General features: G+C 68.7%; 54 protein-coding genes and 1 pseudogene (1 of these 55 running past the window's edge). 38 read left to right on the top strand and 17 right to left on the bottom strand.

Annotated elements, in window-relative coordinates; translation table 11 throughout:
- The 5 genes and pseudogenes from AQI88_RS23255 to AQI88_RS23275 all read left to right on the top strand — a co-directional run.
- Positions 1–273: pseudogene (locus tag AQI88_RS23255) on the top strand (hypothetical protein); the annotation flags it as partial.
- Positions 270–653: a hypothetical protein gene (locus AQI88_RS23260; RefSeq protein WP_107118638.1), complete on the top strand. Its 384-nt coding sequence runs from the start codon at positions 270–272 to the stop codon at positions 651–653. The pseudogene AQI88_RS23255 and the gene AQI88_RS23260, both read left to right, overlap by 4 nt.
- Positions 650–1,201, top strand: coding sequence for a hypothetical protein (locus AQI88_RS23265; protein ID WP_067002594.1), 552 nt, complete (start codon positions 650–652; stop codon positions 1,199–1,201). The genes AQI88_RS23260 and AQI88_RS23265 overlap by 4 nt, the downstream gene beginning before the upstream one ends.
- Positions 1,202–1,244: 43 nt before the next feature.
- On the top strand, positions 1,245–2,810 hold the full coding sequence (locus AQI88_RS23270) for an AAA family ATPase (RefSeq protein WP_067002596.1): 1,566 nt from the start codon (positions 1,245–1,247) through the stop codon (positions 2,808–2,810).
- Positions 2,811–2,964: 154 nt separating this feature from the next.
- Complete coding sequence (locus AQI88_RS23275; RefSeq protein WP_067002598.1) at positions 2,965–3,486, top strand: hypothetical protein; 522 nt, start codon at positions 2,965–2,967, stop codon at positions 3,484–3,486.
- Here AQI88_RS23275 and AQI88_RS23280 read toward each other — a convergent pair.
- Complete coding sequence (locus AQI88_RS23280; protein ID WP_067002600.1) at positions 3,483–4,826, bottom strand: M14 family metallopeptidase; 1,344 nt, start codon at positions 4,824–4,826, stop codon at positions 3,483–3,485. The two genes, AQI88_RS23275 and AQI88_RS23280, sit on opposite strands and share 4 nt — an antisense overlap.
- Before the next feature lie 231 nt (positions 4,827–5,057).
- Positions 5,058–6,344 (bottom strand): DUF1266 domain-containing protein, encoded by a 1,287-nt coding sequence (locus AQI88_RS23285; RefSeq protein ID WP_067002601.1) that lies wholly within the window; start codon positions 6,342–6,344, stop codon positions 5,058–5,060.
- Positions 6,345–6,624: 280 nt separating this feature from the next.
- Between AQI88_RS23285 and AQI88_RS23290 the strand changes: the two genes are divergently transcribed.
- Positions 6,625–7,284, top strand: a complete 660-nt coding sequence (locus tag AQI88_RS23290; RefSeq protein WP_067002604.1) for a hypothetical protein — start codon at positions 6,625–6,627, stop codon at positions 7,282–7,284.
- A gap of 69 nt (positions 7,285–7,353) precedes the next feature.
- Here the strand turns inward: AQI88_RS23290 and AQI88_RS23295 are convergent, their stop codons facing one another.
- Positions 7,354–7,551 carry a DUF397 domain-containing protein gene (locus AQI88_RS23295; protein WP_067002606.1) on the bottom strand — a complete coding sequence of 66 codons (198 nt, stop codon included), beginning with the start codon at positions 7,549–7,551 and terminating at the stop codon, positions 7,354–7,356.
- Between the two features lie 8 nt (positions 7,552–7,559).
- Complete coding sequence (locus AQI88_RS23300) at positions 7,560–8,402, bottom strand: helix-turn-helix domain-containing protein (RefSeq protein WP_067002745.1); 843 nt, start codon at positions 8,400–8,402, stop codon at positions 7,560–7,562.
- Positions 8,403–8,601: 199 nt separating this feature from the next.
- On the opposite strand from AQI88_RS23300, the gene AQI88_RS23305 reads away from it, so the two are divergent.
- Positions 8,602–9,006 carry an ATP-binding protein gene (locus tag AQI88_RS23305; protein ID WP_067002608.1) on the top strand — a complete coding sequence of 135 codons (405 nt, stop codon included), beginning with the start codon at positions 8,602–8,604 and terminating at the stop codon, positions 9,004–9,006.
- Positions 9,007–9,072: 66 nt separating this feature from the next.
- Here the strand turns inward: AQI88_RS23305 and AQI88_RS23310 are convergent, their stop codons facing one another.
- The gene (locus AQI88_RS23310; RefSeq protein WP_208615875.1) at positions 9,073–10,767 is read right to left on the bottom strand and encodes a chitinase; all 1,695 of its coding nucleotides are present in this window, start codon (positions 10,765–10,767) and stop codon (positions 9,073–9,075) included.
- A gap of 341 nt (positions 10,768–11,108) precedes the next feature.
- Between AQI88_RS23310 and AQI88_RS23315 the strand changes: the two genes are divergently transcribed.
- The 22 genes from AQI88_RS23315 (at position 11,109) to AQI88_RS46020 (ending at position 30,823) form a co-directional block, all read left to right on the top strand.
- Positions 11,109–11,951, top strand: coding sequence for a hypothetical protein (locus tag AQI88_RS23315; RefSeq protein ID WP_208615876.1), 843 nt, complete (start codon positions 11,109–11,111; stop codon positions 11,949–11,951).
- Between the two features lie 60 nt (positions 11,952–12,011).
- Positions 12,012–12,719: a Flp pilus assembly protein CpaB gene (gene cpaB / locus AQI88_RS23320; protein ID WP_067002614.1), complete on the top strand. Its 708-nt coding sequence runs from the start codon at positions 12,012–12,014 to the stop codon at positions 12,717–12,719.
- Between the two features lie 12 nt (positions 12,720–12,731).
- On the top strand, positions 12,732–13,967 hold the full coding sequence (locus AQI88_RS23325; RefSeq protein ID WP_067002616.1) for a CpaE/TadZ family protein: 1,236 nt from the start codon (positions 12,732–12,734) through the stop codon (positions 13,965–13,967).
- A 62-nt stretch (positions 13,968–14,029) separates the two neighbouring features.
- Positions 14,030–14,359: a pilus assembly protein gene (locus tag AQI88_RS23330; RefSeq protein WP_244184278.1), complete on the top strand. Its 330-nt coding sequence runs from the start codon at positions 14,030–14,032 to the stop codon at positions 14,357–14,359.
- Between the two features lies 1 nt (position 14,360).
- Complete coding sequence (locus AQI88_RS23335; RefSeq protein WP_067002618.1) at positions 14,361–14,708, top strand: TadE/TadG family type IV pilus assembly protein; 348 nt, start codon at positions 14,361–14,363, stop codon at positions 14,706–14,708.
- 18 nt (positions 14,709–14,726) lie between these two features.
- A complete protein-coding gene (locus tag AQI88_RS23340; protein WP_067002620.1) occupies positions 14,727–16,064 on the top strand; it encodes a TadA family conjugal transfer-associated ATPase in 1,338 nt (445 codons plus the stop codon).
- 4 nt (positions 16,065–16,068) lie between these two features.
- Positions 16,069–17,013: a type II secretion system F family protein gene (locus AQI88_RS23345; protein ID WP_067002622.1), complete on the top strand. Its 945-nt coding sequence runs from the start codon at positions 16,069–16,071 to the stop codon at positions 17,011–17,013.
- A gap of 16 nt (positions 17,014–17,029) precedes the next feature.
- On the top strand, positions 17,030–17,917 hold the full coding sequence (locus tag AQI88_RS23350) for a DUF5936 domain-containing protein (protein WP_067002749.1): 888 nt from the start codon (positions 17,030–17,032) through the stop codon (positions 17,915–17,917).
- Positions 17,918–18,029: 112 nt separating this feature from the next.
- Positions 18,030–19,346 (top strand): sensor histidine kinase, encoded by a 1,317-nt coding sequence (locus tag AQI88_RS23355; RefSeq protein ID WP_244184273.1) that lies wholly within the window; start codon positions 18,030–18,032, stop codon positions 19,344–19,346.
- A gap of 13 nt (positions 19,347–19,359) precedes the next feature.
- Complete coding sequence (locus AQI88_RS23360; protein ID WP_067002623.1) at positions 19,360–20,139, top strand: response regulator; 780 nt, start codon at positions 19,360–19,362, stop codon at positions 20,137–20,139.
- A 113-nt stretch (positions 20,140–20,252) separates the two neighbouring features.
- Positions 20,253–20,447 carry a Flp family type IVb pilin gene (locus AQI88_RS23365; protein WP_067002755.1) on the top strand — a complete coding sequence of 65 codons (195 nt, stop codon included), beginning with the start codon at positions 20,253–20,255 and terminating at the stop codon, positions 20,445–20,447.
- A complete protein-coding gene (locus AQI88_RS23370) occupies positions 20,444–21,031 on the top strand; it encodes a pilus assembly protein TadG-related protein (protein WP_067002753.1) in 588 nt (195 codons plus the stop codon). The genes AQI88_RS23365 and AQI88_RS23370 overlap by 4 nt, the downstream gene beginning before the upstream one ends.
- 35 nt (positions 21,032–21,066) lie before the next feature.
- Positions 21,067–21,648: a hypothetical protein gene (locus AQI88_RS23375; protein ID WP_067002625.1), complete on the top strand. Its 582-nt coding sequence runs from the start codon at positions 21,067–21,069 to the stop codon at positions 21,646–21,648.
- Between the two features lie 5 nt (positions 21,649–21,653).
- Complete coding sequence (locus tag AQI88_RS23380) at positions 21,654–22,274, top strand: OmpA family protein (protein ID WP_067002627.1); 621 nt, start codon at positions 21,654–21,656, stop codon at positions 22,272–22,274.
- 179 nt (positions 22,275–22,453) lie between these two features.
- Entirely contained in the window at positions 22,454–22,804 is a 351-nt protein-coding gene (locus tag AQI88_RS43425) for an Arc family DNA-binding protein (RefSeq protein ID WP_244184274.1), read from the top strand.
- A gap of 10 nt (positions 22,805–22,814) precedes the next feature.
- A complete protein-coding gene (locus tag AQI88_RS23385) occupies positions 22,815–23,024 on the top strand; it encodes a ScoMcrA-related endonuclease (RefSeq protein WP_067002629.1) in 210 nt (69 codons plus the stop codon).
- Between the two features lie 102 nt (positions 23,025–23,126).
- Positions 23,127–23,465: a helix-turn-helix domain-containing protein gene (locus AQI88_RS23390; protein ID WP_067002631.1), complete on the top strand. Its 339-nt coding sequence runs from the start codon at positions 23,127–23,129 to the stop codon at positions 23,463–23,465.
- A gap of 419 nt (positions 23,466–23,884) precedes the next feature.
- On the top strand, positions 23,885–24,445 hold the full coding sequence (locus AQI88_RS23395; protein ID WP_159050379.1) for a hypothetical protein: 561 nt from the start codon (positions 23,885–23,887) through the stop codon (positions 24,443–24,445).
- A 1,763-nt stretch (positions 24,446–26,208) separates the two neighbouring features.
- The gene (mycP, locus tag AQI88_RS23400; RefSeq protein WP_067002634.1) at positions 26,209–27,474 is read left to right on the top strand and encodes a type VII secretion-associated serine protease mycosin; all 1,266 of its coding nucleotides are present in this window, start codon (positions 26,209–26,211) and stop codon (positions 27,472–27,474) included.
- Position 27,475: 1 nt separating this feature from the next.
- Positions 27,476–27,970 carry a hypothetical protein gene (locus AQI88_RS23405; protein ID WP_067002636.1) on the top strand — a complete coding sequence of 165 codons (495 nt, stop codon included), beginning with the start codon at positions 27,476–27,478 and terminating at the stop codon, positions 27,968–27,970.
- 13 nt (positions 27,971–27,983) lie between these two features.
- Complete coding sequence (locus AQI88_RS23410; protein WP_067002638.1) at positions 27,984–30,224, top strand: hypothetical protein; 2,241 nt, start codon at positions 27,984–27,986, stop codon at positions 30,222–30,224.
- A gap of 17 nt (positions 30,225–30,241) precedes the next feature.
- Positions 30,242–30,823 (top strand): hypothetical protein, encoded by a 582-nt coding sequence (locus tag AQI88_RS46020; protein WP_159050380.1) that lies wholly within the window; start codon positions 30,242–30,244, stop codon positions 30,821–30,823.
- A 298-nt stretch (positions 30,824–31,121) separates the two neighbouring features.
- Here AQI88_RS46020 and AQI88_RS23420 read toward each other — a convergent pair whose 3' ends face one another.
- The gene (locus tag AQI88_RS23420; protein ID WP_067002642.1) at positions 31,122–31,505 is read right to left on the bottom strand and encodes a DUF192 domain-containing protein; all 384 of its coding nucleotides are present in this window, start codon (positions 31,503–31,505) and stop codon (positions 31,122–31,124) included.
- A gap of 228 nt (positions 31,506–31,733) precedes the next feature.
- On the opposite strand from AQI88_RS23420, the gene AQI88_RS23425 reads away from it, so the two are divergent.
- Positions 31,734–32,606, top strand: a complete 873-nt coding sequence (locus AQI88_RS23425) for an LLM class flavin-dependent oxidoreductase (protein ID WP_067002644.1) — start codon at positions 31,734–31,736, stop codon at positions 32,604–32,606.
- 58 nt (positions 32,607–32,664) lie between these two features.
- Complete coding sequence (locus AQI88_RS23430) at positions 32,665–33,150, top strand: GNAT family N-acetyltransferase (protein ID WP_067002645.1); 486 nt, start codon at positions 32,665–32,667, stop codon at positions 33,148–33,150.
- 229 nt (positions 33,151–33,379) lie between these two features.
- On the opposite strand, the gene AQI88_RS23435 is transcribed toward AQI88_RS23430, so the two are convergent.
- Entirely contained in the window at positions 33,380–33,925 is a 546-nt protein-coding gene (locus tag AQI88_RS23435) for a DinB family protein (protein ID WP_067002647.1), read from the bottom strand.
- A gap of 52 nt (positions 33,926–33,977) precedes the next feature.
- On the opposite strand from AQI88_RS23435, the gene AQI88_RS23440 reads away from it, so the two are divergent.
- The 5 genes from AQI88_RS23440 to AQI88_RS23460 all read left to right on the top strand — a co-directional run bounded on the left by AQI88_RS23440 (position 33,978) and on the right by AQI88_RS23460 (position 40,498).
- Entirely contained in the window at positions 33,978–34,763 is a 786-nt protein-coding gene (locus AQI88_RS23440; RefSeq protein ID WP_079057757.1) for a class I SAM-dependent methyltransferase, read from the top strand.
- A gap of 638 nt (positions 34,764–35,401) precedes the next feature.
- Positions 35,402–36,175 carry an isoprenyl transferase gene (locus AQI88_RS23445; protein WP_067002651.1) on the top strand — a complete coding sequence of 258 codons (774 nt, stop codon included), beginning with the start codon at positions 35,402–35,404 and terminating at the stop codon, positions 36,173–36,175.
- 373 nt (positions 36,176–36,548) lie between these two features.
- Positions 36,549–37,874, top strand: coding sequence for an RNA 5'-3' helicase PhoH2 (locus tag AQI88_RS23450; protein ID WP_067002653.1), 1,326 nt, complete (start codon positions 36,549–36,551; stop codon positions 37,872–37,874).
- A gap of 394 nt (positions 37,875–38,268) precedes the next feature.
- Positions 38,269–38,964, top strand: coding sequence for an aggregation-promoting factor C-terminal-like domain-containing protein (locus tag AQI88_RS23455; protein WP_244184275.1), 696 nt, complete (start codon positions 38,269–38,271; stop codon positions 38,962–38,964).
- A 139-nt stretch (positions 38,965–39,103) separates the two neighbouring features.
- Positions 39,104–40,498: an AI-2E family transporter gene (locus AQI88_RS23460; protein ID WP_067002658.1), complete on the top strand. Its 1,395-nt coding sequence runs from the start codon at positions 39,104–39,106 to the stop codon at positions 40,496–40,498.
- Here the strand turns inward: AQI88_RS23460 and AQI88_RS23465 are convergent.
- The 5 genes from AQI88_RS23465 to AQI88_RS23485 form a co-directional block, all read right to left on the bottom strand.
- On the bottom strand, positions 40,397–40,849 hold the full coding sequence (locus AQI88_RS23465; protein WP_067002660.1) for a hypothetical protein: 453 nt from the start codon (positions 40,847–40,849) through the stop codon (positions 40,397–40,399). The two genes, AQI88_RS23460 and AQI88_RS23465, sit on opposite strands and share 102 nt — an antisense overlap.
- Positions 40,850–40,920: 71 nt before the next feature.
- Positions 40,921–44,937 (bottom strand): SGNH/GDSL hydrolase family protein, encoded by a 4,017-nt coding sequence (locus AQI88_RS23470; RefSeq protein ID WP_244184277.1) that lies wholly within the window; start codon positions 44,935–44,937, stop codon positions 40,921–40,923.
- A 160-nt stretch (positions 44,938–45,097) separates the two neighbouring features.
- Positions 45,098–45,637 (bottom strand): hypothetical protein, encoded by a 540-nt coding sequence (locus AQI88_RS23475; RefSeq protein ID WP_067002664.1) that lies wholly within the window; start codon positions 45,635–45,637, stop codon positions 45,098–45,100.
- 335 nt (positions 45,638–45,972) lie between these two features.
- Positions 45,973–46,515 (bottom strand): alkyl hydroperoxide reductase, encoded by a 543-nt coding sequence (locus tag AQI88_RS23480; RefSeq protein ID WP_067002666.1) that lies wholly within the window; start codon positions 46,513–46,515, stop codon positions 45,973–45,975.
- Positions 46,516–46,518: 3 nt separating this feature from the next.
- Positions 46,519–47,073 carry a peroxiredoxin gene (locus AQI88_RS23485; RefSeq protein WP_067002667.1) on the bottom strand — a complete coding sequence of 185 codons (555 nt, stop codon included), beginning with the start codon at positions 47,071–47,073 and terminating at the stop codon, positions 46,519–46,521.
- A gap of 134 nt (positions 47,074–47,207) precedes the next feature.
- On the opposite strand from AQI88_RS23485, the gene AQI88_RS23490 reads away from it, so the two are divergent.
- Positions 47,208–48,161: a LysR substrate-binding domain-containing protein gene (locus AQI88_RS23490; protein ID WP_079057749.1), complete on the top strand. Its 954-nt coding sequence runs from the start codon at positions 47,208–47,210 to the stop codon at positions 48,159–48,161.
- Positions 48,162–49,138: 977 nt separating this feature from the next.
- On the opposite strand, the gene AQI88_RS23495 is transcribed toward AQI88_RS23490, so the two are convergent.
- The 5 genes from AQI88_RS23495 to AQI88_RS23515 all read right to left on the bottom strand — a co-directional run bounded on the left by AQI88_RS23495 (position 49,139) and on the right by AQI88_RS23515 (position 53,960).
- A complete protein-coding gene (locus AQI88_RS23495) occupies positions 49,139–51,481 on the bottom strand; it encodes an ABC transporter permease (protein ID WP_067002669.1) in 2,343 nt (780 codons plus the stop codon).
- On the bottom strand, positions 51,478–52,176 hold the full coding sequence (locus AQI88_RS23500; protein WP_067002671.1) for an ABC transporter ATP-binding protein: 699 nt from the start codon (positions 52,174–52,176) through the stop codon (positions 51,478–51,480). The genes AQI88_RS23495 and AQI88_RS23500 overlap by 4 nt, the downstream gene beginning before the upstream one ends.
- Positions 52,173–52,697 (bottom strand): PadR family transcriptional regulator, encoded by a 525-nt coding sequence (locus AQI88_RS23505; protein WP_067002673.1) that lies wholly within the window; start codon positions 52,695–52,697, stop codon positions 52,173–52,175. The genes AQI88_RS23500 and AQI88_RS23505 overlap by 4 nt, the downstream gene beginning before the upstream one ends.
- A gap of 94 nt (positions 52,698–52,791) precedes the next feature.
- Positions 52,792–53,025: a type II toxin-antitoxin system antitoxin gene (locus AQI88_RS23510; protein WP_067002675.1), complete on the bottom strand. Its 234-nt coding sequence runs from the start codon at positions 53,023–53,025 to the stop codon at positions 52,792–52,794.
- Positions 53,025–53,960 (bottom strand): SPFH domain-containing protein, encoded by a 936-nt coding sequence (locus AQI88_RS23515; protein ID WP_067002677.1) that lies wholly within the window; start codon positions 53,958–53,960, stop codon positions 53,025–53,027. The genes AQI88_RS23510 and AQI88_RS23515 overlap by 1 nt, the downstream gene beginning before the upstream one ends.
- Positions 53,961–54,177: 217 nt before the next feature.
- Between AQI88_RS23515 and AQI88_RS23520 the strand changes: the two genes are divergently transcribed.
- A protein-coding gene (locus AQI88_RS23520; RefSeq protein ID WP_067002679.1) for a transglycosylase domain-containing protein crosses the window boundary here: on the top strand, positions 54,178–56,459 show its 5' portion. It continues 118 nt past the right edge of the window; the window shows 2,282 of its 2,400 coding nt (coding positions 1–2,282); the start codon lies at positions 54,178–54,180; its stop codon lies beyond the right edge, outside the window.

The following is a 56,459-nucleotide window of genomic DNA, read 5'->3' on the forward strand; positions in this document are numbered from 1 at the left end:
CCCCGGGAGTGGGCCGCGCCCGAGCCGCAGGTCGGCCGGGAGGCCGGGGCTGAGGCGTCGTCGGGGCGCAAACAGGCTGCGTCTGAGCCGTGGGCCCGCAAGGAGGCCACGCCTGGGTCCCAGGCCGGTCAGGAGGCTTCGCCCGCGCCCCAGGAGACCTCGCCCGAGCTCAAGGAGCCCTCGCTGCTCAAGGAGCCCTCGCCCGCGCCCCAGGGGACCTCGCCCGCGCCCCAGGAGACCTCGTCCGAGTCCCAGGAGGACAGCGCCCGATGAGCACGCCACCGCCGCCCGCCCACCAGCCCGATCCCGCCCCGTCGGTGCCCCGCCCCGCCGCGGACCAGCGTTCGTGGGCGGCCACGGGGCAGCAGCCCGGAGCCACGGTGCCGGCGCAGGGCGCGGCCGCCGGCCCGCCGTCCCCGTGGGCCGCCGCGTCCCAGCCCGCGGCACCCCAGCCCGCACCGCAGGCGGCGGCCTCACCCTGGGCCGCCTCCGCCGACGCAGGCCGCGCCCAGGCCTCCCCCTGGGCCGCGCAGCGCCGCCCGCAGCAGGAGCGGGTCACCAGCAGGCTCCGGCGGGTCGTGGAGGGGCTGCCCGACTGGGAGCCGCTGCCGCCCGGCGAGACCGTCGTCCGCAGACCCGGCAGCACCGCATGAGCGGCCTGTGGGGCGACGGCGGCCCCTACCAGACCTGGGTCGGGTTCCTGCGCCGCTGGGCGGCCCTGGAACCCGTCGACCCGGCCACCCTGCCCGCCCTCCCCGAGGAGCAGTACGACAGCGACACCTGGGTCCGGCTGACCGAGCACCTCACCAGCGCGCTGAACACTCGCCTGGTCGCCTGGGCCGAGCATCTTGTCCGCGCCCTGAACGAGGCCCGGGACGAGTTCAGTTACGGCCGTGAACTCGCCCAGGCCCGCACCGGTCTGCACGGCATCCGCGCACTGGCCGCCCATCCCGGCCTCCCGGAGTCCCTGCGCACCGCGCTGACCGAGCTGGTCGACAACCAGATCACCCAGGTGCAGGCCCAGCTGGAGCAGAACCTGGACGCCGAGACCAGGCGCGGCACCGACCCGCGCCTGGTCGAGCGCCGCCGCCGCACCCTGCGGGACAACGCGCTGACCGCGACCTTCACGGTGCAACAGACCCAGGACACCTGGGCGTACGACCCCGCGGCCCCGCCCAGACGCCGCATCGTGCCCGGCTGAGGGGCCCGCCCCGCCGTCCCCGACCACCTCCCAGAAGGCCCGAATGTCGAACTACGCCGAGAGCCTCAGCCACCTCGACAGCTACATCTCCGCCCGCGTCCCGGTCATCGCGATGCGCACGATCGAGCAGCAACGCGCCCTGCGCCTGCTGCGCGAGGCGGCCACCCAGTCCCGGCGCAGCAGCATGCCGTTCTGGATCTACACCCGGGCCACCGGCCTGCGCGACCTGCGCACCAACGCGCCCGTGCAGGACGACCGTTCGCTGGCCGGAGCGATGGACTTCGCCGCCGCCCAGTTCGGCAGCCGCGCCAACGCCACCGTCGTCTTCGTCGACCCCGACGAACTCGAGTCGGACACCCCGGTCACCCGCCACTTCGCGGAACTTGCCCGCCTGGCCGACAGCAACATGGGCAGCATCGTCCTGATCACGGACACCCCCATCTGGAGCGGCCTGCAGCGCCTCGGCATGAGCCTGCGCCTGGACCTGCCCGACTCCGAGGAGATGTACGGCATCCTCAGCGGCTTCCTCGGCGACCACCACGGCCACATCCCCATCGAGTGGACCGAGGAGGACGCCCGCCGCGCGGCCGAGTTCCTGAACGGCGTCACCGAGGCCGAGTGCGTCAACCTCATGGCGACCATCGCCGCCAAGGGCGCCATCCGCCGCGAGGACGTCCTCGGCCTCGCCCAGGCCAAGGACCGCATCTTCAGCGACCTCACCGGCCTGGAACGGGTCCACCTCAAGCAGAGCGACTACGCCATCGGCGGCCTGACCGGCCTGCGTACCTGGCTGGAACGCAAGCACGACATGATCTCCCGCGACCTGCGCCACACGGCCCTGCGCCCGCCCCGGGGTGTCCTGCTGGTCGGCGTCCCCGGCTGCGGCAAGTCGTTGTCGGCCAAGGCCATCGCCCACGACTGGAAACTGCCCCTCTACCGCCTGGACATGGCGAGCATCCACGGCAAGTACCTCGGCGAGTCGGAGGGCCGCTTCCGCGAGGCCCTCGCCATGGCCGACCGGGTCGCCCCCTGCGTCCTGTGGATCGACGAGATCGAGAAGGGCCTGGCAGGCCGCGACGACATGTCCGGCGTACCGCAGCGCATCATCGGCCAGTTCCTGTACTGGCTCCAGGAGTCCCAGTCCCGCGCCTTCGTCGTGGCCACCGCCAACGACATCCGCAGCCTGCCCCCGGAGCTGCTGCGCAAGGGCCGCTTCGACGAACTCTTCTTCGTGGACCTCCCCGACGCCCAGGACCGCAAGGAGATCATCCGCATCTACCACCACCGCTACCTCCAGGCCGACCCCACCCCCGAGCAGCTCGACCGCCTGGTCGACCTCTCCGAGGGCTTCGCCGGCTCCGACCTGGAGGCCGCGCTGCACGACGTGGCCGAGGAGGCGGTGCGCCGCGGCGGCTTCGCCCAGCTGAAGGACTCGTACGTCATGGACACCTTCGCCCAGGTACGCCCGCTCAGCGTCAGCAACCCCGAGCAGATCGAGGAGATCCGGGCCTGGGGCCGCGAGCGTGCGGTACCGGCGGGCCGGGCGGCGGTGACGCCCGTGCCGGGTGACGGAGGCCGCACGCGCCGAATCGTCTTCATGGACGAGTGACGAGTGACGAGTGACGAGTGATGAGCGACGAGTGGCGAGCGACGAGCGACTGAGCGAAGACTGACGAGTGATTGAGTGACGAGTGACCAGGGACGACCCATGTGTCGGGTGGTCCGACTGGTTCCGGCACAGGAATGTCGTCCATACTTCCGCCGTGGAGCAGCGCATAGGATCGAGCAGCAAGCCCCTGGAGGGCGAGCCCGTCAAGGGCGCCGGATTCGACCCGGCCTTCATCCCCGGGCTCACCGCGCCCGCGAAGGCCGAGCCGGAGGACGCGAAGCCGACGGCGGAGTCGGACGAGCAGCCGGTGCCGGAGCCCGCCGAGGAGCCGGAGCCGGAGGCACAGGTGCCCGAAGCACCGGCAGAGCCGGAGGACGAGGAGGAGGCGCCCGAGGGCGGCCCCGTCTTCGAGGCCTCCGACCGCCGGGCCAGGTTCGTCGCCGACCACCGTGGCGTCCGTCTCAGCCTGGACGAGGAGAACTGCGAGTTCCGCTGGGACGAGATCGCCGCGGTCGAGACGGAGTCCCCCCGCTTCGGCAAGCGTTTCACCATTACGGTGCACACCCCTGACCGCCGCTGGTACCCGATCGAGATCGAGGCGACGGCCAGGGCGCGCTTCAAGGAGTGGGAGGAACAGCTGGACGCGGTGCTCGACGCGTACTTCGAGGAGGCCTAGCTGCAGTACTGGGCGGCCTTTCCGATCGCCCGGTACATGCAGTCCGCGTTCTCCAGCAGCTGCAGCACGGCATCCTTGTTCCGGGACGTCTCCCGCTCGATCACCTCATCGGGCGGGTAGAACCCACCCTCCGAACTGGATGTCGGATACATCTCGAAGGTGTAGTCGAAGATCTTCTGCGTACCCCACAGATAGTCGTCGATCGACCCGTCGGTGATGTACAGATCACTCGACTGCTCCGGTGTGTACCCGTTGCTCGCGGCCATCTTCTGCCCCACGGCCTTGAACGCGGCAGCGTCGTCCGCGGTCATCCCGGTCGCCGTGTCCGAGTACGTGTACCCGAACGGCCACAGCACCAGCTCGCTGTAGGTGTGGAAGTCGATCCCGGCCTTGATCTGCTGCTTGCCCCCGATGACGCGGCTGCGCACGAAGTCGGAGACGACCTTCACCTCGGGCGCGGACTCGGCGGCGGAACCACGGTAGGTCTCGGACGAGGTCGATCCCGACGACCCGCCACAGCAGCCCCACTTGTAGTTCCAGTTCCGGTTGAGGTCGGTCCCGACGTACGACGACCCGGAATTGGGCTGCCGGTTCTTCCGCCACGACCGGTAGGACCCGGTGGCGATGTCGTACTCGCCGCCGTCCGGATTCAGGTCCGGGACGATCCATATCTCCCGGCTGTTGATGATGTTCGTGATCCGGGGGTCGCTTCCGTACCCGGCGCCCAGCTCGCGCAGCAGGTACAGCGCCATCTCCACGGTCAGATGCTCACGCGCATGCTGATGGAAGGTGAACAGCACCTCGGGCTCGTCCTCGTCGGTGCCGACGTTGTCGCTCACCTTGATGGCGGTGATGTCCCGCCCCTGGTACGACTTGCCGATCACCCGCTTGCTCATGATGTTCGGGTAGGCGGCGAGCCGCTGGTCGATCTCGGCGTTCATCTCGGCGTAGTTGTGGTACTTCGAGTCGGCGCTGGGGAAGTCGTAGAGCCGGGCCCCGGACCGCTGGGGTGCTGCCCCCAACGGACTGACGTCGTACCCGAGCCGGCGCAGCTTGCTGATCTGCTCGGCCCGCCCGGACACGACGACGGTCTCCTCATCGGTCTCGTCGACGGTGACGCCGGCCTGCTGAATGGCCGTACGGGTCACGGGAGTGGTGCTCTGATGGATCTCGTACTGCCGGATGTCGTCGCCGGAGGCCGTGGCCTTCCGGGCGCTGTCGGCGGTGGCGTGCGTGGCGGTGGCCGACACGGGGGCGGCGAGGGCGAGGGCCAGCAGCGCGCCGAGGGCGGCGGTACGTCTGCCGCCGCGCGCGCCGGAGCCGCGGATGCGAAGTCGCATGAACTCTCCTTGGGTCTCCAGGAATTCCGGGGTCGCCGGATGTGGGGAGTGGAGCTGGGGGGTGCTTCAGTGCGACGTGCGGGTGCGCAGTGGTGGGGCTGCTTGCTGTGGGTCCGCTGTGCGGGGTTGGCGCTCATGGTGCGGCGTTGGCATGCCCTGGTCAAGGGTGCGCCAAGAAGGCACCGTCCGAAATCCACCGGAGCAGCCGGCTCCGTGGCAGGTGGCTGCGCCTCACTTGAAGGGAACGGTGAGCCAGGGGCTGCCGGGATCGGACATCAGAACCTGGTGGAGGTCGGCCATCTCCGTGTACCAGTTCCCGAACTCCTCGTCGTCGAAGTGCAGGCAGCGCCCGAGGATGTACCCGGCGGCGAAGTCCTGCCAGGACTTGTACGACCGCGCGGCGGCCCGGCCGGCCTCGATGACGGCGGACTCGGCTTCCTTCAGCGAGCAGTACCGGGACCCCAGCCCCCAGCGGGCCATGCCGGAGGCCCGCCCGAAGTTCCAGGCGTCCACGGAGCTGACGAACCGGTTCTCGTCGAGGATGCCGTCGGCCCTGAAGCGCGCCTCGTACCGGGTGATGCGCCCGACGAGGTGCTGGACGCCCTTGATCCGCGCTTCGATCTCGGCCTCCGGAACGGTGGGCGTGGTCGTCACCCCGTCCGGGGTGATGACGGTCTCGCCGCCTGCACGGGCCCGCAGCACCCGGGCGACCGCGTCACGCCAGTAGGCGGTGTCGACATGACCGCCGAAGTCACGCGCGATGGTGCGACGCAGCCCGAGGGCGAACTCCCAGACGGGATTGCCGCCGTCGGGGTCGAGCAGGGCGCGCTGCTGGACCTGCCACTCCTCGCGACTGGTGACACCCCACCACTCCCGAAGCGTCTTGCGTTCCGCCTGATAGCCGTTGCCGTGATAGGCCATGGCGTTCCAGGCCAGCCCGTAGCGCACGAACAGCAGCGCGCCGCAGGCCAGCCCCTGCGCGACAGGTCCCTCCAGGGGCCCACCGAGCCGGAGCGTGCGCACCCTTGCCCGGTTCAGCGGAGCCTTGGCTCGTTCGCTGTGCTGCGCCCACACCGCGGAGTGCGGCGGCGCGGAGGGCAGGAACGCCTCGCACGGACTGCCCGGATTGACCACGATCATGGCCGGATCGCTCGGCTCCCACACCCGGGCGAACCACCCGAGGCTCTGCCAGTCGAGCACCCGGTGCGGATCCGGCACGGGCAGCATCCCCTCCGTGTACACGGCCCAGATCCGACCGCCGGCGACCCGGGAATCGTGTCCGAACACGGGAATGGTCCTGCTCGGTTCGGCATCCGCCCCGTCACGCCGTATCTCGAAGTACAGCCGACTGTCCGCGAGGGTGTCGAAGTAGGCCGTCCAGTCCTCCCGCGACTTGGCCTCGAGGAGGGCCTGCTCGATGGACGTCGGCGGAGTCCAGGCCGGTGGAGTCGAGGCGGGCGGAGTCGAGGCGGGCGGTGTCGCAGGCCCGAACCCTGCGGGTGGCGGACCGAACGACATGCTTGCCCTTTTCAACTTATGGCCGACTGAGGCAACTTGACTGGCCTGGTCATGCTATGCGACGCGGGGAGAGCGGCTTCAGCGGGGCGGTGTGTCCATGACGGCGGTGATGACGGAGCCCTTCATGCCGTCTTCGGTCACATGATCCGTGCCCCGTGACGGCATTGTCCGGAGTCTGTGACACAGGATGTTCCAGTAGTGCGGCGTGAGCAGTGCGTTGTTACCGTCCGGATCCGGGTGCGGCCGGTCGGGCCGCCCGTGAACAGGGGGGACGTCCCACATGAATGCCAACCGCCTCAGACCCGCCGTCATCGCGCTCACGGCCGTCGCGCTGGCCGCGGTGCTCACCGGGTGCCAGGGGAATGGTTCCGCCGCCGGGGCTGACAGCACGCCGAGCGCCGCCGCCACAGCGAGCTCGGCGCCCGACACGTCCGGCGGCAAGGGCGGGGCCACGGCGAGCGCGGGTGCCACCGCGACCGCGGCGCCGGGCACGGCAGGCGGCGGGACGCCCACGGCGAAGCCCGCCTCCAAGACCACCACGCCGGCCAAGACCACCGCACCGGCCGCCGGCTGCGCCACCAAGGCGCCGGACCCGGACCATGTCGACCCCGACGAGATCGCCGTCTACCGGGTCGAGGAACTCCCCGGCAGCACCGGGAAGATCAACCTCGTCATCCAGCACGGGGCCTGGGGATGCCCCGGCAAGGACTCCGACGGCACACCGTTCGTCGTCACCGGCGAGGACAGCCGCTGGGCCCTCGACCAGGCCGCGTACGTCACCGCCACCAACCCCATCACCAGCAGCAGCAAGAACCAGCGCATCGGCGTGCAGGAGCTGATCGACTGGATCAAGGCGCACCCCGACTCCGGCCTGGTGTTCAAGTACGCGACTGGCGACGACGGCGCGATCCACAGCCTGGAGCAGGTCTACACGCCGTAGTCACGACATGCGCTGCACCCGTACGGAGGGGTGTCCCGTTCGAGGGGCACCCCTGTCGTATGCGCCCGCTCAAAGCGGTTGGGCCGCCTTCTTCAGGGCTTCGACGAAGGAGCTGAAGGCTCCGGACGGGAAGGTGAGGGTTGCTCTGGCCGGGGTCTTGGAGTCGCGTATGGCTATGCGGGTGGGGGCGGTCGCGATCTCTACGCAGGAGTCTCCGTCGCCGGGCCCGGAGTAGGACGACTTCCGCCAGTTGTCGGGGGTGCCCATGGAGTTCCTCACAGCTCTTTCGCCAGCCTGTGGATGAAGTCGCGCGAGCGTTCGGGGTCGAGCGACACAGTCTCTACTTTATGAAAGAGCGTTCGAAAGGCACCCAATTGGGCTTCGGAGTCGATGAAGGCCGCTCCGTGAGGGCCGTCGCGTACGACCGTGTCCAACTTCGGTACGACACCTCCCGCGTATGTCATGGCGCTGGCGGCGCTGGCGAACCCCTCCAGGTGGAAGGGGATGACACGCACGGTGACGTGCTCCGCTTCTGAAGTCTCCAGGACGTGGGCGAGTTGGGTCCGTGAGGCGGGGCGGTCGCTGACCATGATGCGCAGTGCCGCTTCATGGACGACTGCTTCGTACGGGGTGGTTGAGACGGTCGCCTTGCGTTGCATCCGGTGACGAACGCGCAACTCGACTTCCTCTGCGGGGAGGTCGGGAACCCGGTCGGAGAAGACGGCGCGAGCGTAGTCCTCTGTTTGAAGCGGCCCGGGAATGAAGAGGAACTGGACCTCCTTCAGGAACGTGGCGTGGTGCTCCAGCTCGGCGAGATCGAGGAACGGCGTGGGCAGCAGTTCCCGGTACTCCTCCCACCAGCCCCTCGTGCGGTCTTTCGTCATGGCTACCAGGGCCTCGATCAACTCGTCGTCCGAGCATGAGTAATTGGCAGCGAGACGACGCAGCCGCTTCTCGCTCACCCCGGCGAGGCCGGCCTCGATCTGGCTGATCTGTGGAGCGCTCACCCCGAGTAGCGCTGCCGCTTCCCGTGATGTGAGGCCTGCCGCGTCGCGGAGCCTGCGCAGCTCGACCGCCAGGCGCATCTGACGTGCCGTCGGCTCGATCCTCTTTGCCACCGACTGGTCCTCCCAACACGCCTGCAAGCGCAACTCGTTCGGGGTCAGATTACGCGACGTGCTTGCGAGATCTAAATAATGCCCCCTACTGTCGGTGACGTAGCGCACACGCAACGGAAGCGCACCGCGCCGTCCTGCCATGACGGCTGCGGTAATGCCACCGCGTGCGAAATCCCCACCACCGAACCGGAGCCGACCCATGCCCGAAACCTGGGACTACACCCTCTACATCCCCAACGACCTCAGAGCCGTCACCATCTGCCGCCGCACCCTGCGCCTGATCCTGACGATGCACGGACTGATCGGACTCGTGGACACAGCGGAACTCCTCGCGACGGAACTCGTCTCGAACGCCGTACGACACACGAAGGGGCCCGCTGCACTCAGGGTTCGCCGCTCCCCGGAGGGGGTGGTCTGGATCGGGGCGTGGGACACGGACCCCGAGCCGCCGGAGCCGCCACGACCGCTGGAGCAGACGGGTGAGGCGGAGGCGGGGCGAGGGCTGGGCCTGGTCATGTCGTGCGCGGACTACTGGGGCTGGCAGCCGTCCGCCCGGTTCGGGAACCGGGGGAAGTACGTGTGGTGCGAGCTGGCGGCGGCCTGATGCTCGGCTCGGCAACGCCCGGGCCCACACGGACCCGGGCGTTCTCACGCCGAGCGAAGGCTCGTCCTACGGCAGCGCATGCACATGTGCCCCCACCGAGTTCGACCAGGCGTTGCCCGACGAAGCGTCCCAGTTGGTCGACCAGGTCATCGCGCCCCGCAGGTCGGGGTAGGTCTTGGACGGTTTGAAGGAGCCGCAGCCGGTGCCCTTGGTCAGGCAGTCCAGGGCGTTGTTCACGACGGAGGGCGACACATAGCCACTGCCCGCCGCGCTCGTCGAGGCCGGCAGGCCGAGGCCCACCTGGGACGGGGACAGGCCGCCCTCCAGCTGGATGCAGGCGAGGGCCGTCAGGAAGTCCACCGAGCCCTGGCTGTAGACCTTGCCGTCGCAGCCCAGCATGGAACCGCTGTTGTAGTACTGCATGTTGACGACCGTGAGGATGTCCTTCACATTCAGCGCCGTCTGGAAGTAGGAGTTCGACGTCGACTGCATGTCGATCGTCTGCGGGGCCATCGTGATGACGAGCGACGAGCCCGCCTTTGACGACAACGAGCGCAGCGCCTGTGTCATGTACGTCGCGTTCAGGCCGTTCTCCAGGTCGATGTCCACCCCGTCGAAGCCGTACGTCTGCATCAACGAGTACACCGAGTTCGCGAAGTTCGCCGCCGACGCCGAGTCGCTCACCGACACCGTGCCGTTCTGGCCGCCGATGGAGATGACGACCTTCTTGCCGGCCGCCTGCTTGGCCTTGATGTCCGCCTTGAACTGGTCGACCGTGTAGCCGCCCAGCCCGGACGAGTCCAAACTGAACGACACCGCTCCCGGCGTCGACGTCGCGTCCGCAAACGCGACCGCGATGATGTCGTACGAGGACGGGACGTCGGACAGCTTCTGGACCGTCGCGCCGTTGTTGAAGTTCTGCCAGTAGCCCGTGACGGCATGCTTGGGTACGGCGCCTCCGCCGCCGCCCCCGGAGGCGGACGTCGTACCCGTCACCGCCGCCGACTTCGCCGACTCACCCGCCGAGTTGGTCGCCGTCACCTGGAAGGAGTACGACGTCGACGCCGACAGACCGGTGATCGTGGCCGATGTGCCTGTCACCGCCGACACCTTCGTGCCGTCGCGGTAGATGTTGTAACCCGTCGCGCCCGACACCGCGGACCAGGAAAGGGAGGCCGAGGACGAGGTCGTACCGGTGACCGACAGGCCGGAAGGTGTGGACGGTATCGAAGGGGCCGGGTCGCCGCCACCGCCGCCGTCGGGGCCGTAGACCGAGATGTCGTCGGCGTAGTACGCGGCCTGGCCGTACCAGCCGTGCGTGTAGAGCGTGACGGATGTCGTTGACGTGCCCGTCGTGAACGTCGTCGACAACTGCTTCCACGACGACGAGTCGGGCGTCCACGTGGAGACGTCCGTCGTGCCCGTGCCCGTCACGCCCAGGTAGGAGTAGCCGCCCTGCACCCACGCGCTCAGCGTGTACGTCGAGTTGGGCTTCACCGCCACCGACTGGGTGCACTGGGCGTTGTCCTGCCCGGCGGGGGTCGCCTTCAGGGCCGAGGCGCCGCCGTGGACCGGGGACGAGACCGTCGTACCGCTGCCTGCCGTGCACGTCCAGTTGGCCAGGCCCGACTCGAAGCCGGCGTTCTTGACGTTGTTGACGTCCGCAGCGGACGCGGGGGTGCTGGCGAGGCCCGCCACCGCGAGGGCGAGGGCGGTGGCGGCGGACCATGTCGCGATGCGCCGTCTGCGTGGTCTGGGCATACCTGATACGCGGTCCACTGGGGCCTCCGGTGGGGGAGTCTGCGGGGAGAGGGGTGAGGGACGGTGGCCACCGCTGGCGTACAAGTTGGTCCAGACCAATCCAGGTGTCAAGAGGTCCAGACCAAAGCCATCTCTCCTGCACTGCTCAACCTGTCCGGTTTTGGCGGGACTTGTGCCCAGAGAGTTCCACGCGAGCTACACAAACGCTGTTCTCCGGCCATTGGGGCGTGGATACAGTGCTCAGGTAGTCACGCAACGAAGTCGTCCTGGCGCACTGGGGTTACCCCGGTGGGCCGAAGGGCGTGAAGAGCGGGGAGCTGCGCGTGCCAACAGTCATCGCCGTGACCAGTGCCGACATGGCACTGCCGGCGCAGGACGAACGGACCATGCCCGCCGTCGTGCTGCGCGACCTCGACCAGCGCCCGCTGGAGCACACCCTCACCGAACTCCACGCCCTGACCGAGCAGTACGGGTACGTGGTCGTCGTGTGTTCCCTGGCCACTCCCGAGCCGGTCATGCGGCGGCTGTACACCCTGCGGTCCCTGCTGGAGAGCGACCGCATCGCCTTCTTCCGGCCCGAACTGCCCCCGCTCGGCATAGCCGTCCTCGCCCGGCAGCTGCGACAGCTCGCCTCCTGTGACCTGAGTCCGGGCGTGCTCGCCTCCGCCGGGCGGCTGCTCACCCACTACATCCACGCGGGCGCCGTGCTCGGCTCGGTCGCCAGGCTCGACCGGGTGCCGGTCGGGCTCAAGGCGCACGCCAAGTCATGGGTGCCGGGCAGCCAGTTCGCGGTCGTCGCCCATCCCGAGCCGCAGCTCGTCAGGCTCACCCCTGGTGTCACGCTCAAGGGGCCCGAGTTCAGCACCTGGATGCTCGTCGCCAAGGGGCAGTTGCAGACCGACTGGGTCGCGGGACTCGCCGAGGCGTGGAGCGCGCACGGCCTGCGCGAGACACCGTTGCCCGCCGAGTCCCCGCGGTGGTGGGGGACCGGGCGGATGGTCGAGTTCTGCAGCTACCTCGCCGATCTGTCGGTCCTGTACCAACTGGTCACCTCGGTACGGCAGTCCAGCTGCCACTGGTGCGGCATCGACGTCATCGGCGACCGATGCGTCTTCTGCTCCGCCACCCCGCCCGTCCACGAACCCCCGGCCCCACGCGCGCTGGAACAACGAACGCCCGCCTGACCTGCACAGACGTAACTCACATCCCGCACGACCGATTCCCCCAACGAGGTTGCACGGTTCATGAACTCCCGTCAGCGCCGCGGCGTGATACTCCTGATCCTGTCGGTCCTGTGCGCTCTCGGCGCGTTCGCCGGCGTGCTCTCCGTCGTAGACGACGTCCAGTCCAAGGTCGGGCCCGAGGTCAGCGCCTATCAGGTCAGGTCCGACGTGCAGCCGTACACCGCGCTGAACACCGGCCAGTTCGAGAAGATCAAGATGCCCAGGCGGTGGCTGTCCGGCAACGCCGTCACCGACCTCCACGAGATCCAGGGCAAGATCGCCGTCACCACCCTGCGCGCCGGCTCCCTGCTCCAGAACGACATGATCGTCGACCAGCCCGCCCTCCAGCCCGGTCAGCAGGAGGTCGCCATCATGATCGACGCGGCCACGGGCGTGGCGGGCAAGATCACCCCCGGGGCGCGGGTCAACGTGTATGCCACCTTCCACGGAAGGAAGGACGGCGACCCGGACCAGTCGAAGATCATCGTCACCAACGCCCGGGTCCTCGACGTCGGCCGGATCACCGCCCTGGACCCCGACACCAGCAAGAACCAGCAGCAGCCCAGCGAGGCCGTCCCGATCACCTTCGCGCTGTCCACCCTCGACGCCCAGCGCATCACCTACGCCGAGTCCTTCGCCCAGCGCGTCCGGCTCGCCCTGGTGGCCCCCGGCAGCGAGACCAGCGTCCCGGACAAGGACCGCACCTATGAACTCGCGACGGACAAGTGAGAGGCGGCCCGCATGCCCACAAGGATCCTCCCGGCCGGTGCGGACCCGGACGCCGTCCGCTCCCTCGTCACCCTGCTCAGCCAGCTCCCCGACGCCGAACCGCAGCCGCCCGTCGGCGACTCCACCCAGCTGGTCGACACCCTCGCCCGCCAGGCCGCCGAGTCGGTGGACGAACTGCCCGAGGTCGTCGTCGTCCATGAACGGATCGGCCCGGTTCCGGCCCTGGAGCTGATCCGCGAGGTCGCCCTGCGCTTCCCGGCCGTCGGCGTCATCCTCGTCACCACCGACGCGAGCCCCGGCCTGTTCGCCGCCGCCATGGACTCCGGCGCCCGCGGCCTGGTCGCCCTCCCGCTGTCGTACGAGGAACTCGCCAGCCGCGTCCAGGCGGTCGCCCAGTGGTCCACCGGCGTCCGCCGCCACCTCGGACACGGCGGCTCCGACGTCCTCGGCGGCGTCGGCGGTACGGTCGTCACGGTCAGCGGCGCCAAGGGAGGCGTCGGCACGACCCTGACGGCGATCCAGCTCGCCCTCGCCGCACAGGCCTCCGGCCGGGCCGCCGCCCTGGTCGACCTCGACCTCCAGACCGGCGACACCGCCTCCTACCTGGACGTCCAGTTCCGCCGCTCGGTCGTGGACCTCGCCGCCATCACCGACATCTCCCCGCGCGTCCTCGCCGACGCCGTCTTCCGCCACGACACCGGCCTCGCCCTGCTCCTCGCCCCCGGCGAGGGCGAACGCGGCGAGGAGGTCACCGACCGCGCCGCCCGCCAGATCGTCAGCGCCCTGCGCTCCCGGTACGAGGTCGTCGTCGTGGACTGCGGCGCCCAGCTGAGCGGGGCGGGGGCGGCGGTGGTGGAGATGGCCGACACCGCCCTGCTGGTGACCACGCCCGACGTGGTCGCCGTACGCGCCGCCAAGCGGACCGTACGGATGTGGGACCGGTTGCAGATCCGCAAGGCCGAGGAGACGACGGTGGTCGTCAATCGCCATACGCGCAGTGCGGAGATCCAGCCCGCGCTGGTGCAGCGGATCACCGGTACGGCGGTGGCGCGTACCGCCGTACCCGCCAACTTCAAGGAGTTGCAAGGGGTCGTGGATGCCGGGCGGCTGCACGAGCTGGACAGCAGGAGCACCGTGAAGCAGGCCCTGTGGGGGCTCGCCGGGGAACTGGGACTGGTGCAGGCGGCCGAGGGGTCACACCGGGGCGGGGGCCGCGGAGCGGTCGGTTTCCGGCGGCGGAAGGAGTGAGGGTGCGATTGAGACTCCTGCGAGGGGGCGACCGGGGGCAGGTCAGCATCGAGTTCCTGGGGATGGCTCCGCTGATCGTTCTGACGTTGGTGCTCATGTGGCAGTGCGTGCTCGTGGGGTACGCCTACACGCTCGCGGGGAATGCTGCGGACGAAGGTGTACGGGCGGGGACGGCGGCGCCACCGGGGGAGCGTTTCGGCGCGTGCCAGCAGGCTGCGCTGAAGCATCTGTCGGGGGCGTGGCGAGGGGGTGCCAGGGTGGACCGGTGCGACGGGACCGGCTATGTGACGGCGGACGTCTCGATCAAGGTCCCCGTCCTCTTCCCCGGCTCGATCGACTTCCCCGTCACGGTGCACGGTCACGCCGGTGCCGTGGAGGAGGCGAAGCGCTGAGATGTCGTACGGACGTAGACGCGATGCGGGCCAAGTCGCCATCGAATACCTGGGGTTCATACCGATCCTGCTGATCGTCGGGCTGGCCGGATTCCAGATCGGGGCTATCGCCTACGCCGCTGAGCAGGCCGGTACGGCGGCCAGGGCGGGGGCGCGGGCCGCGTCGCTGAGGCAGTCCGCTCAGCAGGCGTGCGCAGAAGCCGTCAGCGGTGGACTGACGGTGACGTGCGATCCCGCTCCGGGCGGCGACTCGGTCACCGTCACGGCCCGCGTCTCCATCCCCTCGATCGTCCCGGGCTGGCACTTCGACCCCGCTGAAAAGACCGCCACCATGCCCTTCGACCACTGACCGAGGAGAAGCGAACCCATGAGCCTGCGGGCACGGATCAACACTCCGGAGGAGCACGGCAGCCGGGGCGAGGACGGGCATCTGGTCGCCTCCTACCGTGCCAAGCTGCTGGAGGAGATCGACCTCGCGGAGATGAGTTCGCTGGCCGCCGCCGAGCGCAGGGCCCGGCTGGAGAGGGTGCTCGGGCACATCATCAGCCGCGAGGGCCCGGTGCTCTCGACGGTGGAACGCTCCCAGCTGATCCGCCGGGTGGTGGACGAGGCACTGGGCCTCGGCATCCTGGAACCGCTCCTCGAAGACGCGTCGATCACCGAGATCATGGTGAACGGCCCCGACGCGATCTTCGTGGAACGCGGCGGCCGGGTCGAGCAGTTGCCGCTCCGGTTCGTCTCGGCGGACCAGCTGATGCAGACCATCGAGCGGATCGTGTCGACGGTCAACCGCCGGGTGGACGAGTCGAACCCGATGGTGGACGCCCGCCTCCCCTCCGGCGAACGCGTCAACGTCATCATTCCGCCGCTGTCCCTGACCGGCCCCACCCTCACCATCCGCCGCTTCCCGCGCTCCTTCACCCTTCAGGAACTCATCGGCTTCGGCTCCCTCGACGAGCACATGGTGTTCCTGCTCGCGGGACTGGTGCAGGCGAAGTTCAACATCATCGTCTCCGGGGCGACGGGCACCGGCAAGACGACCCTGCTCAACGCCCTCTCCGGCCTCATCCCGGAGCACGAACGCATCATCACCATCGAGGACTCGGCCGAACTCCAGCTCCAGCAGTCGCACGTGGTCCGGCTGGAGTCACGGCCGCCGAACGTCGAGGGCAAGGGCCAGGTCACCATCCGCGACCTGGTCCGCAACTCCCTGCGCATGAGGCCCGACCGCATCGTGGTCGGTGAGGTCCGCGGCGGCGAGTCCCTCGACATGCTCCAGGCGATGTCCACGGGCCACGACGGCTCCCTCGCCACCGTCCACGCCAACAGCGCGGAGGACGCGCTCACCCGCCTGCAGACCCTCGCCTCCATGTCCGACGTCGAGGTGCCCTTCGTAGCGCTGCACGACCAGATCAACAGCGCGGTCGACGTCATCGTCCAGCTCACCCGGTTCGCCGACGGCGCCCGCCGCATCACCGAGGTCGCGCTGCTCGACAGCCACGGCGGCGAGCCGTACCGGCTGGCGACCGCGGCCCGCTTCACCGCACAGCCCATGACCCACGACGGCCGGGTGTACGGCGCCTTCGACTACTTCCCGCTACCGCGCCGTACCGCCGACCGCCTCTACATGGCGGGCCAGCCCATCCCGCAGGCCTTCGGCGTCGCCCACTCCGCGGACCAGCTCGCCACCCGAGAAGCCAGGTAGGACCATGGAACTCCACACGCTCGTCCAGCTCACCACCGGTGTCGCCCTGCTGACCTGCGTCCTGGCCGTCGTCGGCGTGCACACCTACGCCTCGGGCCGGGCCCAGCGCGCCGCCCTGATCGACCGCCTCTCGCACACGGGTCCCGTGTCGGCATCCGGCCGCCGACGCCGCTTCCGCGACCTGGACCGCCGGCTGCGCCGCACGGCACTGGGCCGGAAGCTGGAACTGAAACTGGCGGCCACCGGCCTGGACGTCACCCCGGGCGAGTTCTTCGCCTACATGCTCGCCGCGGTCGCCGCGCTCTGGCTGATCGGCCAGGCGACCCTGGCCCCCTTCTTCGGCCCGATCGCAGGGCTGCTCGGCGTCTGGGCGGCGGTCCAGTTCCTCAACTGGCAGCGCCAGAAACGCATCGAACGCTTCATCAACCAACTCCCCGAACTGGCCCGCATCCTGGCCAACGCCACCCAGGCCGGTCTCGCCCTGCGCACCGCGATCGGCATGGCGGCCGAGGAACTGGAAGCCCCGGCGGGCGAGGAACTGGCCAAGGTCGCCGACCAGCTGGCGATCGGCCACTCCCTGGACGACGCGCTCGGCGAACTGGCCGACCGCCTCCCCTCCCGCGAGCTGGTCGTGCTCGTCACGACCCTGGTCCTTTCCAACCGGGCGGGCGGCCAAGTCGTATCAGCGCTACGGAACTTGACCGAGACCCTGGAGGAACGCAAGGAGACCCGGCGCGAGGTCCGCACCCAGCTCTCCCAGGTGACCATGACGTCGTACGCCGTCCCCGTCCTCGGCATCGGCGCCCTGTTCCTGATGAACGGGGTCAAGGACGGCGCCCTGGAACGCATGACCGGCTCACCGGTCGGCCAGGCCTGCGTGGTCATCGCGTTCGGGATGTACGCCGTCGGCTTCGTGCTCATCCGCCGGATGAGCCGGATCGACGTGTGAGGGGGCCGGCCTGATGATGGCAATCCTGCTCGCACTGCTGATGAGCCTGAGCGTCTGGGGCGCCTTCGCGGGCGTCCGCATGTACCGCGCGGACGCAAAACTCCCCGGTGACCTGGCGGTCGCCCTGGAGGTCGGCGCCACCCGCACCGGCGCGGTCGACTCGGTGATCGACCGGATGGGCATGCGCTACGCCCCCGCGGTGCTGCGCCTGATGGGCCCCCGACTGGTGGCCAAGTACCGCCGCAGGATCGACCTCGCGGGCAACCCCGGCGGCCTGACCATCGACCGGTACGCGGCCCGCCGCGCGGTCTACGGCGCGCTGGGCGGCCTAGGCTGCCTGGTCTTCCTCCTCCGCGGCCAATGGTTCGTAGCCCTGATCCTCCTCCTCTTCGGCGCGTTCTGGACGGAGGTCGGCATCTGGTCGGCGATCCGTGTCCGCAAGGACGTGATCGAGCGGACGTTGCCGGACTTCCTGGACGTGCTGGCCGTGGTGGTGAGCGCGGGCCTGGGCTTCCGCCAGGCCCTCGACCGAGTGGCTTCGCGCTACGAGGGCCCGTGGGCGGACGAACTCCGCATCACCCTGCGCCAGATGGACCTCGGCATGAGCCGCCGCGAGGCCTTCGCGGAACTGCGCCGCCGCAACGACTCGGAGCAGGTGGCGATGTTCGTGACGGCGCTGCAGCAGGGGGAGGAACTGGGTGCCCCGATCGTCGACACACTCGTCTCCCTGGCCAAGGACATGCGCCGCACGGACGCCCAGAACGCCCGCCGCAAGGCCGCCCGCGCGGTCCCCAAGGCCACGCTGATGATCACCACGTTCATGGTCCCGGCGACCATGCTCCTGCTCGGCGCGGGCCTGCTGCTGGGCTCCGGCGTGGACTTCGGCTCGCTCACGGGGAAGTGAGCGGCGGGTGACGACGATGGAAGCGACGGGGCCGGGCGGGCGCCTGTCCCTCCGGGGGACGGCGAGGGGGTGGATCGCGTTCTTTGAGCACCTCCGCCCGAAAGGGCTGACCATGGGCCGTAGGAAGCAGGACACGACCGCGGGTGCCTCCCTCCCCGAACCCTCCGAGAAGATCCAGGTGCGAGCCCTGCAGGCAATGTGCCGACAGGTCTTCGGCTTCCGGCTGGCGATGATCGTTCTGGCGGCCCCCGCGGCCCTCCTCAACGCGGCCCCCGGCCTGGGCGTCCGCCTGGTCGGCGCGGCCGTGGTCGTCACCTTCATGGTGTCCTACGTCCTCTTCCGCGACTGGGAACGCTTCGGCCCTCTCCTCCTGCGCCACCCCAGCCTGCTCGCGGCCGACACCCTCTTCGGCTCCTTCCTGCTGATCTCGGCGGGCCCGGACACCACCCTCGCCTACGTCAGCGTCTGCACCCCCCTCCTGGCCGGCTTGGTCTACAGCTGGCGGGGCGCGGCCTGCTTCGCCTCGCTCCAGTCCCTGATCCTGCTCCTCGTGCACGCCACCCTGAAGCCGGACCACCAGGCGGGCGTGGCCGAGTCCCTCCTCCTGCCCGGCCTGTGTGTCATCGCCGGCGCGATGGGCTCGACTCTGCGCAACCTGATGCTCCGCTTCGGCGCGGCCACCCAGGCCCTGACGGCGGTCCAGGCCCGCCTGGCGGCGACGGAGGCGGTGCACGCGGAACGGGCCCGCCTCGCCCGCGAGATGCACGACTCGGTGGCCAAGACCCTCTACGGCGTCGCCCTGGCCGCCGACGGCCTGGCCGTGACGGCATCGTCCGACACCCCCGACCCGGCTCGCATCCGCCGCCAGGCGGAACTGGTGTCCCGTTCGGCGCGGAGGGCGGCGGCGGAGTCGAGGGAACTGCTGGAGGACCTGCGGCGGGAGGAGGCTGAGGCTCCGGCTTGGGCGTCGGCTTCGGCGAAGCCGACGGACATCTGGGCGGAACTGACGGCACGCACCGCCGACTTCACGAGCCGCACGGGACCGGAAGTGGTGTGCCGACGAACCGGCGAATCCCCCCTCCCACCCGTCCCCGCACCCCTCGCCCGCGACCTCCTGGCCATCGCCACGGAGGCGCTGGAGAACGCCCACCGCCACGCGTCGGCGACCCAAGTGAAGCTGACGGCAGGCGTCCACGGCGATGTCCTCCGCCTGTCGATCCACGACGACGGCCGGGGCCTGCCACCCGGCACCACCCTCGAACACCTCCGTCTCTCCGGCCACTTCGGCTTGCTGGGCATGGTCGAACGGGCGGCGTCGGCAGGGGCCCGGATCCGCATCGGACGGGGCGACCTCGAACGAGGCACACAGGTGGTCGTGGACCTGCCGCTGCGGGCCCTCACCTCCGACCTTTCATCCCAGGAACCCTGAGAGGAGGCACCTGATGCAATACCAACGCCAACACGAACACCAACACCTGAACCCGGGCCAGGACTTCCCCTCGCCCACCGCCACGGCCCCCCTCCGCCTCGTGGTGGCCGACGACAACCCCGTGATCCGCGCGGGCCTCACGGCCCTTCTCTCCGACCGCGAGGACACCACCGTGGTGGCGCAGGCGGCGGACGGCCGCGAGGCCTACGAGGCGGCACTGCGGCACCGCCCCGACGTCATCCTCCTCGACGTCCGCATGCCCGGCGTCGACGGAATCTCGGCATTGCCCCACCTGGTCCGGCTGGCCCCCGTCATGATGCTCACCTACAGCCACGAGACGGAGACGGTGCGGGAGGCGCTGCGGCTGGGGGCAGGGGGCTATCTGGTGCACGGCGAGTTCACGACGGAGCAGTTGGTGAGGGCGGTACGGGATGTGAGGGAGGGGCGGCCGCACGTGACACCGGGCGCGGCGAAGGCGTTGCTGACTCACCTCAATTCAAGTGCACCTGCACATGTAGTACCGGAACTCGGCGCTCCCTTAGGCAAAATCCCGCCCCAAAACCTTTCGCAACTGCAATCCTCTATGGGACAGTCATCCCGGTCGCGGTTCCAACTGAGCACCAGGGAGGCGGAGATCATGGACCTCATAGCGTCCGGCATGACCAACCAGCAGATCGCCGCCACCTGCTTCATCAGCGAGAAGACAGTCAAGAACCACATCAACCGCATCTTCGCCAAGCTCCACAGCACGAGCAGGTCGCAGGCGGCGGCTAAGTGGTTGGGGGTGGCGTGAAATGGCCGGATGGGGGAGGGGGTGGGCCCGGGAATGGGTCCTGGGGCCCTCTGGGAGGCCAGGTGTTCCGCCGTACGTTGCCCAGGTCGGAGGCGAAGCTGGAGGGGAACATCATGAGCGAATGGTTCAACGTGACCGTCGCGAACCTGCACGCGCGAGCAGCCCGCGGCGACCGGGGGCAGACCGCGGTGGAGTACCTCGGCATCATCGCAGTGGTCGTGGCGATCGTGCTGGCGATCACGGGTACGAGCATCGGTCAGACGATCTTCGACGCCATCAGGACGAAAATCGGCGAGGTCACCGGCTGACCCGCCCCCGTACATACAGCGACGCAGGGCAGGCCTTCCCCATCTACATCACGGTGGTGGCAGGTCTGCTCTTTCTTGCGCTCGCCTACCTCGCCGTCGGGCAGGCCGCGGTCAATCGGGGCGGTGCCCAGACTGCGGCTGATGCTGCAGCGCTCGCAGCAGCGCAGAACAGGCGCGACCAACTCGCGGGGAAATGGGTGGAGGACGTCCTGGACCCGACCAAATGGCAGGCCGATTTCGAGGGCAGGGTCCCGCTCGAACCATCGTGCTGGCGCGCAGATCAACTCGCATTGCAGAACGAAGCCACAGCACACTGCGACTCGCCGGAGCCCCTCGTGTTCACCGTCGATGCCACGACCAAGAAGTCTGTTGGAGACTCCATCGTTCCCGGCAGCGAGAACTACAAGTCGACTGCGCACGCGAGGGCCGTGATCCAGCCCCTCTGCGGGCCTCCCGGTGGGGATGCAGGGAAAGACGCGCTGCCCCTGCTCACCTGCAACGGCCGGGAATGGCATCTGAATCCGGACGACCTCACCGACCTCCCGAAGCCCGAGGATCTTTTTGACGTCCACCTGGCTGACTGACAAGCGAAACGACGCGTAAAGAAGGAAGCAGAGCCATGAGCAATCGGTTCACTGGGAAGGCCACCAGGGGGATGGTCGCGTTGACCGTTGTGGCCGCGCTGGCCCTCGGTGTTGCCGGCTGCGGTGGTGGTGGCGACGACCACAAGAAGCCCGACAGTTCGGCGTCCGCCTCCAAGGGCAGGGGATCCAACCCGAGCGCTCAGGAGGACCAGTCGGACGAGCCGTTGGCCGAATTGAAGAGTTCGGACGGCCTGCTCCTCCAGATCACCTCCGCTCAACGCGACTCCGGTGGTTTCGTCACCGTGAACGGCACTCTGAAGAACGACGGGGCCACGAACATCCTCATCCCATCCGCCCTGAGCGGCAACGAAACCGAGATCGTCAGGAACGGCACGTCGCTGGGCGGTGCCACGTTGGTCGACCCCGAGGGCAAGAAGCGGTACTACGTCCTGCGTGACACAGAGGGCCGTCCACTGACCACCACTGGCTTCTCGACACTCAAGGCCGGTGCCAGCCTGGCGGTGTTCATGCAATTCCCGTCACCCCCTGCGAATGCGGCCAAGGTGGACATCCAGCTGCCGACGTTCTCCAGCGGTACCATCCAGATTTCCGGGTGAGGCCAGTGACCACCACACCCCGCCTCGCCCTGGCAGTATCCGTCGCTACCCTCCTCATCACGACGGCCACGGCGGCCCGCGCCGACGACACGGGCCCCAGCGAGCCCCCCGGCACGGAACCCTCCGCCACCGCCCCGGTAAAGATCGACCCCACCGACCCCGACCTCAAACTCCCCGAAGGCGCCACCCTCGCCGCGCCCAAGGTGCTGGACATCAAGTCGGTAGTCGAAGACCAGAGTGGGGACGAGCGCCGTGAAGACACGAACGCGGACGTCACCTTCGCCCTCCAAGCCGAAGTCCTCTTCAGCAAGGACAGCGCCAAGCTCGGCGACGAGGCCAAGGCCCGCATCGAGACGATCGCCGAGGAGATCAAGAAGCAGAACGCGACCCGGATCCGCGTCTTCGGCTTCACCGACAACCTCGGCTCCTCAGCCCACGGCGACATCCTGTCCAAGCAGCGCGCCAACGCAGTACAGGCGGTCCTCGACCAGGACCTGAACGACCCGAACGTCACCTTCGACGTGCGCGGCTACGGCGAGCAGTACCCGATCGCCGACAACTCCACCGAGGAAGGCCGGAAGAAGAACCGACGAGTCGAGGTCTCGTTCCCGCGCACGCAGAGCTGACCGCAAACGGGTACCAGCAATTCCAGGGCCCGCCTCCTCGCCACCGACACCGGGGAAGGGCCTCGCTCCTTACCCAAGCCGGCGGTCGGGAAGCGTCCCAGTTCCACTGTCCTGGACGGCTCACCGTCAGCGTCGGCCGACGAGAAGCACTTGACGTATACGTCACGCATACTTGTGGCGTGCCCGACGTCATGATTCGCGTGCCCGCCGAAGTCCGTGACCAGCTTGCCGCCGTAGCGGAAGCACGAGGGACCAGCCTCCGTGCCCTCATCGAGGAGATAGCTGCTCAGACGCCGACTCCCGAGCAGATCAAGGCGCGGGCGGATCGAACGCGTGCCCTGCTCGCCGAGCGGTTCGGGCATTACGTGACGGATGAGGAATCCGCCGAGATGCGGCGCAAAATGCGGGCGGCCACCGCCGCTCACCGGGCTGCTCTTGCAGAGGTGGAGTCGCCGCCTCCGTGCGCGACCAGCTTCCCCAGCGGTGGCGACCCGGCACCTCCGAGGAACGCGGTCGGCCCTGGCACGTAGGGTTCCCGCCATGGCGCTGACGGACATAACCCGCACCGAGGTCCACAAGGCGATCGAGGAGTACGACCGACTCGGCCGCGATGCATTCCTCCGGCACTACGGTTTCGGACGCGCCCGCCGATATCTACTCCTGCACGGTGGCCGGCATTACGACTCCAAGGCGATCGTCGGCGCCGCGCACGGTTATGTCGGGGCATGCGCCTACCTCCGGCCTGCGTGAGGGGGCACACGTATGAGTGACGGCACTCCTCAAGCGCAAGGCCAGCATTGACCGATCGCGTGCCTTGCATGGTGAGTTCACCCGCGAGTTCCAGGAGGAGCTGTGAATCACACCCGGTGGAAGCTGTCGCAGCAGCGGAAGACTGCTGAGGGCGGCGTCGAACCGCCAGAGGTGGTCGCGGGGCGTGAGCAGATCCGGCTGGCTCATGCGCTCGGGCAGCTGGTATACGACCGCCGGGCAGCTCTTGGGCTGCCGCAGTCCGCTCTGGGGGAACGTCTCGGGATGAGCGTCGATGAAGTGGAGGCCGTGGAACTGGGCGGCATGCTGCCTGTCACCGTGGATCTGCTCGTCAGGCTGGCCACTGCGCTCGACGTCACGGTGGATCTGCATGTCGACTCTGGTGGGCAGAACACCGTGGCGTTCGAAGAGCACGCGGCGTGATCGGCGGAACCCACGGTACCGCTGTTACTCCAGCGTTGGTCATTCGTGCGTCCAACTGCACCCAGCTCGGCCATGGTCCCCGCCTCCGCCTCCAGCACGTGTTGTGAGCGGAGCCAGGTAGGTCGCGGCTCGGGCCGGGCAGCCACCCAACCGAGTACTCCTACTCATGTCCTCGCATGTGTCCTACTGCCACAGTGGCTACAGCGGGTCTTCCAGCGCGGCGCTGTTGAGCAGACAGTCGGGCGACGTCGGTGATCCTGAGCAGGAGTGCTTTCCGGCCAGCTGTGCTCCGCGTTGGCGTCAGTATTCTGTAAGGCCCCAAGATCCAGCTATCGTGCTGGAGTTGCTTCTGTTACAGATAGAAATGTCAAGGGCACTGTCAGCAAGTGCTGAGGTGCTGACTGCACGGGGAGGGCGCAGTGACCGAGGCGGCTGGGGATCCGCAGGCGACTGCCGCCGCACTGGAAACAGCTGCCGGGGCAATGGCGGCGTCCGGCATCGGTCCGATCGCTGGGCTCGGTGCCGGCATGGCCCAAGCGCTGCGCGTCGAGGGTGAGACGCTCACAACCTTTAAGAATCGGGTGGATGCCCTCCTGAAGCAGCTGGAGGAGTCGAAAGCGGCGCCGCACAGGATCGCGCATGGCGCGCTGCCGGCTGGACGTCTGGGCAACTTCGACGAGGCTGATGAGCTGCACACCGCCTACACCCATGTGCACTCCCAGCTGGAGAAGCTGTCCAAGACGCTGGCGCTACAGATCGAAGGGCTGGTCGTCACGGTCGATGCGTCCAAGTCCGGCTACGACAACCTCGACGCCGACGTCCGCGACCGCCTGAGCCGGATCCGGATCAAGGCCGACGACTTGCTCCGCGATCACTCAGGGCACGGGGCGAAGGAACGTACTGGCAGCGGTTCTTCGGGGATGACTGGTCATAACCAGCACGTGTCCGGGCCCTCGGACGCAGATGCTGGAGGTCTGTGATGCTTGTGTCGATGAAGGAGGGCATTGCGGTGTCCGCGGCGGGGTGGCTCTGTGTCTGATCTGGGCAGTTGGGCGTGGCGTGGGATCAAGCAGTCCCGGTTTTTCGTCCAGGATCCCGAACAGCTGTGGGCGATGGTCGAGGCCGCGGACGCAACCGCTGCCTCAGACCTCGGTGATCTGCTGACCCAAGCAGCGAAGACGATCAATCAGATCGGTAACGATCTGTGGAAGCACAGCCTGTCGGTCGAGTGGAAGGGCGAGGGCGGCGAGGCGTTCCGGACGTGGATCTACCAGGCTTCCCAAGCCACCCTGAGCCTAGGCGACTACAGCGAGAACGCGGGAAAGTGGCTGGGCCATGCGGCGGACACGCTGCACGAGGTCAAGCCCCAGCTGGAGATCCTGCGGAAGCAAAGTGCCACCGCGCGTTCGGTGCTCGATGCGCACGTGGCCAAGTCCACCGACGTCGGCAGTCATGACGGCGGCCCGTCGGACGCCGCGGTGAAGAAGGCCAAGACCTCGTACGCCAACGACAGTGCCGAGGCGGGCGGCTTGATGATGAAGCTCGCTCAGTCGTATACCGCTTCGACGGAGCAGATCAATGCGCTGGAGGCGCCTAAGTTCCCCGAGCTGCCAGAGCAGTTCGTGCCGCAAAGGATTCATGGCGGAGCCTACATTTCCGTCCCATCCTCGCGCGGCGGCGTGGGAGGTCCGGAACCGGAACCTGTTCAGTCACCGGAGCACAAGGCCATCCTTGGTGCCAGGCCAAGTGAGGCGAACTCGCTGCCGAGCAACTCGCGTCAGCATGTGTCGAATGAGCCGGTACTGCCACATGCGACGCATCAGCGCCTTGCAGACCCTACGAACACGACGATCGACAGTGTGGACATCCGCCCGCCCGCTCCAAATGCTCCTCCAACTCCTGCGGTTTCTCCTCCGGGTAACAGCGCCCCGGACGTAAGGACACCGCCGCCAACCGGTTCGCTGCCGCCCGCGTTCGGAGGAAGAACTACACTTCCACAGGGTCCTAGAGGGCTCGGAGGAAGTTCCCCATATGGTGGCCGGAATTCAGTGCCCACGCCTTCCGAGCCCATCACGTCCGGTACCCCACGCGCGTCGATACCGGGACGTGGGCGGCTGCCTGGCGCTGGCCCCCTCGGCCCTGGGAGCCAGCCCGCGCCTGGGCGTGGAACGCCCAGTGCAGCCCCGGGTGGCCGCGTCAGCAACGGCATCACCGGTGGTCGTCCCACCTCTCCGACTACCGGACAGCCCGCTGCCGCGATCCCTCGCGGCAACGTCATCGGCGGCACCCCGAGCCAACCGCAGACCCCCACGGGCCGTCGCAGCATCACTAGAAGCACGAGCCCAGGTGCCGCGCATGCCCGCGGCGGAGGCCGTATGACTGAACCCGAGGGCGGAGCGCAGCGCGCGGGGCTGTCGGCACGCGCCGACGGGATCGCTGGTGGCCAGCCGAAGCCGTCCCAAGGACGCGGCAGGACACCTCGCACACCGGGGAGCGCGCAAGGGGTACGAGGCGGGAACGCTGGGGGCAGCCAGCCAAGGCGCGACGCGGGGGGCCGAGACGCCTCTGCCCCGTCCCGCAAACGGCGTACTGAAGATTCTTCCTCGAATCGTGGTGAGCGCACCGCTCACGACAAGCGTTCCGAAAGCCGTCCGGATCAGTGGACAGAGACGGAAGAGGAGTACAGCCGACCAAGCCCGCCGCGCCTGCGCAGCGGGCCCGATGGACAAGCACGACAAGAAGGATGACCATGCCCACCCGTAGCAAGCAGGCCATACGGCATGGCCAGGTCGTGTCAGTCATCGCAGGCGTTCTGCTGGCGGCCGTCTCCGTGACGCCCGCATACGCCAGCACCGTCCGCGACCAGCAGTGGTACCTGGACGCCATGCAGGCTGATCAGATGTGGAAGACCAGCACGGGCAAAGGCGTCACGGTCGCAGTAATCGACAGCGGTGTCCGGGACGACATTCCCGACCTGCGCGGGCAGGTCCTGCCGGGCAAGAACTACTCCAGGTATCCAGGGGACGAACACTCGGACTACGACGGCCACGGCACCAGCATGGCGGTCATGATTGCCGGCACCGGAGCCAAAGGGCGCGTGACTGGTTCCTATGGTCTGGCTCCGGGGGCAAAGATCCTCCCGATTCGAGTTCCGGACTTCATCGAGCGGAGCCGTCCTGATACCGATGGCAACCCGGACGACTATCCCACCTTCATGGCGAAGGCCATCCGGTATGCAGCCGATTCGGACGCCCAGGTCATCAACATCTCGCTGGCGAGCACGGCCCACTCACTGCAGCTGACTGATGCCGTCGCCTACGCTCTCGCCAAGGGCAAGCTGATCTTCGCGGGCGTGGGCAACGACGGCGCCGGTCTCAACAAACTGGAGTACCCGGCGGCGACCCCCGGCGTGGTGGGCGTCGGAGCAATCGACAAAAACCTCAAGGTCACGAAGGAGTCCCAGCACGGCCCCCAGGTCGACCTGGTCGCCCCGGGAGCAGACATGGTCGCCGCCTGCCTCGGCGGCACGGAACTGTGCAAGACGCACGGCACCAGCGACGCCACCGCCATTGCCTCCGCCTCCGCCGCCCTGATCTGGTCCAAGCACCCGAACTGGACGAACAACCAGGTCCTGCGAGTCATGCTGAACACCGCGAGCAAACCCAAGAACGGCAAGGAGCGCACCGACTACCTCGGCTACGGCACGGTGCGCCCCCGTATCGCCCTTACGAACCCTGGTGACCCCGGCCCGGCGGACGTGTACCCGCTGCCCGACTTCAAGCATGCCGCGCATTCTTCGTCCGGTGGATCGGCCTCCGCTTCTCCGAAGCCCGAGAGCCAGCCGTCGGCTGCCGCGTCCAATGCCAACGATGACCAGACGGTCTGGATTTTCGCGGGCGTTGGAATTGTCGTGCTTACCGGTGCGGTGCTCGTCGGCGGAGCCGTCCGCAAGCGTCGGCGCGCCGCATCCGCCGACCGCCGAGACAGTAACTACGGGGGGAGGCCCTGACATGGCGTGGGACGAGTGGGAACAGCTCAAAGCCGATGCCAAGACTCGCGGCTCCACCCACATGCAGCTCAACCACCTGGCCGACCCGGTCGACGGCGGCGGCCCCAGCACCTACGGTGACCTCAAGGTCAGCAACGGCGATCTCGCACAGATCGGCAAAGAGGCTCACTCGCTCTACACCCAGCTGTGGGACAAGGCGCGGGTCGCGCAGACCACGAGCGAGTCGGCCGCCGGCGACCTCACCCAGCAGGGATTCACCCTGGGCAAGGGCCTGAAGCACGCGGCTCAGCGCTGGGACGACCAGTTGAAGTCGCTGCTGGACGCGTGCGCTCAGATCTCCAACCACATGCATGTCACCCAGAAGATCCATGCCGGTGACGACGGCTACATCGCACGCACGATGAGCAGCATCGACACCCTGGACGCCGGATTCGACGACCGCGTGGGAGAACCGGGCAAGAAGAACCCGGTCTACTCCCCCAAGAAGAAGCACTGAGCGAGGCCGCCGAGTGAAGTTCGAAGACCTCTATCAAGCCAACTTCAAGCAGCTCGACGCCGCCGTCGACGACTGGGGCCTGCTCGTCCACAACCTGACGGAACTGCAGAAGCAGGCGAAGGACGGGCTGCACAACAAGGCGGTCAAGGCCGACTGGCACGGCGTGAACGCCGGTGTCTCCAAGGAGTTCATCGGCAAGACCGCCGGCGAGTTCGAGGACGCCACCAAAGAGGCGACGTCGGTCCACAACATCCTGCTGGACACCCGGAACGAGCTGAAGCAGCACAAGCAGCAACTGCACCAGGCCATCGAGAACGGCCGCAAGAAGAACCTCACCGTGATGCCGTCGGGCGACGGCGGCTTCATCGTCACCATGACCGTCCATCCCGACCGCGCCGCGCACGGCGCCAAAGTTCCCGACCACAGCGTCGCGGACGAGGAAGCCCTGCGCAACGAGGTGCAAAAGATCCTCGACAACGCCGCGAAGAGCGACAGCACCGCGTCCGGCGTCCTCATGGCACTCGTCGACGAGAGCGAGTACGGCTTCTCCGGCGCCGTCTACAAGGACCGCGACCAGGCGGAGAAGGCCGTACAGGAGGCCGACGAGCTGGCGAAGCTGGCGCGAAAGGATCCGTCGAAGCTAACCCCTGCCGACTTCGACAAGATCAATGCGGGCCTGAAGCAGTACCACAACGACCCTCTGTTCTCTGAGGAGTTCGCCGAGCAGTTGGGTGCCCAGGGCACGGAGAAGTTCTGGCTCGGCCTCACCGACGACCGCGAGGGCGCGCATCTGGGCTACGAACGCGGATACAAGTACGCCGAGCTGCAGAAGAACCTGAGTCTGACCCTGGCCACCGCGAGCCAGTCGGACAGCGTGGGCATGACGGCGTGGAAGCAGCAGGTGATCGCGACTGGCAACAAGGCAGTCGGGACCCACGGCGACGTGCTCGGCTTTCAGGTGATGAGCAACCTGATGCGCAACGGCGACTTCGACGACACGTTCATGAACGACTACGGTCGCACGCTGATGAAGACCGAACGGTTCTACACGCACGACGGCAAGAACGTGGCCTGGCAGGCGAACATCTGCCCACAGCTTAACTACGAGGGCACGGACGGCGGATGGGACCCGCTCAATGGGTACCTGAAGGGCCTGGCGAACAACCCCACAGCTGCCACGAACTTCTTCAACGACGACTTCATCCCACAGGACGGAGACCACAAGAAGGCCGTCTCCAACTTCGACTACCTCTTCAAGCAGCGCCAGTGGCCGATGGACATCCACGACACCCACGATGTCCACAGCATCGCCGGCCAGGACTACCTGGCCCAGGCTCTGGAGGCGGCAGCAACGGGCCACCCGGCGGGCGAAATGCCGACGATCGATACCCCGGCACACACCAGCGCCCAGACCAAGCTGTTCGAGGAGATCGTCTCCGCCACGGCGGACAAGCAGGAACTCCTCACCGACCGTGGCTACATGTCCGACAGCTTGGGGCAGATCGCCTCGGAGTACCTGCCGGACATCAACCGGGCCAACAGCGACTTGCCGCACACGGACCTGCTGTACCCCATCGATGGCTCTGCGGCCCATCTCGACAGCCCCAGCGTGAACAAATTCCTGTTCGCCGTGGGACAGAATCCCGAGGGATACGCAGCCGTCGAAGTGGGCCAGAAGGCCTACATGTCGAACCTGCTGCAGTACCACCTGAACCCCGACCTGCCCGCCGACCACCGCTTCACCAACGATCACAATCTTCTCGTACAGACAGTCGCAGAGAGGAGCGGAGAGGTCTCCGGGATCCTCAGCCAGGGCCGCATGGAAGCCATCGGACACGCGGCGAAGGGGCAGGACGATTCCTTCGATCATGCCGTCGCCCAGTATCAGAACCTGATCTCCGGTGGCGTCGGTACCGTCGTCGGCGTCGGCACGTCATTCATCGGTTCTCCCGTGGCCGGGGGGATTGTCGGCGGGGCTGCAGGCACCGGGACAGGCGCGGTCATGCAGTGGCTGTTCCAGGACGTCCAGGGTTCCGCGGCGGATGACGCTCAGGACGACGAAGGAAAGGTCTGGAATCACGGCTTGAATCGCAACAGCGCGTACGCACAACGGGCGGCAGAGCAGGCAGTGAACCGCTATCACCTGAGCCCAGACCTTGTGAGCTACGCACAAATCTCCGCACATCAGGGCTACTACAACGCCCAGGCCATTATGCACGGCCAGGCGCCGGGCAGCACTGCGGATGTTCCATAATGAACAAAGGAGAGTCTTTGAACACCCGCCGACGCTACGCGGGAATGCGTCTCGCTGTCGTCGTAACCGCGACTGGCGCTCTCCTGGCCTCTCTCTCCGGATGTAGCGACCAAAAAGAAAAGCGCCAGTATGCAGTCCCGCACTCCTTGTGTGGGATCCCAGTCGATAGCAATACGCTGGCACCGTTCATGCCGCCTGGTCGAAAGCTTACCGTCAAGCGGGACACGACCAACAGTTTGGCATCAATTTGCGAGATCCGCGTTGATTCCCGCCAGGCAGTGCAGACTGAGCAAATGTGGTTGTCGGACGCCCCCAACACAGCCTACTTCGTGGGAGGGGCGGCCAATTCCAAGCTCGATCACGAAGCCGAGGATGGACGGTTCCTCTATTCCGGCTGGGAAGCATTCGGAAAAACACACCAGTGCACGAGTGAGAAGCTCCTGAACAGCCAACTGTTCACCGCATTCCAGATGAACTCGTCGAACCACCAGGACGCCGACGCGATGAAGCAACTCATCACCGCATACACAAAAGCCGTCGAAAAGACAGACACCTGCAAACACGGCCTGAGCTTCGGATCCTTGACGCACAATCGGTGATGGAAACCCTCCCCCCTGGGGTCAATGCTGCGCAGTTACCAGCGGCTTTCGGTGCACAGCGAGACCGGCGAAAGCCGGTTCCTCGACATTCATGAGTTCTGGCCTTGGAGCCCTTCAAGGCGCGCTGATTCTCCGGGAGTGCGTCGTAGCCTTAGTCCTCTACGACTATGTCGGCGCCGGCGGCACCAACGACGGCAAGTCCTGGATCCACACGCTGGCCCGTCCGCGGTCGAGCACCGGCGAACGCCTTGCCACAGAGTTGCGCCCTGGCAGCGCGGGGTCCCCATACCGTTGAGGATCACCTTTGGTCGGCTTCGACGGTGACCTGAACACCCACGTCCAGCCCCCACTCCGCCATGGCCCCCGCCTCCGCCTCCAGCACATGCCGGGCCCGCAGGCGGGGCCGACCCAGGCGGCCTGGCTGCATCGTGCGGACCGCGAGGACGGTCAGGCGGCGGTCCAGGTATGCGACGTCGATCGGGATGCGCATGCCGAAGGTGTGCACCCCGCTCGCTGGGGAGAGGAGCATTGCGCCGTCGAGCGCGTCCCGGCCCAGTAGCCCCTTCGTCCGGGCCCGGTAGGAGGTCGAGATCTCCAGCGGAACGGTCAGCACAGCCCCGTCTCCCTCGCTCCCGTGCCTGTGTACGACCAATCGACCCCGCCCGTCCCGCCGCCGCGCCATCCCAAGGCCACCTCCGCAGTGACCGTACCCACGAGGATGCGGGGAACGCCTATGGGTGGTGCTGCCGTTGGGCCGCCCGCTTCTTGGCCAGTGTCGTGCTTCCGCGAGGCATGCAGGGTCGTCTCGGCGGGTTAGCGGGGCGAGAGGCGGTTGGGGTGTCGCTGGGCTCGAAGACACCCGGTGATAAAGGAGTTGTCCCAGTTGCCTCCTCGCACTAGGAAGAGGTCCATGACTGGACTTGGCGCCGTATTCCGACCTCAACTCCCCCCCGAGCGGCTCCGCGAAGTGGCCCGGCTCGCGGACGAGACCGGACTCGAAGAACTCTGGCTGTGGGAAGACTGTTTCCTGGAGGGCGGTGTGTCCACGGCGGCAGCCGCTCTCGCCTGGACCGAGCGGGTGCGCGTCGGCATCGGGCTGTTGCCCGTGGCGCTGCGGAACGTCGCCGTCACCGCCATGGAGGCCGCCTCACTGGAGCGCATGTTCCCCGGCCGGTCCATCCTGACCGTGGGGCACGGGGTGCAGGACTGGATGGGACAGGTCGGTGCGCGGGCAGCCTCGCCTCTCACGCTGCTCGGTGAGCAACTTGACGCCCTGCGCGCACTGTTGAGCGGTGAGCGGCTGAGTGTGCAGGGCCGGTACGTCCAGCTGGACGACGTCGGCCTCGACTGGCCCCCTCAGCGGCCGGTCGACGTGTTCGCCGGTGCCACCGGACCCCGTTCGCTCCGCCTCACCGGTGCCAAGGCCGACGGCACCCTCCTGACCGCCTCCACCTCGCCGGACGGCGTACGGCAGGCCCGGCGGCTCATTGAGGAGGGGCGTCGGGAGGCGGGGCGGGACGGAGCGCACAAGGTCGTCGTTTATCTCCTCGCCGCCACCGGGGACGACGCCGCCGCCCGGCTGCGTGCCGAACTCGTCGCCGAGGGGCTGGAGTCTGCCTCTGACGTCGGTGTCGCGGGTGACGCCGCCGCCGTGGCCAAGGCCGTGCAGCGGATGGCCGATGCCGGTGCCGACACCGTCGTGCTGCAGCCGACGGCGGACGAGCCCGACCCGGAGGGCTTCGTGCGCTTCGTCGCGGAGGAGGTTCGGCCCCTGGTGCCGTAGAACCTTGGTGCCGTAGAACGCAGAGGCGTTGTCAGTGGGGCCTGCCACACTCGCCACCATGACGGACGACAAGTACAGCGATGTGAGTCTGCGGCCTGTCCGCGAGGCAGACCTCGAGTGCTTCCTCGCCTACGAGCACGAACCGGAAGCCGTCCGGCGGTCGAGGTTCACGCCTCGGCCGCGGGAGGCCTTCCTGCGGCACTGGCGCGAGCGGGTGCTCGGCGGCCCCGACTCCCTGGTGCGGACGGTCGTCGCCGACGGGGACGTGGCCGGGAACGTCCTCTCCTGGACGGAGGGCGAGCGGCGCTTCGTCGGCTACTGGCTCGGGCGGCCGTACTGGGCCCGCGGCGTCGGCACCCGGGCCCTCGGCCTCTTCTTGGAGCTGGAGCGGGTACGGCCCCTGTACGCCGACCCGTTCTCCGGCAACGCCGCCTCCGTGCGCCTGCTGGAGAAGCACGGCTTCGCACGCGCCGGCACGGTCCGGTACGGGGAGGACGAGCACGTCCTGTTCGTGCTGTCCCACCCCGACGAGGCCGACCGGTGAGCGGTGTCCCCGAGCCGTGGGTGTGCGTGGCGCGGGAGGCGCAGGAGCCTCGGGGGCTGCGCGTCGTCTTGCGGCTGCGGGCTGCCCGTGGCTTGTCGCGCAGTTCCCCGCGCCCCTAAGGAGTTTGCGCTCAGACCCGCTCGAAGGCGTCCGTCCTCTGGCGCTCTCGCCCTCATGTACGCCCATGCCCCGCACTCGTCCACGTGGCCGCCGATGACCTGTTGCTTGGTCAGTTCTCTGGTTCCGTGACCCGGCGATGGTCGCCCGTCGCCCCGTCGATCAGCTCCCGCAGGATGTCCATGTGCCCGGCGTGCCGTGCCGTCTCCGCGATCATGTGGACGAGGACCCAGCGCAGCGAGACGGAGTGGTCCCGCCAGGACGGGCGGCCCGGCGCGTCCAGGGGCAGCTCGGTGATCATCCGGTCGGCGGCGGTGCGGGCGCGGCCGTAGAAGGCGACGATCTGTTGCGTCGTCTCGCCGGGGGCGATGTGCATGTCCTCGCTCTCGTACGGGTCGAACCACAGGGGTTCCCCCTCGCCCCCGAACGTCTCCACGAACCAGCCGTACTCGACCGAGGCCAGATGCTTGACCAGGCCGAGCAGGGTCGTCCCGGTCGGTGTCATCGGCCGGCGCAGCTGCTCGTCGTCGAGTCCGTCCAGCTTCCAGAGCACGGCGTCCCGGTGCCGGTCCAGGCTCGCGTGCAGCGTTTCCTTCTCTCCGGCGGTGTAGCCGGCGGCAGAAGTCCCAGAGGTCCCAGAATTCTCAGAGGTCGTCATGCACGCGGAAATTAGCAGGACCCGCCGACAACGCCCTGCGACCATGACGTTCATGGCAGACCACCGCTCCTTCGAAGACCTCGTGGCCGAGGGTGCCGCCGTGCCCACCGAGGGGTGGGACTTCTCCTGGTTCGAGGGGCGGGCCAGCGAGGCACGGCCCTCGTGGGGGTACGCCCGCTCGGCGGGGGAGCGGCTGGCCCGGGCCGAGGCCGCGCTCGACATCCAGACCGGGGGCGGGGAGGTGCTCGACTTCGCCCTGAGCCGGGCCGAGCCGGACCGCCCGCGGCTGATCGCCGCCACCGAGGGCTGGCCGCCCAACGTCGCCAAGGCCACCGCCCTGCTGCGGCCGCGCGGTGCGGTGGTCGTCGCCGCACCGGACGACGCGCCGCTGCCGTTCGCCGACGGGGTCTTCGACCTGGTCCTCAGCCGGCATCCGGTGCACCCCCACTGGGAGGAGATCGCGCGGGTGCTGCGGCCCGGCGGTACCTACTTCGCCCAGCACGTCGGGCCCGCCAGTGTGTTCGAGCTGGTCGAGTACTTCCTCGGGCCCCAGCCGGAGGCCGTGCGCAGCGGCCGTGATCCCGAGCGGGAGCGGGCCGCCGCTCAGGCGGCGGGCCTTGAGGTCGTGGACCTGCGGGCGGAGCGGCTGCGGATGGAGTTCCACGACATCGCCGCCGTCGTCCACTTCCTGCGCAAGGTGGTCTGGATGGTCCCGGGCTTCACGGTCGAGGCGTACGAGCCCCGGCTGCGCGCCCTGCACGAGCGGATCGAGAAGGAGGGGCCGTTCGTCACACACAGCGCCCGGCACCTCTTCGACGTCCGGAAGCCGTCCCACTGACGAATCGGGCATACAGGGCGTATCGCCGCTCAGTTCACTTGGAGTTCTCCCGCGGTTTCCACATCGTTATCGAGTGCGGTTCACACCCGCCCCATCCGTCACGTAGGTTCAGACCAAGGTAATTCACGCCAGCAAAGCTGTGCGGACGGCACCGTGCAGTGGAGGGGGCTGCGCGGTGCCGTGATGCCGCGCAAACCCGTACCGGAACCGTCAAGTCGCCGTTCGCTGACCGGGTAGCCCGTCGGAGGGACCCCCGGACAACTCGCCGACCGTTCCCCAAGACGGCCCAAACCCTCTTGATCTCTCCGTATGTGGCCCGATTCCCTGGGATTCCGCTGTGAATCGGCCCTGAGAAGCCCCTGAATCCACCATTCCGCGCCCACCGGGGCGTCGTCGGTTGATTTCGGAGAGTAGTTGTCTGCCGCCAATGCACGCACCATCCCTTACGAAGGGTTATGGTGGAAACCCCCCCTCGGGCCGGTCCGTCTCCCCCCCACGGACCGGCCCGTTTTTTCATGGGGAACCTCGCGGCGTGCGGCGACCGTCCTTGTTCAGGGGCGCGGGGCCGTATCGATATGCGGCAGGGGTAGGCTCGGCCCCCGCGGTGACCGTACCCGCGCTCAATCCCGGAGGGCTCTGTGAACCTGCGCGACAAGCTGCGCGGCCTGCTCGTCAGGCTCTACGCACGCCGGGTGGAAGGCCACCTGGACCACGCTCAGGTGCCCAAGCACATCGGCGTCATCATGGACGGCAACCGCCGCTGGGCGAAGGCCGCCGGCTCCACCACGGTCCACGGCCACCGGGCCGGTGCCGAGAAGATCGAGGAGTTCCTCGGCTGGTGCAGCGAGACCGACGTCGAGGTCGTCACGCTCTGGCTGCTGTCCACGGACAACTTCGACCGCCCGCAGGACGAGCTGGGTCCCCTTCTCGGCATCATCGAGGACGTCGTCCGCACCCTCGCCGCCGACGGCCGCTGGCGGGTGCACCATGTCGGCACCCCCGACCTGCTGCCGTCCGGGATGCAGCGCACCCTCAAGGAGGCCGAGGAGGCCACCGCCCGCGTCGACGGAATAGTCGTCAACGTGGCCATCGGCTACGGCGGCCGCCAGGAGATCGCCGACGCCGTGCGCTCCATGCTGCTCGACGCGCAGGACAAGGGCGTGTCGATGGAGGACCTCGCCGAGTCCGTCGACATCGACATGATCGGCCGTCACCTCTACACCGGCGCCCAGCCCGACCCGGACCTGGTGATCCGCACCAGCGGCGAGCAGCGGCTGTCCGGATTCATGCTCTGGCAGACGGCACACTCCGAGTACTACTTCTGCGAGGTCTTCTGGCCCGCGTTCCGCAAGGTCGACTTCCTGCGTGCCCTGCGCGACTACGCGGCACGCCACCGCCGTTACGGCGGCTGAGACGCCCCGAACGCCCCGTCGGCCACCAGTGCGACGGGGCGTTCCGTATACCCCGGTTGGGGTGGATGTAACAAGGAGTTCACCGGCGCGCTGTTGGCTGCTTTTGCATGGCGGCGCATGTTCGAGGGCATAAGCCAAGCAGGTCGATGCCCGAACCACGGGCGTCGGATCTCAGCGGGCGGCTCGGGGCCGTCCGCCCGGGAGGCCCTTTGCACCAGCCCGACCGTGCCGTCACTGCACGGAAGCAGCCGCGGAGGTCCGGTGTCCGGCCCGCCGTACGCGGGGGCATGGGACCGGTCGCAATGCTCCCACCCTCCCGGCCCGGCTTCCACTTCGTCGCTCCCCGACCTCATCCGAGGGGGTACGTCCTTCCGTGGTGACCAGCACAAAGCGCCACAAGCCAGACCGGCGCACCTATGTTCTCGACACCAGCGTCCTGCTGGCCGACCCGAACGCCCTGACCCGCTTCGACGAGCACGAAGTCGTGCTCCCCATCGTCGTGGTCACGGAGCTGGAGGCCAAGCGGCACCATCCCGAACTCGGGTACTTCGCCCGCCAGGCCCTGCGCCTGCTGGACGACTACCGGGTGAAGCATGGTCGCCTCGACGCCCCCATCCCGATCGGGGAGCTGGGCGGAACGGTCCGTGTCGAGCTCAACCACTCGGACCCCAGCGTGCTGCCCACCGGCTACCGCCTGGGGGACAACGACTCCCGCATCCTCGCGGTGGCCCGCAATCTGCAGGCCGAGGGGTTCGACGTCACCGTCGTGTCGAAGGACCTGCCGCTCAGGATCAAGGCCTCCTCCGTCGGCCTGCAGGCCGAGGAGTACCGCGCCGAACTCGCCATCACGGAGAACTCCGGATGGACCGGAATGTCCGAACTGACGCTCCCCGGCGAACAGGTGGACATCCTCTTCGAGGAGGGGCATGTGTACGTCCGGGAGGCCTCCGACCTCCCCGTGCACACCGGCCTGACCATCCAGTCCGAGCGCGGCAAGGCGCTCGGCCGCATCACTGCCGAGGGCAACGTCCGCCTGGTGCGCGGTGACCGGGAGGCGTTCGGCATCAAGGGCCGCAGTGCCGAGCAGCGCATCGCGCTCGACCTGCTGCTCGATCCGGACGTCGGGATCGTCTCGATGGGCGGCCGGGCCGGCACCGGCAAGTCGGCGCTCGCGCTGTGCGCGGGCCTGGAAGCGGTCCTGGAGCGCCGCCAGCACAAGAAGGTGATGGTCTTCCGGCCGTTGTACGCGGTCGGCGGGCAGGAGCTGGGCTATCTGCCGGGCAGCGAGGCCGAGAAGATGAGCCCCTGGGCACAGGCCGTCTTCGACACGCTCTCCGCGGTCACCAGCCGCGACGTCATCGAGGAGGTCACCGCGCGCGGCATGCTGGAGGTCCTGCCCCTGACCCACATCCGGGGCCGCTCCCTGCACGACGCGTTCGTGATCGTCGACGAGGCCCAGTCGCTCGAACGGAACGTCCTGCTGACCGTTCTGTCCCGAATCGGTGCCAACTCGCGGGTCGTTCTGACCCATGACGTGGCACAGCGGGACAATCTGCGCGTAGGCCGCTACGACGGTGTGGTCGCCGTCGTGGAGAAGCTGAAGGGGCATCCGCTCTTCGCGCACGTCACGCTGACCCGGTCCGAGAGGTCCCAGATCGCGGCCCTTGTGACCGAAATGCTCGAAGAAGGCCATATCTGAGCAAGCTCAGTTGGCGCCGTCCGGCAAAGGCAAAGAGCCTAGCCGGGCGGCGCCTTCGCGCGTGGGGGTTTCCTGAAATCCCCGGGGACAAACGAGGTGTGAGGTTTCACACTCAACTCGGAATTGCCTCCCGGTGTCGGGTTACGGCAGAGTCTCACTCCTGTCAGGCCCCGCATACGACACACCTGTACCCCCAGCGGTACGGCACCACAGAGGCATCACCTTCAACTCCATAGACCCGTCGTATGCCGCCCGAGCACCACACGGCGCTCCCCTCACGGGAGTTGTCCACCGGGCCCGCGCCTCCCGTGACCCCGCAGTTGGGAGGCCAGTGTCAGGGGCACGATTGCGTCCGCCAGGGTCACCGAAGCGGGCGATGCTGGAAGGAAACCGTGTGAGCCGGATTTCGGTCCGGGGATTCGCAGTGGCCTCGGCCACCGCGGTCACCGCCGTCGGAAGCGTCGTCGGTGTTGCCTCGGGCAGCACTGCGCAGAACAACGACGCCGAGGCGACGGCAGCCGACGCCACGCTCCTCGCGGACATACCCGCGGGTCAGCAGGCCCAAGTGCAGACCGCGTCCCTGACGCAGCAGGCCGACGCACAGGCCATCTCCGCCGACGCGAGCGCCAAGAAGGACGCCGAGGAAGCGGCCCGCAAGGCCGCCGCCGAGACCGCGATCGCGAAGAAGGAGGCCGCCGAGAAGGCGGCCAAGGAAGCCAAGGACCGCATCGAGGCGAAGTCCGCGGCCAGCCGCGACGACGCCCGCGACTCCTCCAGCTTCCCGGTGCAGAGCAGCTACAGCGTCGCGCAGATCCAGGCGATGGCGCGTCAGATGGTGGCTGCCGACCAGTTCCAGTGCTTCAGCAACATCGTGGACCACGAGTCCAGCTGGAACTACCAGGCCACCAACGCCTCCTCCGGTGCCTACGGCCTCTTCCAGGCCCTGCCCGCCGGCAAGTACGCGTCCGCCGGCGCCGACTGGCAGACCAACCCGGCCACCCAGATCAAGTGGGGCCTCAACTACATGAACGACCGCTACCACAGCCCTTGTCAGGCGTGGTCGTTCTGGCAGGCCAACCACTGGTACTAGGCCGCCCGGTTTCAGCTCGATCCAGCGCAGCCCCTCCCCGTCCCAAGGAGAGGGGCTTTCGCCATGTACGGTCGTACCCGAACGACTCCAGGGGGGAGTGGTGGCGGACACCCGGGGACGCGGGGGAAGAGGACGGATCATGTCGCGAGTGCCAGGGTGGCTCGGCCGGGTCGGTGCCGGGCTGACCGAGATGAGCGAGCGGCTGGACGAGCGTCGCGCGGAGGTGGAGAAGGACACCGCGCCCGAACCGGCCACCGCTGACCGGACCGCCGAACGGATCGCCGACCCCGTGAAGCCGCCCGCCCCCCGGCCGGCCGCACCTGCCACACCCGCCGCACCTGCCGGTCCCCGCCCCGACCCCGCCGAGGCCGTGCCCTGGGGCGTGCGCGTCGCGGCCGAGGCGGGCTGGCGCCTGCTGGTGCTCGCCGGCACCGTGTGGATCCTGATGAAGGTCATCAGCGCCGTACAGCTGGTGGTCTTCGCCTTCGTCATCGCCCTGCTGATCACCGCGCTGCTCCAGCCGACGGTCGCCCGGCTCAGGCGCCGCGGGGTGCCGCGCGGCCCGGCCACCGCGATGACCGCCATCCTCGGCTTCGTCATCATGGCCCTGATGGGCTGGTTCGTGACCTGGCAGGTCATGGAGAACATCGACACCCTCTCCAACCAGATCCAGAGCGGCATCGACGACCTGCGCAACTGGCTGCTGAAGAGCCCCTTCCACGTCACCGACAAGCAGATCAACCAGATCGCCAAGAACCTCCGCGAGGCCATCGGTGCCAACGCCGACCAGATAACGTCCGCGGGCCTGGAAGGCGTCCAGGTCATCGTCGAGGCCCTGACCGGCATCCTGCTGGTGTTCTTCTCGACGCTGTTCCTGCTCTACGACGGCGAGCGCATCTGGCAGTGGTTCCTGAAGCTGGTGCCCGCCGCGGCCCGCCCGGGCGTGGCCGGCGCCGGCCCGCGCGCCTGGCGCACCCTGACCGCCTACGTCCGCGGCACGGTCCTGGTCGCCCTGATCGACGCCATCTTCATCGGCATCGGCATCTACTTCCTGAACGTGCCGATGGCCGTCCCGCTGGCCGTCTTCATCTTCCTGTTCTCCTTCATCCCCCTGGTCGGCGCGGTCGCCTCCGGCGCGCTGGCCGTGATCGTGGCGCTGGTGACACAGGGCGTCTTCACGGCCGTCATGACCCTGCTCGTGGTCCTCGCCGTCCAGCAGATCGAGGGCCACATCCTGCAGCCGTTCATCCTGGGCCGCGCGGTCCGCGTCCACCCGCTCGCGGTGGTCCTCACGGTGGCGGCCGGCGCCATGGTGGCGGGCATCGGCGGCGCGGTGGTGGCCGTACCGCTGGTGGCGGTGACGAACACGGTGGTCGGGTATCTGCGCGTGTACTCCCAGGAAACGGCCCGGAACCAGGTGCTCGAAGAGTCTTCAGCGGTAGAGGACGACGAGGGAGACGAGCAGCAGCGTGGCCGAAGCGGTGAGCCCCAGGATCCGGTAGCGGCTCCAGGCGGCGAGCGCGAAAGAGCCTGACCAGGCTCCTCCGACGAGGGTGGCAGCCCACCAGCCTGCCGTCGCCTGCGCGGCCGCGAGAGGAAGCGGCGCCAGCAGGAACGTCGGGGGGATCACGGCGATCCGTGGCCTGATGTCCAGCCGCTTGTAGACGACGGTCAGGACGATCACGGCGATCGTCATGGTGAGGGGGATGGCTGTCACGCCCCTCCAGGTGACGCAGATGCTGTCGGTGGTCGCGCACGCCCGGTCGTCGTGCTGCCTGACCCACGACAGGTAGGTCGCGGCGCCGGTGGCCAGAACCGCGCCCGTGACGGCCGCGCCCGACACGCGGGGCAGCACGGGCCGTGGTTCCGTGCGGGGGGTGTTCATGCGTGCAGCCTTCCGCAAACGATGGCCGGGGGCCTGAGTACGGATACTCAGGCCCCCGGATCAGCTATGTGTCACATTCCCCGAAGCGTCTGCTCCAGGTTGTCCGCGTAGAGGCGAGCCCCCGCGATCTTGGGGTGGAAGGACTGCATGGACGCATTCGGCATCTCCTCGTCCGCCTTCTCCCGCCCGTTCTCCACGATGGCGTTGATGGTCTCCGGATTGCCGCAGGCCGCCTTGCCGTCGAACCGGTCCCGCGGGTCGGAGAAGACCACCCACGATCCGGCGTCCGTGGTGGCACCCTTCATCTCGGTCGCGAGATTGTCGGCCAGCGAGCGCACCCAGTCGTTCTCGACGGTCTCGTACGCACCGGGAAGGCAGCTGTGGTCCTTCTCAATCAGGCGCGGGTAGCCCATGAGGACGACCTTCGCCTTCGGGGCCAGGGTGTGAATCGCGTTGAGCGTCTTGACGATCTGCGGGCGCACGGCGTCGTGCAGCCACTTCGGCGCCCAGTCCTTCAGGTCACCGGTCGTGCCGCCCGTCTTGTCGCCGGTTGCGGGATCGATGTTGTCCAGCTCCGTGTACGGGCACGTGCTCAGCTGCGGGTCGGCCAGGTCGACGCACTTCTTCATGATGTCGCTGAAACGGGCGTCGTTGCCGCCGATGCTGAGCGTCACCAGGGTGGTGTTCTGGTCCAGGTACCCGGTGTCGAGCTGTGCCACCTCGCCGGACTGGCCGTCCTTGAGCATATCGAAGGTGCGCGCTCCGGAGCAGGCCACGAAGTGGTAGTCCATCTGCGGGTCAAGGCTGTCGGCCATGGCCCCGATGGAGCTGGAGTACCCCGGAAGCGTCGCCTGCCTCGACCAAGCCAGCTTGGAGCGGTGGCACTTGTCGATTTCGTTCTTGTTCTGCTTGTCGTTGTGGTCGGTCTCCTCGTACAGGTCCTTGCCGTTCTCCCCGGTCGCCCCTTCACCCGAGGAGTAGGAGTCGCCCATCGCGACGACGGAGTTGGCCGGCTTGCCCGAAAGGGGCTGGAAGGCGACCGCACCCCAGGCGACGTCCTCGTCCGCGGTTCCGACCTTGGTCGAGTTCGACAGTTCGACCTTCGGGGTGCCGGTGAAGTGGAACGCGCCCAGGCTGACCCATCCGCCCGCGCGCTGGAGCACGACCCGCTGGTGGTGGGTGCTGTCCGTGCCCAGCACGTTGTAGCTGGCCTGCCGGGTCTGGGCGCCGGTGTCGGGAAGGTGCACCAGAACGCGCGCCCAGTTGAGGCTCTGGCCGAGGGTCCAGGTGCCGTTGATGGTCATGTAGCCGCTGTCGCCACCGTAGTGGTCGGCGTCGCGGGTGTGGGTCCACCAGTAGTGGCCGCCGTAGCCACCGCCCACCGAGTGCAGGTCGGCCTTCGCTTCGTAACGGCCTTCCGTGCCGGGGTTGAACGAGAACTGGAAACTTCCTGCGGAGGAGACCGTCGCGCAGCCGCTCTGGTCACTCCAGGTCGGCGTTCCGTTCGGGACGGAGGCGACGACCTTGGAACCGGCCGGAGCGCCGGAGCACACCGGCGTACCGGACTGCAGGCGGTAGCCGCGTCCAGGTTCCGACACCAGCGACTGGTACTTGATGTTCTCGTTGCCGCAGGTGCTGGCGCAGTCGTCCTTCCAGGTCGCATTGGGCTGGTTCCACCAGTACTGCGCGTAGCACTCGGCGTCCGGGCACTTAGGCGGCGTGTTGGGGTCGCAGTTGTTCTTGGAGTTGCAGAACGTGTCGAGCGGCGGCGCGAGGTGCACCCGGTTGTATCGCGCGCTGCCTTCGTACATGTAGGGCTGGTCGTTGCCGTTCCAGTAGGCGGGGCGGAAGCCGGCGGAGGAGAAGCCGGACTCGCCGGGCCAGTCCTGCCGGCCGGTGGTGGCGTAGGAGAAGCCGGTGTCGATGGACCAGGCGGCCCAGCCCATCACCTTCAACTCGTACGGCCAGTCCTGCGGATGCGCGGCGTCCTTGGCGGCGTACGGGTCGATGTCGGTGTCCATGAACGGATGGCCCCAGCCCTTGGCGTAGAGGGGGTTGGCCGGGTTGTTGTACCAGCCCAGGCCCCAGTGCCCGGCATGCTTCGAGGCCTGCGACGGAGGGTTGAAGCCGAGGTTGTAGTTCCACACCGCGGTGAACCAGTTCTCCACCTTGGACGGGTCGTCGTTGTTGACGGTGATCTTCTGGCCGTCCTTGTGGACCTCGTTCCACTTGTCGGCGAGGATCTTCATGGACGCGGCGATGTTCGACGCGTAGTCGATCGCGACCAGCTTCTGCAGGGCCGGGGACAGCTCGGTCTCCTTGTGCCCGCTGTCGTCCACCTTCTCGTGGCCGGCCAGGCGCATGCCGTCGGTGACCTGTCCGACGCCGTAGCCGCAGTCGGACTTGTCCCAGTTGATCTGCCAGTAGGCGGCCGGGTCACTGGGCTCGGCCTTGTGGCCGTAGTAGCCGTCGACCGCGGCCAGGGGGTTGCCCATCTGCCCCGGGATCGACCCGCCCTCGGCCTGCCACAGGTTGGACTCCTGCGCCATGATGCCGAGCAGCACGTTCGCCGGGATACGGCTCTTGCCGTCACCGCCCGTGAGCGTCGGCTTCGGGAACAGGCCCTGCGGGTCGATGGTGCCCAGGCCGGCCTGGTCGCGGTAGCCGCCCTGCCGGATGTAGTTGGAGTGCAGGTTGCCCCGCACGGCCATGTCGACGGCCCATTCGACCTGGTTCGAGGTCGGCTGCAGCGCCTGTACCTTGACGTCGTTGCGGGATACGGCGCACCAGCGGTCGTCGTCGGTCGGGGAGCTCGCGGTCAGGCCCGCCTTCGAGGAGGTGCCCTTCGACCGGTGCGTCCCGGCGGCCTTGGGGAGGACCGGGGAGGGATTGTTCCCCGAGCCGTCGCCGGCCGCCTGCTGCACGCTCTGCGTCAGCTTGGTCCCGGTGGTGGTGACGATGCTGGTGACCGTCACGGGCTTGTCGCCGTCGTCGGCGGGCGTCGCCGTCTGCGAGGTGGGTTCCCCGGACTTCGTGAAGCCCTTGCCCGCGCCCTTGATGTGCGCCAGGCCGGCGTGCACACCAGGCGTGAGGACCGGCTCGATCGCGAGACGGCCGTGCGAGGACACATCGGTGCCGGCCGGGGCGTTGAGGCGGGTGACGCCGGTTCCCGCGGTGGCGGGGGAGCCCTTGGGGTGGCCGGTGAGGAAGACCCTGCCCGCCTCGCCCTGCATGAGGGCGAGGTCGCCGAGCTTGCCCGAGGCGAGGCTCTTCGGCTTGCCGCTGCCGGTGAACAGCTTGGCGTGCGCCACGGAGTCGCCCTTGCGGACGACGAAGGCGATCGTGCCGTCGGCGGCGGGCCGGATGTCGAACGGGGCACTGCCCGCGTCGGCGAGGTTCTTCACCTTGCCGGAGCGGTCGAGGTGGACCAGGCGGCTGCCGAGCGCGGCCACCGTGCCGTCCTTCACCGGAACCGCGCTGGTGATCTCACCCTTCGCAGCGGCCGTGCCCGTGGTCCTGCCGTCCACGCCCACGGTGATGACGCGAGTCCGCGTCGCCGCGGGATCGTTCATGTCCCGGAAAGCGGTGAACGCGGCTTTGTGCGTCGTGGTGTTGCAGGACGGGTCGAAGTAGGCCAGCGACCCGTTGAACGGCAGCTTCTTCACATGACCCGTCGTCAGATCGACGATGGCGGTGAACGCTCCGCCCTGCATCAGGTCGGGCTTGTTCGTGAAACTGCGCGGCGCGTAGACGACGGCCGCGTGATCGTGGTCCATCAGGCACTGGTTGCCGATCCACGAATCCGCCGGCATGCCCGGCTCCGACAGAACGGCGGCGGTCTTCCACGCGTACGCCTTGCCGCTGTCGGCGACGAGGATGCGCAGACCGTCCGCATCGGCAGCGGCGGTCACCGCACGGTCGGGACTGGTCTTCCAGCCCTTGCCGAGCTTCTTGGCCGGATCCTTCACCTGGCCGGCAGGCGCCGGCGTTGTGGTGGGGTTGGTGGAGGGGTGAGGGTTCGGTGTGGCGACGGCGGGCGCGGCCTGGAGCAGACCGCCGGTCAGGGCGGCGCAGGCCACTACGGCCACAAGCGGCGCGCGAGTTCGTCTCTTGAGTCTCAAGGAAGCTTTCCCCGTATTCCGTTGAGTGTGTGGGCACGCAGAACTGGAGTGTGCGGGCGCGCAGAAGCGGCAGAACTCCACGCCGTGCGATGGCGTGGAGTCCTGCTTACGGCTCTTTCGGCGCTGCCTAGTTGCAGTTCGTCGAGTCCGTCTTCCGGTCGATGATGTAAACGCTGTCGCTCGTGGAGTTCTTCATCAGCGCGGCGACCGTGCCGCAACCGCCGCGGGCGCGGTAGACGGGCCCTGCGTACTGGCTGAAGACGCCCGAGTCACTCGCGCAGCCGTCCGCGGTGTAGTTCGAGCAGAGCGTGATCTTCATCCACTTCGCGCTTCCCAGATTGTTGTCCAGGATGGCGCACGTGGGTGCGTCATTGCTCGCGGGGTTGTCTCCCTTGACGTACACGAAGAGAGTGCCGAAGCGCCTTGAGTCGGGCAGCTGCTCCGCCTTGTAGAGCTTGTATCCCGTGCCGCAGACGGTCGCGGCGCGGGCGACGGAACGGGGCTGGGCCGCCGCGATCGCCTTCGTGTTCTTGTCGGCCTTGGCCGAAACGCTGAGTACCGGCTGGTCGGCTGCGGCGACCTGCGGAGCGGTCAGGCCGAGTATGCCCACGGTGGCCGCGGCTGCGGCAACTGCGGTCCTCGCGGAAAAGTGGCTTCGCACGGACATGAGATCCCCCTGAGGAAGCATTCAACCCGCCTCCCCCGGAAGCCTTGGTCAAGTGGCAGGGGTGGCTGGATGTGAACGGTAATCAGCGGGAGCCAACCAGATCCTCTCTCCCGCTGTCCACGAGGGTTTCTGCGTGCAAATGGAGCCTGTCGTTCCGCTGTGACTCCTTGTGCGCGGATCTTCCTCCAACGCCTGGAAGAACCGGGCAATCGTTCGACCGGCTGGTCACTCCTGGTCCCGATCCGGGGCGAGTCGAGTGGTGGAGGTCACGCGACAAGGCAACGGCCCCTGCCCACCGGGTGGGTGGGCAGGGGCCGTTGCCTTGTTGCGGCGGGTTACTCGGCCGGCTGGGCCAGCACCGCCTCCGCGTCGAGGGTGACGCCGACCGCCTGGACCACAGAGGCGATCTTGAAGGCCTCCTGGATCACCTCACGGTCGACCCCGGCCTTGCGCAGCACCTGCTCGTGCGAGTCCAGGCACAGCCCGCAGCCGTTGATCGCGGAGACCGCGAACGACCACAGCTCGAAGTCGACCTTCTCCACACCCGGGTTGCCGATGACGTTCATCCGCAGACCCGCGCGCAGGGTGCCGTACTCGTGGTCGGACAGCAGGTGCCGGGTGCGGTAGAAGACGTTGTTCATCGCCATGACGGCGGCCGCGGCCTTGGCCGCGGTGTACGCCTCGGGCGTGAGGTTCGCCTTCGCCTCCGGCTCCAGCTCGCGCAGCACGATCGGGGAGCGGGAGGCGATGGCGGTCGCCAGCACCGTGCCCCACAGCTGCTGCGCCGGCAGGTCGGAGTTGCCGATGACCGAGCCCAGGTTGAGCTTCAGGTCCTTGGCGTAGTCCGGTACGCGGGACTTCAGCGAGTCGAGCGACATGGGTCACTCACCGGCCAGCAGCGCGACCGGGTCCAGCGTCTCGTCGCCCTTGCTCCAGTTGCACGGGCACAGCTCGTCCGTCTGCAGGGCGTCCAGGACCCGCAGGACCTCCTTGGGGTTACGGCCGACGGAGCCGGCGGTCACCATGGAGAACTGGATCTCGTTGTTCTGGTCGACGATGAAGACGGCGCGCTTGGCGAAGCCGTCCTCGCCCTCGATGCCGAGGTCGCGCATCAGCTCGTGCTTGGAGTCGGCCAGCATCGGGAACGGCAGGTCGCGCAGGTCGTCGTGGTCCTTGCGCCAGGCGTGGTGGACGAACTCGGAGTCACCGGAGAAGCCGAGGATCTGCGCGTCGCGGTCGGCGAACTCCTCGTTCAGCTTGCCGAACGCGGCGATCTCGGTCGGGCACACGAAGGTGAAGTCCTTGGGCCAGGCGAAGACGATCTTCCACTTGCCCTCGTAGGTCTTGTGGTTGATCGTCTCGAACTCCTTGCCCTTCTCCAGCGAGACGCAGGCGGTCAGTTCGAACTCGGGGAACTTGTCACCGACAGTGAGCACACGCTCTCCTTGCAGCGAGGAATCGCCCCTTTTGAGGGCTTTTCCCTTTGGGTTGGACGCCGTCGATGTTGGCACAGGGTGCATTGATTAGGGAAATAGCTATACTCGGTCATGTTGATCGGAGGGGTCTATCAGTGACCATCAGTAACGGCAGGCGGAGGCAGCCGAGCCTCGCACAGCTGCGTGCCTTCGCCGCCGTCGCCGAGTATCTGCACTTCAGGGACGCGGCGGCCGCCATCGGGATGAGCCAGCCCGCCCTGTCCGGTGCGGTCTCGGCGCTGGAGGAGATCCTGGGCGTGACCCTCCTCGAGCGTACGACCCGCAAGGTACTGCTCTCGCCCGCCGGCGAGCGTCTGGCCGTACGGGCGAAGGCGGTGCTGGCGGAGGTCGGGGCGCTGATGGAGGAGGCCGAGGCGGTCCGGGCGCCGTTCACCGGGGCGCTGCGGCTCGGGGTCATCCCGACCGTCGCGCCGTACCTGCTGCCCACCGTGCTGCGGCTGGTGCACGAGCGGTACCCGCACCTCGACCTCCAGGTGCACGAGGAGCAGACCGCCAACCTCATCGACGGCCTGAACTCCGGCCGGCTGGACCTGCTCCTGCTCGCCGTCCCGCTCGGTGTGCCCGGAGTCGTGGAACTCCCCCTCTTCGACGAGGACTTCGTGCTCGTCACCCCGCTGGACCACTGGCTCGGCGGCCGCGAGGGCATCGCGCGCGAGGCCCTGAAGGAACTGAACCTGCTGCTCCTGGACGAGGGGCACTGCCTGCGCGACCAGGCCCTGGACATCTGCCGGGAGGCCGGCCGCGAGGACGCCCCGGTCACCACCACGGCCGCCGGACTCTCCACCCTGGTCCAGCTCGTGGCGGGCGGCCTCGGCTGCACCCTGCTTCCGCGCACCGCCCTCAAGCTCGAGACGACCCGCAGCAGCCAGCTCCTCACCGGCTCCTTCGCCGAGCCCGCCCCGAGCCGCCGCGTCGCCCTCGCCATGCGCACGGGCGCGGCCCGGGCCGCCGAGTACGAGGAACTGGCGACGGCCCTGCGACAGGCGCTACGACCGCTGCCCGTACGGGTGTTGAACGGCGAGGCTTAGCCACACGACCCCGAGGTCCCCGGCGTCTGAGCCGCACCCGACACCGAGGGCCCGCTACCGGGCCACGGACGGTCCCGGTCGGGCCACAGCCGACGGGCGGGAGGGCACTGCACCGGGCCCGTGTGTGCTGCTGCGCCGCGTCTTTGGGGTGGGGGTCCTGTCGCGCCGCGCCTATAGGTCGGAGGTCTTGTGCCGGCCAGAGCGCTGCCGCGCCGTGCCTTTGGGTTGGGGGCCCGTTCCGGGCCTGGGTGTCGCCGCGCCGCGCCTTTGGGTTAGGGGGCCCGTCCCGTTCCAGACCAGGGTCCTGCCCGCGCCGCAGCTTTGGGTTGGGGGTCTCGTGCCGGGCCCGGGCGCCCCCGCGCCGTGCCTATAAGGTCCCGCACCGGGCCCGGGTGTTGACGTGCCGTGCCTTTGGGGCGGGGGCCTGTGCCGGTCGGGGTGCTGCTGCGCCGCGCCCTTGGGTTGGGGGTTCTGTGCCGGGCCCGGGTCTTGCTACGCCGTGCCTTTGGGTTGGGGGTTTTGTGCCGGGCCTGGGTGTCGCTGCGCCGCGCCTTTGGGTTAGGGGGCCCGTCCCGTTCCGGACCAGGGTCCTGCCCGCGCCGCAGCTTTGGGTTGGGGGTCTCGTGCCGGGCCCGGGCGCCCCCGCGCCGTGCCTATAAGGCCCCGCGCCGGGCCCGGGTGTTGACGTGCCGTGCCTTTGGGGCGGGGGCCTGTGCCGGTCGGGGTGCTGCTGCGCCGCGCCTTTGGATTGAGGGTCCTGTGCCGGGCCCGGGTCCTGCTACGCCGTGCCTTTGGGATGAGGGTTTTGTGCCGGGCCGGGGTGCTGCCGCTCCGCGCCTTTGGGCTGGGGGTCTCGTGCCGGGCCCGGATGCCCCCGCGCCGCGCCTGGAAGAACCCGCGCCGGGCTGAGCTCCCCGCGCACGCCCCCGCAAGCCGAGGGCCCCCGCGTCAGGAAGGGGCCCTCGGTCTGCGTAGTTCTACTCGGTTCGTAGTCCGTCCGGGCGCATCAGGCGTAGCAGGGGCGGCAGGCTGAGCACGGTGACTGCGAGGACCACCGCCGCGCCGACGCCGGTCATCGACAGCACGCTCGACCAGTCGACGGTCACCGGGGTCGCCGTCATCTTCAGCAGCACCGCGCCCAGCGTCAGGCCCACGGTCGAGGCCAGAAGCAGGCCGAGGGTGATCGGGATGGCCGTCTGCCACAGCACCGACAGGCCCAGGGTGCGGCGCCGGGTGCCGAAGGCGACCAGCGACGACAGCAGCTTGCGCCGTTCGCGCAGCTGTTCCAGCTGGGAGACCAGCAGGCTCGCGCCGATCAGCGCCAGCACACACGCCGCGCCGACGAACAGGCCGGTGCGCAGGGAGGTGTACTTCGTGGACTGCTCGATGGCCGTCCAGTTGTAGGTGTCCGCGACCGGATCCAGCCTGGCGGCCGTGTTGCGCACGTGCTCCTCCGCGTCCCGCACGGACTCGTCGAGGCGGACGAGGACCCTGCGGGACAGCGTCGGCGCGGCCTTGGCGGGCAGCGCGGACGGGGTGACCAGCAGGCCGGAGATGTTCTCCAGCGAGTCCTTGCGGGCGCCCGCCTGCTGAAGACCGGCCGGCACGGTCCAGGAGACCTCGCGGCCGCGGGTGTCGGAGTAGGTCGGGTCGATGTAGACGTGCCGGCCGGGCCGCAACTGGGCTCGCATGGCTGCGTCGTAGTCGGTGTCGGACGCGTCCGGGTTGCTCAGCGCGAACACGTCGCCGTCCCGGCAGGACGGCAGGTGGGCCAGCTCCTGCAGGGCGGCGCAGTCGCCGACGGTGAGGCCGACCGAGGTGTCCGGGTCGCGGCGCTGCCCGGAGAAGGTCCCGGTGGACAGCGCCACCGAGGCCCGCACCCCCTTGGTCCGCTTGAACTCCTTGCCCGCGAGCGCCACCTGGGTGTGGTCGGACAGGTCGACCTCCATCTGCGCCCGGCTGGGGTCGCGTCCGGTGCTCTTGGTGTACTGGCTCTGCACGCCCGCGAACAGCATCTGCAGCGCGATCGCGCCGGCGACCGCCACCGCGATGCCGTTGACCATGCGGGCGGCCGTACCGCTGCTCAACTGGAGCCTTCGTACCGCCAGTTGCCAGGACACCGCGCCCGAGCCGAGCCGGGCGACGACCCGCTCCACGAGCCACGGCAGCAGCGCGGTCACGCCGACCAGCAGCAGCATCACCCCGCCGACGACCAGGTACTGGTTGAAGTTCCCGCTGTCGCGGCCGTTGCCGACCATCGGATACAGCATCGCGAGGCCCGCCAGCGGCAGCAGCAGCCGCCACCACAGCCGGCGCCGGGCCTGCTTGGCCGCACGCACCACGCCGAGCGGCTCGATGACCACTCCGCGCATCGCGAACAGCGTGACCAGCACCGCGGAGGCCGGGACCGCCACCGCAACCAGCGCGACCAGTGCCGGGGAGGGGTTGAGATAGCTGGGGAAGACACTTTCGCCCAGGATCTCGACCGAGCTGGCGACCTGACGGCCGGCCAGGAAGAACGCCGTACCGACGACCAGCCCGAGCAGGGCCCCGGCCAGCGCCTCGCCCGCCGCGATCCGCCGGGTCATCCGGCTGTCGGAGCCCACCAGCCGCAGCGCGGCGAGCCTGCGGTCGCGCCGCTCGCCGCCGAACCGTACGGCCGCGGCGATGAACACGGCGACCGGCATCAGCAGCACCACGAACACGACCAGGGTCATCATGAGCAGCACCGGGTCGGCCTTCTCGGTCGTCGGGTGCGGGTCACCGAACGCGTCCAGCCGCTCCACCCGCGCACCGCCCGCCCTCGGCACCATCCCCTCGGCGCCCGCGTAGTACGCCAGCTCCTGCGAGCCGATCAGCCCGCTGTTGCCGATCGTGCCGGTGATCCGGTACGGCAGCCGCTCGCGCAGCAGCTTCGCCCCGTCCGAGGCGAGCAGCTCCTTCAGCGCGGGCGAGACCACCATCTCGCCCTTGGCCGGGAACCGGCTCAGCCCCGGCGGCAACGGCGCCCGCGGGCCCTCGGGCTCGAGGAGCCGGCCCCGGATGTCCTTGGTGTGCCACTTGGTGTCGGTCGACCCGACCAGCACGGTGTTGTCGGCCTTGGGCCGGATGGTCGTGGCGAAGTTGTAGTCCTGGCGGGCCTCTTCGACGTCGTGGCGCGCGCTGATCACGTTGGGCAGCGCGGTCGTCAGCAGCAGCAGTGCCACGCCCAGCCCGACGCCGACCGCCGTCAGCAGCATCCGGACCCACCCCTCGCGCCCGCCGGTGCAGGCGAACCGGGCCCCCATGGCCAGATCCCTGGACCACTGCCTGGCGCTCATATGGCGCGCTCCATGTCCCGGGACTTCCCGTCGCGTACGACGATCTCGCGGTCGGAGTAGGCGGCCACCCGGGCCTCGTGCGTGACGAGGACGACGGCCGCGTTGGTGGAGCGGGCCGCATCCGTCAGCAGCTCCATCACGCGCTCGCCGTTGAGGGAGTCCAGTGCCCCGGTCGGCTCGTCGGCGAACAGCACCCGGGGCTCGGTGACCAGCGCCCGCGCCACGGCGACCCGCTGCCCCTGGCCGCCGGAGACCTCGCCGGGCCGCTTGCCCTTGAGGTCGTCGACCTCGAGGCGCTCCATCCAGCCCAGCGCCGCCTTCTCGGCCGCCTTGCGGGAGGTGCCGTTCAGTCTGAGCGGAAGCGCCACGTTCTCCACGCACGTCAGCTCCGGTACGAGCTGTCCGAACTGGAAGACGAACCCGAACTCGCTGCGCCGGAGCGCACTGCGCTCGGCGTCGGTCATGGTGGCCAGTTCACGCTCGGCGTAGGTGATCGAGCCCGAGTCGGGCGGCACGATCCCGGCGAGACAGTGCAGCAGCGTCGACTTGCCGGACCCGGAGGGGCCCATCACGGCGACGACCTCGCCGGGGTGGATCGAGAACGCGGCGCCATCGAGGGCGAGCGTGGGACCGTAGGCCTTGCGCAGGTCCCGGGCGGCGAGCAGGGAGCCGGGGGGAGGGGGAACGCTGGTCATGCAGCCACCTCCGCGCGGAGCTTGTCGAGCCGTGCCGCGGCCAGCTCCAGCCAGCGCAGGTCGGCCTCCAGGTGGAACAGGGCGTGGTCGCAGATCATCTGGTCCGCGAAGTCGCCCCGGCGCTTGCGGTCGGTCAGGATCCGCATGCTGCGCAGGTGCTCGGCGCGCTGGGTGTCGAGGATGTCGGCCGCGTTGCGGTGGGTGAGCAGCGCGAGGACGACCTTGGTGTACAGGGTCGACTGGAGGTACTCCTCCGGCTTCTCCGGGGTCGCGAGCCACCGCTCGACGTCGGTGATGCCGGCGTCGGTGATGGCGTACCGCTTGCGCTCGGGCCCCCCGCCCGCCTCGATCCCGTCGACTTCCACGAGGCCGTTCTTCAGCAGCCGGGACATGGTCGAGTAGACCTGGCCGTAATGCAGCGGCCGGTCGTGACCGAACTTCTCGTCGAAGGCCCGCTTCAGGTCGTAGCCGTGTCGGGGGCCGGACTCCAGGAGCCCTAGGAGGGTGTGACCGATGGACATGCCCCGCACTCTACACACGGTGTATACGCCGGATGTATACGCGGAGTGTGTAGATCATGGCGGGGGGTGCGGCCGTGCAGGTGGGGGCCCATTGTCACGGTTCTGACACGGGCGGCCGACCCCTGCGGGGCAAGGGTCCGGTGTCCTTGGGCAGGCGCCCCGCATCGGCCAGCGCCTTGCGCAGCAAGAACTCGATCTGCGCGTTGGCGGACCGGAACTCGTCGCCGGCCCACCGCGCCAGTGCCTCGTACACGGACGGGTCGAGCCGCAGCAGCACCTGCTTGCGCTGCGGCCGACCTTGAGGGGCCGAACCCCCGGAGGGAACCATCACTGGTACAGGGTGCCTGTGTTGAGGACCGGCTGGGGGGCCCGGTCCCCGCACAGCACCACCATCAGGTTGGACACCATCGCCGCCTTCCGTTCCTCGTCGAGCTCCACGATGTCCCGCTCCGCGATCCGGGCGAGCGCCGCCTCCACCATGCCGACCGCGCCGTCCACGATCTGCCGTCGGGCCGCCACGACCGCGCCGGCCTGCTGGCGCTGGAGCATCGCCGAGGCGATCTCGGGAGAGTACGCGAGATGCGTGAAGCGCGACTCGATGATCCGCACTCCGGCCGCCTCCACGCGGGCCTGGAGCTCGACGGCCAGCCTCTCGGTGATCTCCTCGGCGTTGCCGCGCAGCGAGAGACCGTCCTCCTCGTGGGCGTCGTAGGGGTATTCGATGGCGATGTGCCGTACGGCCGTCTCGGTCTGGGTGGCGACGAACTCCGCGAAGTCGTCGACCTCGAAGGTGGCCTGGGCGGTGTCCTGGACCTTCCAGACCACGACCGCGGCCAGCTCGATCGGGTTGCCGTAGGCGTCGTTGACCTTGAGGACGGCGGTCTCGTGGTTGCGCACTCGCGTGGAGATCCGGGTCCGCGAGGTGAGGGGGTTCACCCAGCGCAGGCCGTCCTGCCGGATCGTGCCCCGGTACCGCCCGAAGAGCTGGACGACCCGCGCCTCGCCGGGCGCGACCGTGTTCAGGCCGCGCATCGCGATCACGGCGGCGAGGAAGACGAGGACGCCGCCGGCGATGAGGCCGCCCTTGGCGCCGGGGGCGGACGTCGCCGAGGAGGCGGTGAAGAGGGCGACGGCGGCGGCGAGTCCGAGCAGCCCGAGGAGCAGGGCGAGTCCGCCGCCGATGCTGTGCGCCTGGACCTCTCGCACGCGTGGGGCGGGCATCTCGGGTATGTCGGCGGTCGTGGACGTGTCGTGTGCGGACATGGGTGGGTCCCCCGTTCTCGGAACGCTTAGCTTGTTACTAGCTAAGTGATATCACTTTTTTCTGTCAAGCAACCCTTCGCCGTTCAGAACCGTCGGTTCCCTTGGGGCGGGTGCTGATTGTCACGTCCGTAAAAGAACGGATCGGACGCCCTTTGTCATATAGACGGGTGTTAGCTTTCGGAGCTGACCCCGAGACGGAAGCGGAGTGTAGGGACCCATGGGACGAGCGGAAGAGAGACGAGCGCGACAGCGCGGTGGCCACCGCGCGGCGCCCAAGCGCCGCCGCTCGGAACCCACGGTCGATGCCACACGGGCGGCCGCCACCCCGACGACGGCCGCATCCACGGCGGCGGACGGCGCGACCGTGGTCGGCGGCAGGTCCGCCAAGCCGGCCAAGCCGCCCAAGGGCCGAATACGCAGGCTCTTCACCTGGAAGAAGATCCTCGGCACGTTCTTCGGCTTCTGCCTGCTCGGCATCGGCGGCTTCGTCGGGCTCTACCTGTATGTGGACATCCCGGCGGGCAACGCGCTCGCCAAGCAGGAGAGCAACGTCTACAAGTACAGCGACGGCACGCTCCTCGCCCGTGTCGGCGAGACCAACCGCGAGAGCGTGGACCTGTCCAAGGTGCCCAAGGACGTACAGCACACCTTCGTCGCCGCGGAGAACAAGACCTTCTACACGGACTCCGGCATCGACTTGAAGGGCCTCGCCCGCGGTCTGTTCAACACGGTGACCGGCCGGGGCAAGCAGGGCGGTTCGACGATCACCCAGCAGTACGTCAAGAACTACTACCTGAACCAGGATCAGACCGCCACCCGCAAGCTCAAGGAGATGGTCATCTCCTTGAAGGTCGACCGGAAGAAAACCAAGAACGACATCCTCGCGGGCTACATCAACACGAGCTACTACGGCCGCAGCGCCTACGGCATCCAGGCCGCGGCCCAGGCCTACTACGGGGTCGACGCCCAGAAGCTCAAGGTCGAGCAGGGCGCCTACCTCGCCGCGCTGCTCCAGGCGCCGAGCCAGTACGACTGGGCGGTTGCGAGCAAGACGGGCAAGCGGCTGGTCACTGAGCGCTGGAACTACGTCCTGGACAACATGGTCAAGCAGCACTGGCTGGACCCGGCCAAGCGGCAGACCATGAAGTTCCCGATCCCGAAGGAGCCCAAGGGCGCGCCGGGTGAGGAAGGACAGAAGGGCTACCTGGTCGAGCTCGCCAACCAGCAGCTCGAGGACCAGCTGATGGCGCGGGAGGGCATCAGCCGCACGGATGCCGCGCAGCAGGTGATCAAGCGCGGCTGGACCATCACCCTCAACGTCGACAAGAAGAAGCAGGCCGCGCTGGAGAAGGCGGTCAAGGCCGAGCTGACCAGCAAGCTGGAACCGAAGAAGCGCAAGGTCGACGGCAACGTCCAGGCCGGCGCCGTGTCGGTGGACCCCAGGACGGGCAAGATCGTCGCCCTGTACGGCGGCCAGGACTACCTCAAGCACTTCTACAGCAACGCCACCCGCCGGGACTACCAGCCCGCCTCCACCTTCAAGCCGGTCATCCTCGCCGCCGCGCTGGAGCAGAACGCCGCCACACAGAGCGGCAAGCCGATCAACGCCGACACGGTCTACGACGGCACCAGCGGCCGCCAGGTCCTCGACCACGGCGCCAAGGCCGGCTTCGGCCCGCCGAACGAGGACCACGTCGACTACGGGCCCATCACCGTCCAGGAGGCGATGAACAAGTCCGTCAACTCGGTCTTCGCCCAGATGGGTGTCGACGTGGGCATGCGCACGGTCATGGACACGGCCAAGAAGCTCGGCATGGACACCGAGGGGATGCAGCCGGTGCCCGCCCAGACGCTCGGCTCGATGGGGGCCAGCCCGCTGGAGATGGCGGGGATCTACGCCACGTTCGCCAACCACGGCAACAAGGTGACGCCGTCCATCCTCAAGTCGGCCGAGCAGAAGGGCCGTTCGATCGACATCCCCAAGGCGATCGGCGGACCGGTCATCAGCCGCACGGCCGCCGACTCGGTGACCTCCGTGCTGACCGGCGTGGTGGACGACGGTACGGCCAAGAAGAGCGTCGCGGGCAACCCGCTGCGCAACGGCCAGCAGGTGGCGGGCAAGACCGGTACGTCGGACAAGAACAAGTCCGCCTGGTTCACCGGCTACACACCCGACCTGGTCACCTCCGTCGGCCTGTTCGGCGAGGACAAGAACACCAAGGCCCACGTGCCCATGACGGGCGCCACCGGGCTGCTCCCGCCCCCCGGCCGCGTCAACGGCGGCACCTATCCGGCGAAGATCTGGGCCGCCTACACCTTCGGCGTGACGCACAAGGCCACGTTCGACCTGAACACCACCCAGGGCGCGGCCGTGGAGCCGACGGACACCCCGTCCTTCAGCCAGCCGCCGTCCACGACCCCGTCGAACACGCCGAGCAGTGCGCCGCCGTCGTCCTCGAGCCCGTCCGCGACGCCGTCGAAGACCCCGGTCTCCCCGAC

It is taken from the genome of Streptomyces cellostaticus (assembly GCF_001513965.1).
Classification (GTDB): domain Bacteria; phylum Actinomycetota; class Actinomycetes; order Streptomycetales; family Streptomycetaceae; genus Streptomyces; species Streptomyces cellostaticus.

Bases quoted from the DNA above. Each gene is read 5' to 3' on its own strand.
- AQI88_RS23270 (WP_067002596.1), top strand. From the start codon at position 1,245: ATGTCGAACTACGCCGAGAGCCTCAGCCACCTCGACAGCTACATCTCC.
- AQI88_RS23330 (WP_244184278.1), top strand. From the start codon at position 14,030: ATGGCTCCGCTGATCGTTCTGACGTTGGTGCTCATGTGGCAGTGCGTG.
- AQI88_RS23460 (WP_067002658.1), top strand. From the start codon at position 39,104: ATGTCGCGAGTGCCAGGGTGGCTCGGCCGGGTCGGTGCCGGGCTGACC.
- AQI88_RS23480 (WP_067002666.1), bottom strand. From the start codon at position 46,515: ATGTCGCTCGACTCGCTGAAGTCCCGCGTACCGGACTACGCCAAGGAC.
- AQI88_RS23510 (WP_067002675.1), bottom strand. From the start codon at position 53,025: ATGGTTCCCTCCGGGGGTTCGGCCCCTCAAGGTCGGCCGCAGCGCAAG.
- mycP (WP_067002634.1), top strand. From the start codon at position 26,209: ATGACCATGCCCACCCGTAGCAAGCAGGCCATACGGCATGGCCAGGTC.
- AQI88_RS23305 (WP_067002608.1), top strand. From the start codon at position 8,602: ATGCCCGAAACCTGGGACTACACCCTCTACATCCCCAACGACCTCAGA.
- AQI88_RS23285 (WP_067002601.1), bottom strand. From the start codon at position 6,344: ATGTCGTTCGGTCCGCCACCCGCAGGGTTCGGGCCTGCGACACCGCCC.
- AQI88_RS23515 (WP_067002677.1), bottom strand. From the start codon at position 53,960: ATGTCCGCACACGACACGTCCACGACCGCCGACATACCCGAGATGCCC.
- AQI88_RS23310 (WP_208615875.1), bottom strand. From the start codon at position 10,767: ATGCCCAGACCACGCAGACGGCGCATCGCGACATGGTCCGCCGCCACC.
- AQI88_RS23375 (WP_067002625.1), top strand. From the start codon at position 21,067: ATGAGCAATCGGTTCACTGGGAAGGCCACCAGGGGGATGGTCGCGTTG.
- cpaB (WP_067002614.1), top strand. From the start codon at position 12,012: ATGAACTCCCGTCAGCGCCGCGGCGTGATACTCCTGATCCTGTCGGTC.
- AQI88_RS23385 (WP_067002629.1), top strand. From the start codon at position 22,815: ATGGCGCTGACGGACATAACCCGCACCGAGGTCCACAAGGCGATCGAG.
- AQI88_RS23325 (WP_067002616.1), top strand. From the start codon at position 12,732: ATGCCCACAAGGATCCTCCCGGCCGGTGCGGACCCGGACGCCGTCCGC.
- AQI88_RS23335 (WP_067002618.1), top strand. From the start codon at position 14,361: ATGTCGTACGGACGTAGACGCGATGCGGGCCAAGTCGCCATCGAATAC.
- AQI88_RS23350 (WP_067002749.1), top strand. From the start codon at position 17,030: ATGGCAATCCTGCTCGCACTGCTGATGAGCCTGAGCGTCTGGGGCGCC.
- AQI88_RS23420 (WP_067002642.1), bottom strand. From the start codon at position 31,505: ATGGCGCGGCGGCGGGACGGGCGGGGTCGATTGGTCGTACACAGGCAC.
- AQI88_RS23465 (WP_067002660.1), bottom strand. From the start codon at position 40,849: ATGAACACCCCCCGCACGGAACCACGGCCCGTGCTGCCCCGCGTGTCG.
- AQI88_RS23295 (WP_067002606.1), bottom strand. From the start codon at position 7,551: ATGGGCACCCCCGACAACTGGCGGAAGTCGTCCTACTCCGGGCCCGGC.
- AQI88_RS23360 (WP_067002623.1), top strand. From the start codon at position 19,360: ATGCAATACCAACGCCAACACGAACACCAACACCTGAACCCGGGCCAG.
- AQI88_RS23365 (WP_067002755.1), top strand. From the start codon at position 20,253: ATGAGCGAATGGTTCAACGTGACCGTCGCGAACCTGCACGCGCGAGCA.
- AQI88_RS23475 (WP_067002664.1), bottom strand. From the start codon at position 45,637: ATGTCCGTGCGAAGCCACTTTTCCGCGAGGACCGCAGTTGCCGCAGCC.
- AQI88_RS23505 (WP_067002673.1), bottom strand. From the start codon at position 52,697: ATGTCCATCGGTCACACCCTCCTAGGGCTCCTGGAGTCCGGCCCCCGA.
- AQI88_RS23340 (WP_067002620.1), top strand. From the start codon at position 14,727: ATGAGCCTGCGGGCACGGATCAACACTCCGGAGGAGCACGGCAGCCGG.
- AQI88_RS23345 (WP_067002622.1), top strand. From the start codon at position 16,069: ATGGAACTCCACACGCTCGTCCAGCTCACCACCGGTGTCGCCCTGCTG.
- AQI88_RS23265 (WP_067002594.1), top strand. From the start codon at position 650: ATGAGCGGCCTGTGGGGCGACGGCGGCCCCTACCAGACCTGGGTCGGG.
- AQI88_RS23405 (WP_067002636.1), top strand. From the start codon at position 27,476: ATGGCGTGGGACGAGTGGGAACAGCTCAAAGCCGATGCCAAGACTCGC.
- AQI88_RS23425 (WP_067002644.1), top strand. From the start codon at position 31,734: ATGACTGGACTTGGCGCCGTATTCCGACCTCAACTCCCCCCCGAGCGG.
- AQI88_RS23435 (WP_067002647.1), bottom strand. From the start codon at position 33,925: ATGACGACCTCTGAGAATTCTGGGACCTCTGGGACTTCTGCCGCCGGC.
- AQI88_RS23440 (WP_079057757.1), top strand. From the start codon at position 33,978: ATGGCAGACCACCGCTCCTTCGAAGACCTCGTGGCCGAGGGTGCCGCC.
- AQI88_RS23355 (WP_244184273.1), top strand. From the start codon at position 18,030: ATGGGCCGTAGGAAGCAGGACACGACCGCGGGTGCCTCCCTCCCCGAA.
- AQI88_RS23500 (WP_067002671.1), bottom strand. From the start codon at position 52,176: ATGACCAGCGTTCCCCCTCCCCCCGGCTCCCTGCTCGCCGCCCGGGAC.
- AQI88_RS23430 (WP_067002645.1), top strand. From the start codon at position 32,665: ATGACGGACGACAAGTACAGCGATGTGAGTCTGCGGCCTGTCCGCGAG.
- AQI88_RS23495 (WP_067002669.1), bottom strand. From the start codon at position 51,481: ATGAGCGCCAGGCAGTGGTCCAGGGATCTGGCCATGGGGGCCCGGTTC.
- AQI88_RS23260 (WP_107118638.1), top strand. From the start codon at position 270: ATGAGCACGCCACCGCCGCCCGCCCACCAGCCCGATCCCGCCCCGTCG.
- AQI88_RS23280 (WP_067002600.1), bottom strand. From the start codon at position 4,826: ATGCGACTTCGCATCCGCGGCTCCGGCGCGCGCGGCGGCAGACGTACC.
- AQI88_RS23290 (WP_067002604.1), top strand. From the start codon at position 6,625: ATGAATGCCAACCGCCTCAGACCCGCCGTCATCGCGCTCACGGCCGTC.